The organism is Pseudarthrobacter sp. NPDC058329 (assembly GCF_042879835.1).
Classification (GTDB): Bacteria; Actinomycetota; Actinomycetes; order Actinomycetales; family Micrococcaceae; genus Arthrobacter.
Map to the genome: position 1 here is coordinate 80,283 of NZ_JBHVZR010000011.1, position 57,671 is coordinate 137,953.

39 protein-coding genes and 1 pseudogene (2 of these 40 cut by a window edge) are annotated in these 57,671 nt (G+C 59.9%); 26 read left to right on the plus strand and 14 right to left on the minus strand.

What is annotated here, in order from left to right; translation table 11 throughout:
- The 3 genes from ACFVYC_RS14825 to ACFVYC_RS14835 all read right to left on the minus strand — a co-directional run.
- Positions 1-693, minus strand: partial view of a nucleoside hydrolase gene (locus tag ACFVYC_RS14825; RefSeq protein WP_387551420.1) — the 5' portion only. The gene continues 231 nt to the left of window position 1, outside the view; only the first 693 of its 924 coding nucleotides appear in the window; its start codon is at positions 691-693; its stop codon lies off the left edge, out of view.
- A 522-nt stretch (positions 694-1,215) separates the two neighbouring features.
- Positions 1,216-3,069: a glycoside hydrolase family 3 protein gene (locus tag ACFVYC_RS14830; protein ID WP_387551423.1), complete on the minus strand. Its 1,854-nt coding sequence runs from the start codon at positions 3,067-3,069 to the stop codon at positions 1,216-1,218.
- 220 nt (positions 3,070-3,289) lie between these two features.
- A complete protein-coding gene (locus ACFVYC_RS14835; RefSeq protein ID WP_387551426.1) occupies positions 3,290-4,813 on the minus strand; it encodes a GH1 family beta-glucosidase in 1,524 nt (507 codons plus the stop codon).
- Between the two features lie 756 nt (positions 4,814-5,569).
- On the opposite strand from ACFVYC_RS14835, the gene ACFVYC_RS14840 reads away from it, so the two are divergent.
- Positions 5,570-6,733 carry an endo-1,4-beta-xylanase gene (locus ACFVYC_RS14840; protein WP_387551428.1) on the plus strand — a complete coding sequence of 388 codons (1,164 nt, stop codon included), beginning with the start codon at positions 5,570-5,572 and terminating at the stop codon, positions 6,731-6,733.
- 837 nt (positions 6,734-7,570) lie between these two features.
- Here the strand turns inward: ACFVYC_RS14840 and ACFVYC_RS14845 are convergent.
- A complete protein-coding gene (locus ACFVYC_RS14845; protein WP_387551431.1) occupies positions 7,571-9,202 on the minus strand; it encodes an ABC transporter ATP-binding protein in 1,632 nt (543 codons plus the stop codon).
- Between the two features lie 648 nt (positions 9,203-9,850).
- Here ACFVYC_RS14845 and pyk point away from each other — a divergent pair.
- Positions 9,851-11,347 (plus strand): pyruvate kinase, encoded by a 1,497-nt coding sequence (pyk, locus tag ACFVYC_RS14850; RefSeq protein WP_387551433.1) that lies wholly within the window; start codon positions 9,851-9,853, stop codon positions 11,345-11,347.
- Positions 11,348-11,576: 229 nt separating this feature from the next.
- On the opposite strand, the gene ACFVYC_RS14855 is transcribed toward pyk, so the two are convergent.
- From ACFVYC_RS14855 to ACFVYC_RS14865, 3 genes are all read right to left on the minus strand, one after another.
- Positions 11,577-12,581, minus strand: coding sequence for a LacI family DNA-binding transcriptional regulator (locus tag ACFVYC_RS14855; protein WP_387551435.1), 1,005 nt, complete (start codon positions 12,579-12,581; stop codon positions 11,577-11,579).
- A gap of 740 nt (positions 12,582-13,321) precedes the next feature.
- Positions 13,322-14,494, minus strand: coding sequence for a glycoside hydrolase family 1 protein (locus ACFVYC_RS14860; RefSeq protein ID WP_387551438.1), 1,173 nt, complete (start codon positions 14,492-14,494; stop codon positions 13,322-13,324).
- A 52-nt stretch (positions 14,495-14,546) separates the two neighbouring features.
- Positions 14,547-17,027 (minus strand): glycoside hydrolase family 2 TIM barrel-domain containing protein, encoded by a 2,481-nt coding sequence (locus ACFVYC_RS14865; RefSeq protein WP_387551441.1) that lies wholly within the window; start codon positions 17,025-17,027, stop codon positions 14,547-14,549.
- 301 nt (positions 17,028-17,328) lie between these two features.
- Between ACFVYC_RS14865 and ACFVYC_RS14870 the strand changes: the two genes are divergently transcribed.
- The 3 genes from ACFVYC_RS14870 (at position 17,329) to ACFVYC_RS14880 (ending at position 22,000) form a co-directional block, all read left to right on the plus strand.
- On the plus strand, positions 17,329-17,541 hold the full coding sequence (locus tag ACFVYC_RS14870; RefSeq protein WP_387551444.1) for a hypothetical protein: 213 nt from the start codon (positions 17,329-17,331) through the stop codon (positions 17,539-17,541).
- A 466-nt stretch (positions 17,542-18,007) separates the two neighbouring features.
- Complete coding sequence (locus ACFVYC_RS14875; protein WP_387551446.1) at positions 18,008-19,522, plus strand: family 43 glycosylhydrolase; 1,515 nt, start codon at positions 18,008-18,010, stop codon at positions 19,520-19,522.
- A 27-nt stretch (positions 19,523-19,549) separates the two neighbouring features.
- A complete protein-coding gene (locus ACFVYC_RS14880; protein ID WP_387551449.1) occupies positions 19,550-22,000 on the plus strand; it encodes a glycoside hydrolase family 2 TIM barrel-domain containing protein in 2,451 nt (816 codons plus the stop codon).
- A 345-nt stretch (positions 22,001-22,345) separates the two neighbouring features.
- Here the strand turns inward: ACFVYC_RS14880 and ACFVYC_RS14885 are convergent, their stop codons facing one another.
- Positions 22,346-22,966: a TetR/AcrR family transcriptional regulator gene (locus ACFVYC_RS14885; RefSeq protein ID WP_387551452.1), complete on the minus strand. Its 621-nt coding sequence runs from the start codon at positions 22,964-22,966 to the stop codon at positions 22,346-22,348.
- Between the two features lie 134 nt (positions 22,967-23,100).
- Here ACFVYC_RS14885 and ACFVYC_RS14890 point away from each other — a divergent pair, with 134 nt between their 5' ends.
- The 16 genes and pseudogenes from ACFVYC_RS14890 to ACFVYC_RS14965 all read left to right on the plus strand — a co-directional run bounded on the left by ACFVYC_RS14890 (position 23,101) and on the right by ACFVYC_RS14965 (position 47,448).
- Positions 23,101-24,459, plus strand: a complete 1,359-nt coding sequence (locus ACFVYC_RS14890; RefSeq protein ID WP_387551455.1) for an ABC transporter substrate-binding protein — start codon at positions 23,101-23,103, stop codon at positions 24,457-24,459.
- 8 nt (positions 24,460-24,467) lie between these two features.
- Positions 24,468-25,403: a carbohydrate ABC transporter permease gene (locus ACFVYC_RS14895; protein ID WP_387551458.1), complete on the plus strand. Its 936-nt coding sequence runs from the start codon at positions 24,468-24,470 to the stop codon at positions 25,401-25,403.
- A complete protein-coding gene (locus ACFVYC_RS14900; protein ID WP_387551461.1) occupies positions 25,400-26,293 on the plus strand; it encodes a carbohydrate ABC transporter permease in 894 nt (297 codons plus the stop codon). Before ACFVYC_RS14895 ends, ACFVYC_RS14900 begins: the two co-directional genes overlap by 4 nt.
- A gap of 608 nt (positions 26,294-26,901) precedes the next feature.
- Positions 26,902-28,257 (plus strand): MFS transporter, encoded by a 1,356-nt coding sequence (locus tag ACFVYC_RS14905; protein WP_387551464.1) that lies wholly within the window; start codon positions 26,902-26,904, stop codon positions 28,255-28,257.
- 84 nt (positions 28,258-28,341) lie between these two features.
- Entirely contained in the window at positions 28,342-30,852 is a 2,511-nt protein-coding gene (locus ACFVYC_RS14910) for a glycoside hydrolase family 78 protein (protein ID WP_387551467.1), read from the plus strand.
- A 42-nt stretch (positions 30,853-30,894) separates the two neighbouring features.
- Positions 30,895-33,525, plus strand: a complete 2,631-nt coding sequence (locus tag ACFVYC_RS14915) for a glycoside hydrolase family 3 N-terminal domain-containing protein (RefSeq protein ID WP_387551469.1) — start codon at positions 30,895-30,897, stop codon at positions 33,523-33,525.
- A 260-nt stretch (positions 33,526-33,785) separates the two neighbouring features.
- On the plus strand, positions 33,786-34,832 hold the full coding sequence (locus ACFVYC_RS14920; RefSeq protein WP_387551472.1) for a Gfo/Idh/MocA family protein: 1,047 nt from the start codon (positions 33,786-33,788) through the stop codon (positions 34,830-34,832).
- A 161-nt stretch (positions 34,833-34,993) separates the two neighbouring features.
- Complete coding sequence (locus ACFVYC_RS14925; protein WP_387551474.1) at positions 34,994-37,243, plus strand: glycoside hydrolase family 3 C-terminal domain-containing protein; 2,250 nt, start codon at positions 34,994-34,996, stop codon at positions 37,241-37,243.
- 878 nt (positions 37,244-38,121) lie between these two features.
- Positions 38,122-39,447, plus strand: coding sequence for an MFS transporter (locus ACFVYC_RS14930; protein ID WP_387551477.1), 1,326 nt, complete (start codon positions 38,122-38,124; stop codon positions 39,445-39,447).
- A 554-nt stretch (positions 39,448-40,001) separates the two neighbouring features.
- Positions 40,002-42,221, plus strand: coding sequence for an MMPL family transporter (locus ACFVYC_RS14935; protein ID WP_387551480.1), 2,220 nt, complete (start codon positions 40,002-40,004; stop codon positions 42,219-42,221).
- A 64-nt stretch (positions 42,222-42,285) separates the two neighbouring features.
- Positions 42,286-42,565: pseudogene (locus ACFVYC_RS14940) on the plus strand (HAD hydrolase-like protein); the annotation flags it as partial.
- A gap of 322 nt (positions 42,566-42,887) precedes the next feature.
- Positions 42,888-44,072: a cytochrome P450 gene (locus ACFVYC_RS14945; protein ID WP_387551483.1), complete on the plus strand. Its 1,185-nt coding sequence runs from the start codon at positions 42,888-42,890 to the stop codon at positions 44,070-44,072.
- Entirely contained in the window at positions 44,069-44,269 is a 201-nt protein-coding gene (locus ACFVYC_RS14950; RefSeq protein ID WP_387551485.1) for a ferredoxin, read from the plus strand. Before ACFVYC_RS14945 ends, ACFVYC_RS14950 begins: the two co-directional genes overlap by 4 nt.
- Positions 44,230-45,471 carry an NAD(P)/FAD-dependent oxidoreductase gene (locus tag ACFVYC_RS14955; RefSeq protein WP_387551488.1) on the plus strand — a complete coding sequence of 414 codons (1,242 nt, stop codon included), beginning with the start codon at positions 44,230-44,232 and terminating at the stop codon, positions 45,469-45,471. Before ACFVYC_RS14950 ends, ACFVYC_RS14955 begins: the two co-directional genes overlap by 40 nt.
- Positions 45,472-45,556: 85 nt before the next feature.
- Complete coding sequence (locus tag ACFVYC_RS14960; protein ID WP_387551491.1) at positions 45,557-46,786, plus strand: sensor histidine kinase; 1,230 nt, start codon at positions 45,557-45,559, stop codon at positions 46,784-46,786.
- Positions 46,783-47,448 (plus strand): response regulator, encoded by a 666-nt coding sequence (locus tag ACFVYC_RS14965; protein WP_387551493.1) that lies wholly within the window; start codon positions 46,783-46,785, stop codon positions 47,446-47,448. Before ACFVYC_RS14960 ends, ACFVYC_RS14965 begins: the two co-directional genes overlap by 4 nt.
- A gap of 330 nt (positions 47,449-47,778) precedes the next feature.
- Here ACFVYC_RS14965 and ACFVYC_RS14970 read toward each other — a convergent pair whose 3' ends face one another.
- Positions 47,779-49,395 (minus strand): FAD-binding protein, encoded by a 1,617-nt coding sequence (locus ACFVYC_RS14970; protein ID WP_387551496.1) that lies wholly within the window; start codon positions 49,393-49,395, stop codon positions 47,779-47,781.
- Positions 49,396-50,187, minus strand: a complete 792-nt coding sequence (locus ACFVYC_RS14975) for an SDR family NAD(P)-dependent oxidoreductase (RefSeq protein ID WP_387551499.1) — start codon at positions 50,185-50,187, stop codon at positions 49,396-49,398.
- Positions 50,188-50,317: 130 nt separating this feature from the next.
- Between ACFVYC_RS14975 and ACFVYC_RS14980 the strand changes: the two genes are divergently transcribed.
- Positions 50,318-50,764, plus strand: coding sequence for a MarR family winged helix-turn-helix transcriptional regulator (locus tag ACFVYC_RS14980; RefSeq protein WP_387551583.1), 447 nt, complete (start codon positions 50,318-50,320; stop codon positions 50,762-50,764).
- Between the two features lie 720 nt (positions 50,765-51,484).
- Here the strand turns inward: ACFVYC_RS14980 and ACFVYC_RS14985 are convergent.
- Both ACFVYC_RS14985 and ACFVYC_RS14990 read right to left on the minus strand, forming a co-directional pair.
- Positions 51,485-52,786, minus strand: a complete 1,302-nt coding sequence (locus ACFVYC_RS14985; protein ID WP_387551502.1) for an Nramp family divalent metal transporter — start codon at positions 52,784-52,786, stop codon at positions 51,485-51,487.
- 124 nt (positions 52,787-52,910) lie between these two features.
- Positions 52,911-53,846: a dihydrodipicolinate synthase family protein gene (locus ACFVYC_RS14990; protein ID WP_387551505.1), complete on the minus strand. Its 936-nt coding sequence runs from the start codon at positions 53,844-53,846 to the stop codon at positions 52,911-52,913.
- Between the two features lie 167 nt (positions 53,847-54,013).
- Here ACFVYC_RS14990 and ACFVYC_RS14995 point away from each other — a divergent pair, with 167 nt between their 5' ends.
- A complete protein-coding gene (locus ACFVYC_RS14995) occupies positions 54,014-55,024 on the plus strand; it encodes a LacI family DNA-binding transcriptional regulator (RefSeq protein WP_387551508.1) in 1,011 nt (336 codons plus the stop codon).
- Positions 55,025-55,463: 439 nt separating this feature from the next.
- Here the strand turns inward: ACFVYC_RS14995 and ACFVYC_RS15000 are convergent, their stop codons facing one another.
- Positions 55,464-55,961, minus strand: a complete 498-nt coding sequence (locus ACFVYC_RS15000) for an ImmA/IrrE family metallo-endopeptidase (protein ID WP_387551511.1) — start codon at positions 55,959-55,961, stop codon at positions 55,464-55,466.
- 65 nt (positions 55,962-56,026) lie between these two features.
- The gene (locus tag ACFVYC_RS15005; protein WP_387551514.1) at positions 56,027-56,392 is read right to left on the minus strand and encodes a helix-turn-helix domain-containing protein; all 366 of its coding nucleotides are present in this window, start codon (positions 56,390-56,392) and stop codon (positions 56,027-56,029) included.
- Positions 56,393-56,517: 125 nt separating this feature from the next.
- Between ACFVYC_RS15005 and ACFVYC_RS15010 the strand changes: the two genes are divergently transcribed.
- The 3 genes from ACFVYC_RS15010 to ACFVYC_RS15020 form a co-directional block, all read left to right on the plus strand.
- Positions 56,518-56,808, plus strand: a complete 291-nt coding sequence (locus ACFVYC_RS15010) for a multiubiquitin domain-containing protein (protein WP_387551517.1) — start codon at positions 56,518-56,520, stop codon at positions 56,806-56,808.
- A 9-nt stretch (positions 56,809-56,817) separates the two neighbouring features.
- A complete protein-coding gene (locus ACFVYC_RS15015) occupies positions 56,818-57,204 on the plus strand; it encodes a hypothetical protein (protein WP_387551520.1) in 387 nt (128 codons plus the stop codon).
- 209 nt (positions 57,205-57,413) lie between these two features.
- Positions 57,414-57,671: the beginning of a HesA/MoeB/ThiF family protein gene (locus ACFVYC_RS15020; RefSeq protein ID WP_387551523.1), read on the plus strand. 963 nt of this gene lie beyond the right edge of the window; 258 of the gene's 1,221 nt are visible here — the first part of the coding sequence; the start codon lies at positions 57,414-57,416; its stop codon lies beyond the right edge, outside the window.

Genomic DNA, 57,671 nt, shown 5'->3' on the forward strand with positions numbered 1-57,671 from the left:
TGGCGAGTCGCCGAGTGACCGGTACTCGATCTCCTCCACGTCCGCGAACGAGCTATTGAACTCCTTCAGCTGCCGGACAAGGTACTCACCCAGTTCCCCGTAGGGTGAGACGCGCTCGTCGAGCTCCCCGTATCCCACTGAAACCATGGTGTACACCGACCAGGGGATTTGCCAGACCGTGAGACCCGACTGCAGCACTACGTTTGCGGCAGCGATGTCGTTGCTGAGGTTGAACTCCCCCTGTGGCTCGTCACCGTGGGCCCCGTCGTACGGACCGCCGCCGACCCACACCACGGTGAGTTCCCGGTTCTCGACGATCGTGGGGTCGAGGAGCAGGGCGCTTGCCATGTCGGTCAGGGGGCCGAGGAAGATAATGTAGAGCGCCCCTGGTTTGCGCGCCTCGCGAATGATGAGCTGGGCACCGGGCGAGTTTTTGGGGCTCGACTCATCCCGTATGGATTCAGGCGCCCCGTTAGCGACCTCGATCTGCCCGGACATGCCCAGCAGACGCAAGATAAGGTCCACCTCGTCGCGGCTGTCCTCCATGCTTCGTGTCGTCCGGTGAGTCCCGAAATGCGCCGGAATGATCCCTTCGACGTGAAGTGACGGTGAAAGCAAGGCATGCACAATCGCGAACTGGTCGTCGGCCTCATTTTTCGCATCCGTGTTGATGATCAATCGACGTTTCGCCATGTTGTAGACCCGTTCTGTTCCGGTGTGGACTCTGATGTTGAATCGAGGCTTGCTGCGCCTGCGGGATGGCCGGAAGATGGCACGGCCGGACCCCGCAACTGCCTCGGCGCCGCTAGCCTGTCGACGGAGATGGTTCTTTAGCCACGCACCAGGCCTGAAACACGACTGTTGCCTCCGCGCGGGTGTCGGCGCTCAAAAGGCCGCAGGAGCCGTACGATGACGTCAGTTTTGTCACGGCGATCAGCTGGCTGTCAGCATTGGAAGGTCCTTTCTCCGACGCTTGGGAGATTGGCGTGGACGTGGATTTCGCCATCTTTAGATGGCGCCTCATCGATCCCGCGAGGCGTGTGCGCTCATCCGAGCCCGGGAATAGTGCCAAACCTTGTATCCGCTGCCCTAACCGGGGAGGCAACCTGCCCGAGCAGCGGCGTCAGCATGTATAAGGGGGTCCGCATGGATGTCTCCTGCTGATTTGGCTTTCACGGTGGCCTTTAGGTAAGCGCTGCCTTGGTGCGACGCTTATTACGCTCCACCGGCGGTGGGCTTACGCGGAATTGTGAGGCCGTGGCCGAACTCGTAAAGCGCGTCAGCGTCGCTTGGTACGTCCTCGCGTGAGCGACGCACCGACTCCATAGATGCCGGGAGTTGGAAGGGCAGTCGCCCGCGCGGGGTGACACGGCCGGTGAGTGCATCAAGCAGGGCTTCATCGGATGCTCCATAGTTACCGGTCAGGGCTGCGACTTCGCCGGCGAACGGGGTGAGCACCGCTGGCCGGTCGAGACAAACGTCAAGTACGAGCGGTACTCGGCGGGCGAGTTGCACGAGCTGATAGACGCGTCCGGGTGGAAATTCGAGTGAGCCGTGGTGAAACCACGACTCAAGAAACAGGTCATCACGTGCCTCGCTCGGCGCCTTCACCCGCACGAGCGCAGCGTCGGCCTCGTCTGGGGAATCCACCACAGTGCCGTAGCGTCCTGCCACCTCCCGATCCACCCCCTCAACGTAAAGGCGGATGCCTCGAGCGAGCGGTAGGGTCGCATGGTGGTTCTCGAGCACGGTGATTGACTCGGACTGTGCGCGTAACCCTGCGCCGCGAAAATCGTCTGAACCCACGATATGGCCCGCGGCTTCTTCGCTGACGTACGGATCGTCAAAGAGCCCGAGCTTGAATTTCACTCTGAGCAGTCGTCGGGCGGAGGCGTTGACGCGTTCCTCGGAGACTCGTCCCTCGGCAATGAGCTCGAGCAGCAGCTCGGGGCATTCCTCACCGCCGAACTGGTCGGCGCCTGCCGCGAGAATTTTTTCCATCCGCCCCTTCGCGTCGAGGTGCTCAACACCCCAGGCGCGCGCAGGCAGCACTTGCCCGTCAACCCAGTTGTCGTTAACGAGCTCCCAGTCGGTCACGACGACACCGTCATATCCGAGCTTTTGCCGTAGCAAGCCATCAATGATTTGTCGGTTATAGCCGAACCCAACCTCCTCGACGGGCTCGCCATCGATTTCGAGCCTGACCGGCATGCCGTAGTACGGCATGATTCCGGCCGTTCCGTGGGCTATCGCTGTGCGGAACGGAGCGAGGTGCTCCTCAAAGCGTCCGCCAGGGTACACCTGCTCGCGTCCGTAGGGAAAGTGCGCGTCCTCACCGTCTTTCTGCGGTCCGCCTCCGGGAAAGTGCTTGGTCGTGCAGGCGACAGAGTCCGGCCCGAGGCGGTCACCCTGAAACCCCTCTAAGTAGGCTGAGACGAGGGCGCACGCGGTGGCTGAGTCTTGCCCGAACGTGCCGGCCTGCCGGGCCCAGCGCGGTTCGGTGGCGAGGTCGACGGTGGGGTGCAGGGCGGCCCGAATGCCGACCGCGCGGTATTCGGCGCGGGCAATTTCCGCGAACTCCCGTACCCGCTCGACATCCCCAATGGCGGCCAGACCAATTGGTTCGGGCCACTGCGAGAAGGAGCCGGCCGCGAATGACACACCGCTGTTCTGAATGAACGCGTGCCGCGGGTCAGTCGAGACCGTCACAGGTATCCCGTGCGGCGTCTGCTCCGCGACCCGCTGCAGCTTGTTGTTCCATCGAGCGGCAACGGTCCCATTTTCGAGATGGTGCACGTTAAAGTGGTTCATCCGCTTGCCAACCACCACGTCGCTGGTGGCCGATTTGCTGATACTTCCTGGTCGCTCGAGCAGCGACCCATCAGTTCCCGCCTCAATCACGGTCTGAAACATCAGCCCGGCTTTTTCCTCGAGGGAGAGGCGCGATAACAGGTCCGCGACCCGTTCCTCTGTTGTTAAGGTCGGGTTCTCATACGGGTCCATACGGCCGTTGCCGTTAAGATCTCGGTACGTAATGCCCTCGTCACTTGTCTCTGTCGTCAGTGTCATTAGTCCTTCTCAAGCTAATAAGTAACAGCGTCTACCTTGTGGCTTACGATTCGCCTGAACTGCCGTCGGCCGTTCTACGAGAATGGCGTGCTAGGCGAGCCAAGTTCGGAAACTTTCGTGTGAGTGTCGGCGCTCGAAGGCCATAAAGAAGCATCGTCAGGCCTCCGCTTGGGCCGGCCAGATGTAGGCCAGGCCCACGAGGGATCCCCGCCGTGGAAAATTACGTCGGCTCAGTCCTAACCAGGCTGGCCACGGACGAATTCTCTATGGGAAGCGCCTGCACCGGGTTTCGATCGAACTCACTGTTGAGGGAGAGCTCGCGCAGAACTGGGATGGTTCGTGATGCACAGACTTCAGAGAACCAGTGGGAGCTGAGTTTCGGGGTCCGCTCGAGGGTGTCGTAATCGACGTGAATGATTCCGAATCGTGGGCCGTATCCTGCAGCCCACTCGAAGTTGTCCAAAAGCGACCAGACTAGGTACCCCACAACATTGGCTCCACGCTGGCGAGCACGATCGGTGGCAGTTAAGTGGTTGATGAGGAACTGAGTGCGGTCAACATCCAGGACTACGTGAGTGCCTTGGGACGAGGTGACAGTGTCGGGGAACGCTGCACCGTTCTCCATCACCATGATCGGCAATCCGGGGTATTCGGCGGAGAGGGTGACAAGGTGATCTTCGAGCCCTTGGGGCTCGATCCCCCAATTCATGCCGGTCCGCTCGAGATCCTCTTTTAGAACGAATTCGATTCTCTCCGAGCCTGGGAAAGCTGTGCCGCCGGTTTGCTCGGTTGCGGGCTCGAAGTCAGGGTTCATTCGTACGTGCATGACTTCGTAGTAGTTGATACCGAGAAGATCGATCGGTTGGTGACTGATTTCCAGGTCGCCAGGTTGAACGAAACTCCAGTCCGTAAATTTCTGGGTGTCGGCAAGAAGGTCGGCGGGGTATTCGCCGTGGAGCATGGGTCCTGTGAAGACGCGATTTGCCACGGCGTCGAACAGGCGCGCGGCTTCTTCGTCTTCCGCCGTTGCAGGGGTAATGCGGAAGATGTTGAGTGCTACAGAGATGTGGGCGTCGAGCCGAGTGATGGTCCGCCGAAGCGCTTTTACGGCTAATCCATGGGAAAGGTTGAGGTGATGAGCCGCGATGAGCGCATCCTCGTGGCTCGTTCCACCTGGTGCGAAAGCCCCGCTGCCGTAGCCGGAGAAGGAGTTGTTCCAGGGTTCGTTGTGGGTTGACCAGATAAAGACTCGGTCGCCGAGCGCCCCGCCCATGATCTCCGCGTACTTCTCGAAGGCGAAGGCGGTCTCCCGTCCACGCCATCCGCCGTACTTGTCTTCCAGCGCCTGTGGGAGATCCCAATGGTTGAGTGTCACAATCGGTTGGATCCCGCGCGCCAGCAGGTTATCCACGAGGCGTGAGTAGAAGTCCAGGCCCTCAGCGTTTACCTCGCCTTCGCCGGTTGGCATAACGCGGGACCACGAGATTGAAAAGCGGTAGGCATCAAGGTTGAGGGACTCCATCAGCCGAATGTCTTCGTCGACACGGTGGTAGTGGTCGGCGGCGATGTCTCCCGTTGCGCCTCCTTCGGTCTTTCCTGGGGTGTGGCTAAAGGTGTCCCAAATGGACGGGCCGCGTCCTCCTTCGGTGGCGCCGCCTTCGATCTGGTATGCGGCGGTCGCGGCGCCCAGGATGAAGTTGGGAGGTAAAGCGATGCGTCCAGCATCGAGGAGACCGTTGTACATGGTCAGTCCTTTCTTATCGGTCGTGTGACCGTCATCAGTGCCCCGCACCGGTGCGGTGGAGTCCTTGGCTGAAGCCGCGCCAAGCGGCCGCGATATTGGTGATTATCTGAAAAAGCAATTTCCGATTTCGGGGAGCGAGGTAAGGGTCGCTTTGGTCGACCGGCCCGTGGGTTGTGCTGGACGTATCGATTAGCATGCCTGCGCGCGAGGGCAGCTTCGTGCAGATTCCCAGCTCGTGCTTCGATGGCGGGGCCGCGAGGTACCCATCGGGAGGGGGACAGCGCCTTCACATTCGACACCCTGGTAAGGCGGATTGAGCTGTCCACGGGCTGCCCGAATCCAGAATCATTCCTGCGAAGGGGTTCATGGAAGATCTCCTCGTTGAGTAGTACGCGATGCCGTCGCATGGCTGGAGCGTCAGCGCCTACCTTACGACGAAATTAGAACGACTGCTACATTTTATAGCGCATCTCATCCGGGTGGGCGTGGTACGCGGTCAGGATGAACATAAAAATGTTGCAGACGTAACAATTTCGGCATAGGGTTTTGGCACCGGAGTAGATCTCGGTGCCGTCGCCTTACCGGGCCACGGCGGGAATGGCACCGCTGCCCCCACCCCCGGGCCAGCACCCATCAAGCGCATGAGTAGCTGGCTCGTACTTCGAGTAGTCAACTTGAGCGGCCGAGAGCATTTCTGGCAGTCAAATTACTCGAAGGGATATTTCACCCCCAATGAAGACGCGAAAAACTCTAGCGATGCTCGCCACTGTCAGTCTTGGATTGACGATGTCGGCGTTCGCTACGCAGACCGCAACCGCCAAGACGGCGCCAAGCCCAACCTCAGATACGATTCCTGCAGTGGAGCTCGAGGGTGACATCGGCTCGCTCCGGGAGGAGGCAGCGAAGGCTGGCCTCATTATCGGATCGGGGTCGATCAAGGGCATGACATCAACGGCTGATGGCAGACCCTCCAACTATCTCTCCGACCCTCAGTTCCGAGAGGTGCTCGCCGGGCAGTTCAACAGCCTGTCACCGGAGAACGACATGAAGTGGGCCTTCGTTCAACCGCAGGAGGGCGTCTTCGAATTCGAGGGCCTTGACCGATTGGTCGCCTTCGCCAAAAAGAACGACATGCAGGTCAAGGGCCACGGCCTGATCTCGAACTGCTGCAACCCCGACTACCTGATCGCGAAGATCGGTAACCCGGTTGAGTTCCGCAAGTCTATGGTCAAGCACTTCAACACGATCATGAAGCGCTACAAGGGCAAGATGGACCGGTGGGACGTCGTGAGCGAGCCGCTGATGGTGCAAGGCGGAGGCCTTCAGCACAACGACTTCTATAACGCCCTCGGTCCGGACTACATCGCAGAGGCATACCGGATCGCGCACCGCGCGGACCCGAAGGCGAAGCTGTACCTCAACGAAAACATGGTGGAGACTAACGCGCAGAAGCGGCAGGAACTGTACGACCTCGTCTCGGGGCTCGTTGCTGACGGGGTCCCAGTCCACGGCATCGCCCTACAGATGCACCAGACGATCCAGGGACCTCCGCCCGGAGTCATCACCGATATGACGAACTTCTTCCATGGCTTGGGACTTGAGGTCTCCATCGCGGAGCTGGACGCACACACGCTTGACCCCGTGACCCAGGCGCAGATCTACGGCGACGTGGTCACGGAGGCACTCAACGCCGGAATCACCGAGATCAGTGTCTGGGGCTTCACGGACAAGCACCTCTGGACGTGGCTCCCGGGAGCAAAGCCGTGCATATTCGATGAGAACTACAACCCCAAGCCGGCGTACTTCGCTGTTCGTGACGCTCTGCGGAACTTCGTCAACAAGACGCCACCGCCTGCGCAGCCTGTCGACACAGTATCGAACACCACTGATTCGGTCCTGTCCTCAGCAACGGCACAGTAGAGCCATCAGCGAGTCAATGTAAGGACCCGCGCGTTAACTGTCATGCCTTGCGTCTCTATGGTGGAAGAGCGTCCCGAGGTCTGCATGGCTGCTCACAGAGACACGGACCCCGCTGTTCGCGTTTCCCCAGCATGGAGCCGACTGAACTGGCTGACCTGGTGAAGTCACTGGCAGATAACACGCAACATAATGGCCACACCTTGAGTGCCCGGAAGCGTTCGCGCTCCGGGCGCTCAATTCAGTGCGGGGCTAACATGGGCAGGCAATCCTCTCCGGGCACCGCCCACACCACCGCGGTGTAACTAGGATGCACCTCCTTTATCCCGCCGCCCGATCTAGCCCCTTCGGCACAGCGTTTGAAGTGGCCTCCCGCTCCCCCAGGCCGGCGCCACCTTCCGGCCCTATGCTCGGCATGGGGGTAAACCTGCACTCGGAGCCGACGTTATTGGCGGTGTGCACGTTAGCTGCGCAATCTGCATCAAACGCAACAGCAGCGGCCTGACGTGTCCTCGCATTCCACCGCTTCGCCCAAACTCGCAGTGGCACCGACAACGGGCCACAAAATCTCGACGAGTTGAGCGACTCACACATCCGCAATACCGTGATGGAGTGACCACCGAGTGGGGTGATGCTCGTTGCCGGATGCAGGATGGAGTAACCCAGGAGGAACGATGTGCTTCGCGCTCAGCCTCGAGCCGATAATCTCGGAAAATTGTTGCCGATGCTGACCCAGGAAGGGCGTCACAGCTCATGGCCAACACAGGAAGTGGTTGGTGGCCACAAATTTCCGAACTGCCTTCTGCAAAAAATCACTTTCCTTGGGAAAAAGGAGGACGCCTACCTCGCTTGCAGGAAATGAAGTTTCGCGTATGCGCCGTTGGCGGCTAGGAGATTTTCGTGTGAGCCTGTTTCAACCATACGGCCGTTTTCCAGAACCACGATCCGGTCCGCTGAACGTATTGTTGAGAGTCGATGAGCCACAATCAAAGTAGTCCGCCCCTGGCGTAGTTTCGTCAGCGCGTTTTGAACGAGATGTTCCGATTCGGAGTCGAGCGCGCTGGTTGCTTCATCGAGCAGGAGAATTCGCGGATTTCGAACCAGAGCACGAGCAATGGAAATGCGTTGTTTCTGCCCGCCCGATAAGCGCGCTCCCCGCTCTCCAAGCCGGGTGTCCAGCCCATCTGGAAGCTCCGTGACGAAGTCGAGACCATTTGCATCCTTGAGTGCACCCAACACTGACTGATCATCCACGTGCTCAAGCCCATAAGCAATGTTATCTCGAATGGATCCCGAGAAGAGGACGGACTCCTGGGGCACCACTGAGATATGGCGACGCACGGTGCGTAGGTCGAGTTTCTCCATATCGGTGCCGTCCAGAAGGATACGTCCACCTGTTGGTCGCAGAAAACCGACAGCCAGGTTCAGCACTGTTGACTTACCGGATCCTGACTTACCGACGAATGCAATCGTCTCCCCGGGCTCGACGTCCAGGTCTAATCCCTCGATGGCGAGGGCGTCCCCCTCGGGGTAGCGGAAATCGACATGATCGAAAGAAAGGCGTCCGCCTACATGACGGACCTGGCGCTTGCCGTTGTTCCGCTCGATGTCCGGGTCCTGAAGCACCTCAGCAATAGACCGCAACGATTCACGCCCCTTCGTGAGTACGGGGGTGAGGTTGAGAAGGTTGACGACGGAGTTGATAAGCATTACGAAATACGTGCTGAGAAGTACTACTTGCCCTGGTGTGATCGGCAAAAGGCCGCTGACGGAAAAGAGCGCCGCGCTGATCAGGCAGGCTATGGAAAGCATCTGGAAGGCCACCCATGCCAGCGCACTGAACCGGCCATTCAGCACGTCAAGGCCGAACCCCGAGTTCCGCAGGGCACGTGCTGTATTGAGGACTCTTTGTGTCGCTACATTTTCGAGACCGTGGGCGCGGCTTATCTGGAGCAGCGTCGCCATCTCCCCCACCTGAGAGGAAAATCTTTCTACGTCCCGGCGGAAGAGCTCATTCCTCTGGCCGGAGCGGCTTCGCACTCCCCGAATAAGCACTACGGCTAGCGGCACGACAAGCACGAACAACAGGAGGAAAGCGGGCACCTGAAGGGTGAGAACCGCCATGGCACCGACGATCACGCCAAGCCCCGAGAGTAGCGGATTGACTCCCTGTTGAAGCATCAGCTCGATGTTTTCGACGTCGCGCACCACCTTCGTTTGCATGACCGACGAACTAGTCCTCGTATGGAATCCAATGGACAGGACTTGAAGCCGATGAGCCAGCTGGTTCCGCAGGGAGACACCGAGGTCTCGGACCGATGCGCTGAATAAGCGAACAAAGGCTTGACTTGCCGGATAATTGAACGCAACCAACACCAGTGCCGCAAGGCCGAGCATCACCAGTTCCTCGGCTGGACCCCCCGCGACCACCGTGTCAATCACAGCCGATGTCACGACAGGCAGCACCCACACGGGGCTGTCCTTGACTAAATAGGCGACGGCCGCGAGTACGAGCTTGAGCCGAGACGGTTTGAGCTCTCGCGCAAGTCCCGAAAATGGCCGACTAACCATTATCGACGGTTCCGCACCGTGATGCCTGCCCCCGGTGTTTTGAGCTCCGACACTGTTCTTGGCCCTGATCTTAAGGACGGCAAATGCGCGTCTACGTCTCATGACTGAGGGTCCATTCCTCCGGGTTGGACAGCACAGTTGGTATCGGGCGCGGCTACCTGCGCAACCCTTGTCCAGACAGTCCTATTACCGGCTGGACCAACGGCTCGAGAGCGAGCATCCTCCACCTAAACCCCTTTTTTTCTTTTCCGTGAAGCGTGCCAGGCGAGGCTGATCATGCAGTGATGCGTGGCCCCTCAGTTCCAGCACACTTTGGTGATCCTGTGTATTTTCACATGAAAATGGTACAAGTGCTATATTTTTACTTTCGCGTCGTCCCCAATCCATCCGGATCGGTCGAGCACTTTTGGATTACGACTAGATCAGTAAGCACCCTCGCCCGCGCGAATCTTCCGTATGTTGACCGAGGCGGCGAACAGCCCCAGTCTGGGTATCGCACGAAAAGCGAATCTCCGGGACTCGACTTCTTAGTTTCTTAGGCAGGTACACATGAGACGCGCAAAAATTGTGGCTACGTTCGGCCCGGCAATTGCCAGCTACGAAAACACCCTCGCGGTGCTGGAGGCCGGTGTTGACGTCGCCCGAATGAACATGAGCCACGGCGACTACACCGTGCATGACAACACCTACGAGAACGTCCGCAAGGCAGCGGCCGACCTGAGCAAGCCGGTGGCCATCATGGCTGACCTGCAGGGGCCGAAGATCCGCCTGGGCCGGTTCGTTGACGGCCCGCACGCCCTTGCCGTGGGTGACACGTTTACCATCACCACCGAGGACGTTCCGGGTACGAAGGACATCTGCTCCACCACGCTGAAGAGCCTCACCGAGGACGTCAACGTGGGCGATGCGCTCCTGATCGACGACGGCAAGGTGGCCCTGCGTGCCATCGAGGTTGACGACGTCAAGGTTGTCGCTGAGGTGACCGTGGGCGGCATGGTGTCCAACAACAAGGGCATCAACCTGCCCGGCGTTGCGGTCAACGTTCCGGCGCTGAGCGAAAAGGACGAGGATGACCTCCGCTGGGCCATGCGCCGCGGTGTTGACCTGGTGGCCCTGTCCTTCGTGCGCGACGCGTCGGACATCGTCCGCGTGCACGAGATCATGGACGAGGAAGGCCGCCGTGTGCCGGTCATCGCCAAGATCGAGAAGCCGCAGGCCGTGAAGCAGCTCCCGGAGATCATCGACGCGTTCGATGCCATTATGGTGGCCCGTGGCGACCTTGGCGTGGAGCTTCCGCTGGAGGAAGTGCCGATTGTGCAGAAGCGTGCCATCGAACTGGCCCGCCGCTGGGCGAAGCCGGTCATCGTGGCAACCCAGGTCCTGGAATCCATGATCGACAACCCGCGCCCGACCCGCGCTGAGGCGTCCGACTGTGCCAACGCGGTGCTGGACGGTGCCGACGCTGTCATGCTCTCCGGTGAGACCAGCGTGGGCAAGTACCCGATCGAGACCGTCAAGGTCATGGGCCGGATCATCGAGTCCACCGAGGTCCACGGTCTGGAGCGCGTTCCTCCGCTGGGCACCAAGCCCAAGACCCGCGGCGGCGCGATCACCCGGGCCGCCGTCGAAATCGCCGATCAGCTGGACGCGAAGTACATCTGTGCTTTCACCCAGTCCGGCGACTCCGCACGCCGACTCTCCCGCCTTCGTCCCATCAAGCCGGTCTTCGCCTTCACCCCGGTGGAGCAGGTTTGGAACCAGTTGGCGCTGACCTGGGGTATCCAGCCGGTGCTGGTGCAGATGGTGGACCACACCGATGCCATGACTGCGCAGGTTGACCGCAGCCTTGAGGAGATGGGCCTGGTGGACGACGGCGACCTGGTGGTTATTGCCGCCGGTTCCCCTCCCGGAAAGGCCGGCTCCACCAACTCCCTGAGAGTACACAAGGTGGGCGACATTGCTGACTCCACCCGGGCGGGAGAGGTAGCCAGCAACAAGGAAAAGCTTGGCCCCTGGCCGGAAAAGAAGAAAAAGGCCCAGGCTTAGCAATCCTCGATACGTGCCCTCTGAACTGAGCCTGCAGCACGGTTTTGACAGAGAACCGCGGACTGATACTTTGGCGGCTTGTCGATATGCCGTATGACAGCAGGTGTCCGGTCTCGTCCGTTGGCCGGGTCACTTGGTATTCCGGCTCTTTTAAACTCAGCCGGAAGGCCTTACCGATTAACCGTCAGGTCAAGCCATAGACGGGTTTCCACTCCCAAGTTCTGTGGCTTTACGCTGATGCATCCTTGGTAGCGGTGGACTCCCGTTCTGCAATTACTGCGCGTGCTCCGGAATACGGAGGCGCCGGATTTCCCGCCACGCTGGCTAAGGCGACTTCGGCCAGGTGGCGCCCGAGTTCGGCCGTCTCTATACGGACGCTGGTGATGGAGGGGAAGAAGAGTCTAGCCAAAGGCGTGTCGTCATAACCTATAACTGCCAATTGGTCTGGCACCCCGATAGCTAAATCCCGCGCCTTGTGGATTACAGCTGCAGCTACATCGTCATTGAATGAGATGACCCCCGTAACGCCCGCGGCCAACCACTCCTCAAGGGAACTCCCAGCCAACCCATCGATGCTTACGGCGCCTGACCTGATCAGGTTCAATCCAAGCCGCTCAGCTTCCCGGCGTGCGGTGCGCTCCCGAATCGATGAAAGCGGCGAGTGACGCTCATCCGCGGGCGCAGCGTAAGCGAGGGTGCGGTGTCCGCGTTCAGCAAGGTGCTGCACCTGCAGTTCAGGCCCACTGCGGATAAAGGGGTTCTCTTCAAGGTCCACGGCAGCATCCGGAAAAACGCGTTCGATTCCCGCAGCGCGGAGTGCGGCCAGTTCTTCCGCCGTGAACGGCACTATGCCTATGACAACATCCGGCGCAAGTACCTCCCACAGGGGGCGTGCTTGGGGAGCGGCCCGTTTAGTGTAAGTGATCATCGAGTAGCCCGCCTGATTCAGTCGCCGCTCAGTCTCCTCCAAATGCCGACGGAAGGTGTACTCGATAGGCCAGTCAGGAAGGGCCATCAGAACAACATTGCTGCTGCCACGGGCTAGTGCCTGTGCTGCCGAGTGGGGCCGGTAGCCCAAGCGCTCCGCCGTTTCACGGACTCTGTCCGCTGTCGTTTTTGAGATCGTGATGCCGGCGGTGTTGTTGAGCACAAAGCCAACTGTTGCCCGTGAGACTCCCGCAGCTTGTGCCACGTCGGTGGCTTTTACTCTGCCCTGTCTCGTGCCGGCGGTCATGGCCATCCCTCTCGTCGTTGAAATTTCATCGTACAGTCTACTTTCGCGCGCTACTGCGCTTCCGGAAGGGCGTAGCTGGGCGATCTTGAACCGTACTGTGACTCAGGGGTTATCGCCCCCTTGTTGCGCGAACGCTGGTCTGCAGGACCAGCGACATCGTCCTGATTTTCGTCCTCAAAATCACCTTCGGTCCGCGTCTGCGCGAACTGATCGTTATCAACATGAACGCCGCCCGCCAAAAGCCGGTTTGGTAAACGTCCGCAGATTGCAGAAACTACGAAGCGGTCAATGACTCCGAACTGGACCTTGGCCTGGGGTATCGTCAGTAAGCTCTACGAACGACCTCGTCGGCTGCTTCTTGTGCCGGGCCTCCGCGAACCAAGCCGAACGGAACAGCAGGGTGTGCCCGGATTACGTAGTAGCCGTCCTCACTGATGCGGGTGACCAGGATACCCACCCGATGATGTGCCGCTGATCGACTGACTGCCTTTACAGCATCATTCACGGCGCGTGTCGGGTCTGTTCCCGCCGGCACCCGTACCTCCACCATGCCAGGCGGGGGGCGGCCGTTGTCCTGGCCAGCTAAAGGTTTCATGCCATCCGTTTCTGAAGATGATAAGCCGGAGAAGCGGCGATGAACGTCAAGTCCGCAAGGAAATTGGTGTCGTGCCGTGCTGGTTTGGAACGGCTGATCTCAACCGTTCCAACCAGGAACACTGCGCCCGTGACTGCGTTTGGCCTTAGATTGCGTTTGCGCGCGCGATGCTGCCCAACCATTGGAGGCTGGGCTTGGGGTGACGTTCAAAAGTCTCCCGGTCGACGCTGACAAGGCCGAACGTAGGTTCCCAACGGCCCCACTCGAAGTTATCCAGAAGGCTCCAGTGCAGGTAGCCGCGGACATCAGCACCGTCGTTGATGGTGTCTTTCAGGTGGCGCAGCGCGTCAGCAGTGTAGGCGATGCGCCGTTCATCATCAGACGTGGCGATGCCGTTTTCGGTGATAAGGATGGGCATATCACCCAGCACGTCCCGGGTGTGGCGAACGGCGATTCCGAGGGCGTCCGGTCGGTAGGCCCAGCCCATGAGAGTGTTGTCTGGATGTTCCGGGTGGGCAATAATGCCGTTCTCATCGACAATTTGGCTTGTGTACGACTGAACGCCGATGAAATCGTCTCCACGCGCTGCTTCCAGGTACATGTCTTCCCAGATGTGTTGCACCTCGGCGTGCTTGTCTTCGGCTCCAGGAGCAGCCACCAACGCTTGGTTGGCTACAGTCCAGCCCACCTTCGCGTCGGTCTTGCTTCGGACGATTTTTACCGCCGCCTGATGGGCTGCGATGAGCGCCCTCCCGACTTCTGGGTCCGGTAAGTAGCCACCTTCGGCCCTGAAAGGTTCGCCCGCGGCGATCTGTCGCTGCATGCCGTGGTTCACGGCGACAACGTTTGGTTCATTGATGGTGCAGACCCATTCAACACCATCCAGAATCGTGCAGGCCTGCTCAACATATCGGCAGAATGCGTCAACAGCATCGTCAGCGAGCCAGCGATCCTTATCAAACCAGATTGGATGCGTGAAGTGGTGCAGCGTTACAACCGGTGTCAGGCCCAGTCCTTTCGCTGTATCGATCATTCGCCGGTAATGCGCCAGTTCAGCCCGGGAGAACTTTCCAGGGCTGGGCTCAATGCGTGCCCACTCGATGCTGAAGCGGTAGGAGTTGAAGCCCGCATCGGACAGCAGGCGCATATCCTCCTCGTAGCGGTGGTAGCTGTCCAAGGCGTCACCGCTGAATTGCACACCGAAATCTGCCGCATCGTGCTCCAGGCGCCACCAATCGTTGTTGAGGTTATTGCCTTCAACCTGGTGGGCGGCGGTTGAAGCCCCCCAAAGGAAGGCGTCGGGAAAGGCCTGTGTCATGAAAGTCGTGTCTCCTGGTTTAGTCGGAAAAAAGAGGTGATGGAAGGGCTTGCTAGCCAACAGGCAGCAAACTGTATGCGCCATACGAAGGCGCCACTTGACTGGCTTCGAGGGAAACAGCTACTGGCTCGTAGCCGGAAGCGCTTACCCTGACAGTGATCTCGCCAGCACCGTCAGGGCGAACTACGGCAAGCAACTTGCCATCAAAGGTCGTGTGGGTTTCAGAAGCGAATCCCTCGGTGCTGTCCGGTCGTGCACTCCCGAGAGCCTGCACGCTGCCTGGTCCTTCAACCTTCACGGTGACAGCAGTCTCAATGTTGCTGGCCAGGTTTCCTGACTGGTCCCGAATGCTGATGGAAACAAAGCTCAGATCTGAGTGGTCAGCCCGCAATTGTGTTTTGTCTGGTTCCACTCTGAGGACGACCGGGCCAGCCGCGGAACAAAGCGTGAACCTTGCTTGCTCCTCTCTGCCCACGTAGGACACAGCCGTCAGCTCCCCCGGCTCGTAATCGAGTTCAAATATCGCCCGGTATGAGTGGCTGGGGCCGACGCTTGTTCGTCCAACTGAGCGGTTGTTCAGCAGCAGTTCCACCTCGTCTGCATCGCTGTACACCTCTACCTTGACGGGAGAGCCTGGTGCTACGTCCCAGCTCCAGCTTGAGATGGAGTCGGTCCAGGACCACGGGCCCGCGGCCTCCGTTAACCCGTAGTACTGCGGGCGCTGCACTGCGATATAGGGCTCATGACGCAGGCCGAATACAGTCTCCCGGTAGTAAGAGGCCGGCCGGCGCTGCCCCGTGATGTCGATGTCACCAACCCAGGCGGTGAGCCACGGGTACGCGCCCGAAATTCCGGTAGGCACGTAATTCTCGTCGGGGTAGTCCGTCCGGCCAACCCCTGACTCACCAAGATAATCCCAACCGGTCCATACAAAGTCACCAATCACGTGGGGATTCTCTTGAACAAGTTTCCATCGGGCGTCGATGTTGGTGGGAAACGTTTCAGTACCTAAGTGGATTCGGTTGGGGAAGAGCTCGCGATCCATGACATATCGTGAATCGCCATAGTTCAGGCCGGCAATGTCCACTACTGACAAGGACTCGGCCGTCTTCGCAGTTACCAGCTGGGAAGCGTTGAGTTCCCCGAGGAAGGCGCCCATCTCCTTCATCGCAGAGTTTACGTCCTGGTTTGCCCGCTCGGATTCCTGTTGCTTCATCATTTCCACGAACTCGGGCATGATGGAAACCATCCCGTTGACGGCATTGATGATGAAACGGCCGCTGTCGAGACTCCTGATCTTTTCCGCAATGTCCCGTCCCAGGCCAGACCCAATGCCGTTTCCCGTTTCCGGGATTTCGTTGCCAATCGAGTACATCACAACACTTGGATGGTTGAAGTCCTTTGCGACCATCGCTTCGACGTCCCTTTCCCACCATTCGGGAAACGCCAAGGAGTAGTCAAAGGGGGATTTGGCTTCCGTCCACATATCGAAGGTTTCATCCATGACCAGCATTCCGTAGTGGTCGCAGGCTTCGAGCATCGCTTGGCTGATGGGGTTGTGGGAACTGCGGATCGCGTTGAAGCCGGCCGCTTTAAGCAACTGGACCCGGCGTTCTTCCGCCCTGCCGATAGCAGCGGATCCTAAAATGCCGTTGTCATGATGGATGCAGGCGCCACGAAGCTTGATTGGCTGGCCATTAATTCTCAGCCCTTGTTCAGGGTCGAGCTGCAACGTGCGGATTCCGAAGCGGGTATCTTGCTCCTCAACCTCCCCATCACCGTTGTGAAGGGTCGTGAGCGCGGTATACAGGTAGGGGTTTTCAACTCCCCATAGCTTTGGCTCCCTGACGTACAGGCGGTGACGCGCGATTGCCGTTGCCCCGCAGCGCACCGTTAGCGGCGAGGTCCCCTCAGCTACAACATTCCCTTCCGCGTCAAAGACCCGGTTGGTAACGGTGAACGTCTCCGTGCGCAGACCTTCGTTATGCACTGACGCCGCTACTTCGACCACTGCTCGGCCTGAATCAACGTCCGGGGTGGTGACTCGTACGCCATCTGTGGCCAAGTGGGTCAACCCGCTGACGATGAGCCTGACGTCGCGGTATATTCCGGCTCCCGTGTACCACCGTGAGTCCTCATGAACGCGGGAGTCAACCCGGACAGTGTTCTGTTTGCCGTAATCAAGGAACGGATCCAGAGGCACGTAGAACGTTGAGTAACCATAGGGCCGCTGAGCTGCGAAGCTGCCATTGACGTAGACCATGGCATCCCGGTAAACACCCTGGAACTCCAGTGTGACTCGCTTGTTCCGAAATTCCTCCGGTACCTCGAAGGTCTTCAGATACTCAAACGCACCGCCAGGAAAGTATCCCGAATGGACACCCTGGGGTTCCTCTGCCGACCGTTCCAGCCCGATCAGGGCGTCATGAGGAACGGTAACCGCTTCAGGCGGAGCCGACGGCGCGCCGAGGCCAGCGAACATGGTGACTTTCGGCTGCACAAGCCACCCGTCGTTGAAAGAGGTGCGTGTCATCGTTTTCTCCTTCGTAAAGCGATGAAAGGTACCAGGCGCGCTTGGCTGATTCCTGCCCGCCCGGTCGAACGTATTGGACCTTGACGCGGCAGGCCGCTCAGACCAGGTTAGCGCGTGCTAGTACCCACACGCTAGCGGAGGGGTGCCGACCCCGCAAGTGTGGCAGTTCAGGTCGCGCAAAGGGCTTGCTTGCCCAATCAAAGGAACCTATCCTCTACTGATAGCACGCGCTAGTTCGCAGCGTGTTGCTCTGTAGCATCCGAGAAAACCCCTAATGCTCCAAATCTTCCCAAGGAACTCAATGAATACTCAAAAGACGCATGTCGAAATCCACGTGCAGGAGCCCGGACGCCTCGGCCAACTGCTTGCCGAGGCGGAAGAGGCCCTCATCGTCGAAGCGAATTCTAACTGCGAAGGGGGCATATTGGTCACGCGTCACACGCCCAATCGATACACTCTGACGTTGAGCGCTGCAGTTCCGTACGGAGAAACTCGCGAGCTCTCGATGCTCTGATCTCGATGCCCACGCCTAACGGTCGGCTGGCACCCCCATGGGTAACTGCGCACTTGCCAGCACCCTGTGCAGGCGCTCCCGCATAACCGGCGCTGGCCGCTGCAAGTTCCACGGGATGACATGCAGGTACCGCACAGTTGCATTTCAATGCTGATAAATTGCCTGCCTGAGGCAAGAGCCGGGGGCAGCCCCCGAAAAATGATCCAATCGGAGTCTCGGTCGACACAGACAACATTCGCATGCGGGAAGCCGCGCGAGCTTGGCCAGAGCCAGCAGCCACCATGACGGCGCTGGTGAGCTCCCACGGCGAGAATCGCTCGTGTTCTCGAGCGCCAGGTCGAGCGCTGAGAGGTGCAGTGGCTGGTTCCTAAGTTTCCGGGAATGCAGCCTTGCCCGCCGCTCGGCCGAGGGATAACATCTAAATCTTGACTAGCGCGCGCTATTTGCCGCTCAACGAGGAGTTTGCATGGACCTGCACCAGACGATGCCGCCCGACCCGAACCACACCGGATTTGAGCCCACCCGGAAACCTGTCCTGAATCCGTTCCTACCTTTGTCCGAATACATCCCGGATGGAGAGCCACACGTCTTTGGGGAACGGGTGTACTTGTTCGGATCGCACGACGAAGAAGGGGGCGATACCTACTGCGCGTTGGATTATGTCTTCTACTCCGCTCCAATCGATGACCTGTCGAAGTGGACATCGAAGGGTGTGAACTATCGCGCCAGCCAAGATCCATCGTATGGACCCGGCCGACGCTATATGTTCGCCCCGGATGTTGTCCGTGGCAACGATGGACGCTATTACCTCTATTACGGCATGTCGGGCGACAAAGGCCGTGGTGGATATTCGGGTCCGATCAGCGTTGCCGTTTCTGACGAGCCGGACGGCAACTATGAGTACTTGGGCGTGGTCCGACATCGCACCGGTTTGGCTTTCACCGACTACGTGATGTTTGATCCTGCCCTCATCAATGACAGCGGCGTTATACGGCTCTACTTCGGTGCCTGTCACCCCTTTGATGACCTGCCCGCCATCACACGCCCATTCACTCGTCGGATGCAGGCTGCCATTTTTGACAGGCCTGTGAAGGCGATTAAGGCCCAACCCGGCGGGATCCAGGGGGCGCTCACAGTTCAGCTCGCTGACGACATGATGACCGTCATCAGCAGCCCGTCACGAATTGTGCCTACCAGGACGAAAGGAACAAGTTTCGAGGGGCACGCCTTCTTCGAAGCAAGTTCAATTCGAAAGATCGGGGAAACCTACTACTTCGTATACTCGTCAACGAATTCGCACGAGCTGTGCTACGCGACTAGCTCCCACCCCGACCATGGCTTTGTCTTTCGCGGCACGATGGTGTCCAACGGAGACGTTGGTTACAACGGGCGCCGCCCGAAGGACCGCGTTGCCCAGACCGGCAGCAACCACGGCAGCATTGAACAGATCGGTGGCCGCTGGTATGTCTTCTACCACCGCAACACCCACGGCTCCCTTTGGAGCCGCCAAGCGTGTGCCGAGGAGGTCACCATCCTGCCGGACGGGTCCATCCCCCAAGTGGAGCTGACCAGTAGTGGACTTAATGGAGCCCCACTGCCTGCCCGGGGCGAATACCCGGCCGCTATCTGCTGTCACCTGACCAACGGCAACATGCCGCACGGTGCCGCAAAGAAACGAACACCTCGAATCACCTTTGACGGGACTGACCGCTACGTACAGTGGATCACGAACGGCACCAAGGTCGGTTACAAGCATTTCTCATTCGACCTGCCCGTCCGGCTCACAATCCATACCCGGGGCCCGGGCCAGGGGTATCTCGCCCTTTCCACCGAGGACGGAAGCGCCGGGTCGATTGCGATTCAGCCGTCAGACTCGTGGACGGCGGGCTCAACGACCATCAACCTCACCGGAACCCATGCCCTCTTCTTAAGATTTGTCGGCACCGGCGACATCGATCTGCTGAACATAGCCTTCGACTAACTCCTAACCACCCCAAGGAATTTCAGCATGATGCGCCTCCCCTTCAACACCGGCTGGACAGCATCGCCGTCGGTGGGCTTTTTCGAGTCGATCGCAGCAGGGGCGCCGGTCCCCAGAACCGTTCATCTACCCTACGATTTCCTCCGTCATGAAGAGCGCACCCCCGACGGCACCAGCCATACAGCGTTCTACCCCAGCGCCACCGTCCAGTACGTCAAACGCTTCGACGTCACCGAAGAGCAGCGGGCCCAGCGGCACGTAGTCGAATTTGACGGGGTTTACCGCGACGCTGTGGTCTACGTCAACGGCGAGCACGCGGGACAGTGCGCGAATGGTTACACAAGGTTTCACGTTCCGATCGACGCATACCTGCGCTACGGAAAAACCAACGAAATCAAGGTGGTAGCACGCTCCCACGCGGACTCCCGATGGTACAGCGGCGTAGGAATATACCGCGAGGTACACCTCCTGACTGGGCCGCTCCTGCATATCCATCATGACGGCGTACAGGTAAGTACACCCGACGTTGAAGACTGCAGGGCAATAGTTTCAGTCGCCACGACAATTGAAAATTCCAGCCCTACCACCCGAACTGTTGCCGTCCAGACCAAGGTCCTGGATGCAGCAGGAAGAGCTGTCGCCGCGGATCTGGCACCTGTCACGGTGCTCCCTGGCGAGAGCGAAGTGCTCCGACAGCGGCTCCTGGTTCTAGAGCCTCAGCTGTGGGACGTCGACAATCCTCATCTGTACGAGGCGGAAATTGCGCTGCTGGACGGCGGCATTGAGATCGACCGTAACAAAGCGGCATTCGGAATCCGAAAACTTCAACTTGACCCTCAATCGGGTTTGCGGATCAACGGCAAGCGGCTCAAACTTCGAGGTGCTTGCATCCATCACGACAATGGACTGCTCGGTGCAGCCGCCATTCGCCGCGCCGAGGAACGACGCATTGAGCTTTTGAAGTCCGCCGGTTTCAACGCAATCCGAAGCGCCCATAACCCTCTTAGCACGGCCATGCTGGACGCCTGCGACCGGCTTGGAATGCTGGTTATGGACGAAACCTTTGACATGTGGACGACATCAAAAACGGCAGACGATTATTCTCTCCGCTTCGCGGACTGGTGGGAACGTGACGTGGACGCGCTCGTACGCAAAGACTTCAACCACCCCAGCGTCATCATGTACTCGATCGGTAACGAAGTCACCGAAGCCGGTACGGGCATTGGTGCCCGGTGGGGACGCAAAATCGCCGAACGCATCAGGTCGCTGGATCCCTCCCGATACATCACCAACGCCGTAAATCCGGTACTTGCAGTAGCTGAAGAACTCGCCCGGCAGGAGAGGGAGTCAGCCGCGGAACCTGCCACAGGACCACTCAATGACAATGACCCTAACGCAGCCCTCGGCAACATGGATGACCAGATGAAGCAGCTGCTTGCATCGGAGCAAGTTGCCGGCATGACTGCGGAGTCCTTCGCAGCCTTGGATGTTGCAGGCCTGAACTATGCGGAGGCCCGCTATGCCCTCGACGCTGAGCGGTTCCCGAACCGGGTTATCGTTGGCACTGAAGCGTTCCCTTCTGCAATCGCGGAGAATTGGCCGCTTATCTCCGGTTTAAGCCACGTCATCGGAGAATTCACATGGACAGGGTGGGACTACCTTGGCGAAACCGGGCTGGGCCGAGTCAACTACGAACCGGAAGTCCAGAGCTCTGCCGCTCCCTATCCATGGCTGACAGCCTGGTGCGGGGACCTGGATATAACAGGTCATCGCCGTCCGATCTCGCACTACCGGGAACGCGTATACGGTCTTTCCGAACAGCCCTACATTGCGGTTCACCGCCCGCAACACTGCGGCCAAGCCAAATCCATGAGCGGCTGGACATGGAGTGATTCGATCGCATCGTGGACTTGGGACGTGGAACCAGGAACGCCAACCACGGTCGAGGTCTACAGCGTCGCCGCCGAGGTGGAACTCGTGGTCAATGGCCTGTCGTACGGACGCCGCCCTGCCGGCCCGGCACATGGATTTCTCGCAACTTTCGACGTTGATTGGCAACCCGGTGAAATCACTGCCATAGATTACGACGGGCAAACTGAGGTAGCGAGGGCAACATTGCGAACAGCGGCTGATGAAGTAGCCTTGCGAGCCTCTGCGGACCGTACCACGTTGGTAGCCGACGACGGCGACCTGGCGTACATCGATATCACGTTGGAGGACTGCAGCGGCGTCGTTGCCACCCAGCTAACTTCCGAAATCGTTGTCCACGTATCCGGAGCAGGGGGTTTGGAGGGGCTCGGAAATGCCAACCCCATCACGGATGAGCGGTACGACGGCACCAGGACATCCACGTTTGACGGTCGTGCCCTCGCAATCATTCGCCCGAGTGGACCAGGCGACATCACGGTGTCAATTACCTCCCGGAACTATGGGTCGGTGACCCTGTCGCTCCATGCCGCGGAATGTCAACGCTCATGAAACCTGACAGAGCAATGAGAGCCGGTTGCCCTCCATGCGTGGACAGCCCGGCTAGGAAAAGGACACCAGTTTGGAAGACGTCTACGAGCCTGATGCCACGGCGGATGACACAGCGCCTGATGGTTCGGCCTCGGTAGCCCGGATTAGTTTCCTTGGAAGATCTCCTGGCCGAGTCGCCTATCGGAACGCTGGAACCGCTCGACTTCGGCACTGCCAGCTGGGATGTGCTTTGGGGCGGTAGCCGGACCTTGGCGCACCGTAGTCGCCCCAGCCATGCTTGTTTTTCCCCACCCTCAACTGTTCGACCTACCCTGGGAGACGCTCAAAGGGACGATAACTGGCGGTTCACTCTGTGAGGCGGGCTTCCGGCAACTTCCAGCTGAAGAAGGCGCGCATAGCGCTGATCATGTCATGGGAGGGGTCGATGAGCCACTGGAGTTGGGTTCCGTCCCATGTGCCTATAAGCAAACGGCTCAGCAACTGGGGATCACGATCGTTGTGGATGCGGCCCTGCTGTTGGTCAAAGGCGAACGCTTGGGCCAGCTCTTCTATCTTCCGGCGATATCGGGCGACAAACCAGTCGTGGGCGGGATGGGTAGGAGCTGAGGATTCGGCCGCCAGGATGGCAAAAAGCCTGAGCAGTTCCGGGCGCTCCAGATTTGCCCGCACGCGGGCAAGGGTGGCGTTGGCGACACCGTGGTTGGTGCAGGCGGCTGCAAAATCGAAGATCTCGGTGCCGCTTGTCGTTTGGTCCGCACGTTCCAGCACCGCTTCGAGCAGTTCGTACTTGGTGCCAAAGTGGTGAACGATGCTGGTCAAGCTCAAATCGAGCTGTCGTGCGATGTCGCGCAGCGAGCCTCCCGTGTAGCCGTGCGTGGCAAAAACGGTTGTCGCCGCATCAAGTATGTCGATGGAGCGTTGGGCGGACTTCGCGTACGGACCGCGAACAGCGGCATTTTTGGTCATACCCGTGACCATAGCGGACCCCCTTCTCGGTGTCCCTTTAAGGCGGGTGAAATTCACCTAAAGAAAATGTAGCAGGCGTACAAATTTCAGTGTATTGTCCCAGTATGACACGGTGACTCGCAGTCGAGCCCGTCATGTTCAACAAGGAGGTCGGCATGAATAAAACAACACCACTCAGCAGACGAGGGCTCCTCGCCACGGCGGCAGTTGCCGCAATGATGCCCCTATTCGTCGGATGTTCCGCCGGCGGCGGCGGCGGCGCTGCAGCAGGGGAAAAGACGACGATTACCGTGATGACGGGAGCTCAGGATCTCACTGCGGAACTGATCGCGGATTTTGAGTCGAAGAACCCGGATATCAAGATCAACCACATTGCGAATGACCCGGCCCGCCTCAACACTATGCTCGCGGCCGGCAATCCGCCCGACATTGCTGTCGGCGGCGCCGTGGGCAGCGCGAACGTCAACGCCCGCGGGCTGGCTACGGACTTGACTCCGTTCCTGGAAAAGAGCTCTGTGTTGAAGGAAGATGATCTCCAGCCGGTGAATGACAGTTTCCGGTGGGACGGCAAGCAGAGCGGTAAGGGCCCGCTGTACGGCATCGTCAAGGACTGGAGCCAGGACAACACGCTCTGGTACAACACGGCACTTTTCGACAAGGCTGGTGTGCCGCACCTCAGTGAGACAGAGGCGGTGTCGTACGACGAACTCCTGAAGACCGCCAAGAAGCTGACGGTCAAGGAAGGGGGCACGAACGCGGTCCACGGGCTCGGCCTTGAATGGGGATGGAGCCTGTACGGTCCCATGACGGCCATGATCAAGCAACAGGGCGGAGAGTTGTACAACGACGATCTGACCAAGATCGACTTCACCTCACCGGAAGCTCAGAGGGCCTTCAAGTGGTATGTCGACTTCGCCCAGGCCGGGGTGGGTCCGACGTCCCTGAATCCGTTGCCTGATGCGGCGGACTTCTCGACGTTTGCAGCCGAACGGATGGCCATCACCCAGGACGGCTACTGGTTCGGCGGCAACTTCTCTGGTGCTGATGCGCTGAAGACGGTCAAGATGGCGCCTGCTCCTGTTATGGGTAATACGCGGGTTGCACCAACCTACTCCGGGCAGGGCTGGTGGATGCCTGAAAAGGCAAAGAACAAGGATGCAGCGTGGAAGCTGATGGAGTACTTCCTGGGCGGCGAACCGGCCGAAACGCGAGCCAAGAGCGGATGGGGTCTTCCTGCATTGAAGTCCCTCATGGAGAAGCTGCCGCAGGAGCTCCCATACCAGAAGAACGCCTATACGGTCGTGCAGAGCGAACTCAAGCACTCCTCTCCCCTTCCGGATTCCCCCTACATCCAGACCGATCTGGTGAACACCACGATCGATAAGTACCTGCAGCAGGCAATTAAGAACGAGCTCAGTGTCGAAAAGGCGTGCGCAGCGCTCACCGATGAACTCAACAACGCACTTGCCCAGGGCAAAGAGCAGATCGGCTAGGAAGAACCATGGCACGCAAGTGGACCCTTTATCCGAAGCGAACCTTTTATGCGTTCGTCGGGCCATGGGCAATAGGTTTCGTGCTTCTAACGGCGGCACCCATGGTTTACGGGTTCCTTGTGAGCCTGACGAACTTCGACGGCAGCTCGCCGCGCTGGAAGTGGGTCGGCCTCCGCAACTACGTAGAGCTGTTCAGTGATGGCGACGCGTGGGCGGCACTGTTGAGAACTCTGGCGTTCACCGCCATCGTGGTACCGCTCAGTGTTGCCGGCTCGCTCGGCCTGGCCGTTCTGATAAACGGGCGGCTGAGGGCAGTGGGATTGTGGCGAACCATCTTCTTCCTGCCCTCAGTCGTGCCCGTTGTCGCGATGGCGATCATGTGGAAGCTCGTATTCAATCGGGACTCCGGAGTCCTCAACGCCATCACGGGCCTCGTAGGGATCCCGGCGATCTCTTGGCTGAACGATCCGGTGGCGATATACGCCCTGGTCATCTTGATGCTCTGGGGCGTCGGCGGCGGCATGGTGATCATGCTTGCCGCACTGCAGGGCGTACCGGCGGAGCTTGAAGAGGCTGCCATCGTGGACGGCGCCGGTAAATGGACCGTTTTTCGACATGTAACGGTGCCAATGGTATCGCCGGTTTTGTTGTTCCAGGTGGTGACGGGGGTCATTGGTGCGTTGCAGATCCTCGTGCAACCGTTGCTCTTGACCCCCGCCAGCGGGATCGCCGGCGTGGGTGCCGTGCCGGAGAGCAATCGACTCTACATGGTGCAGGTCTATCAGGAGTTCTTCCTCAGCAATCGGTTCGGCTATGGTTCGGCGATGCTGTGGGTCTTCTTCCTCATCATCCTTGCACTCACCATGGTCCTGATGCGATCGAGCCGTTCATGGGTCCATTCTGAAGTCGACGCCGAGGCAGAAAACGAAGGAGCAACCCGATGACCGTCACCAAATCCGCCCACGTAGCCCAACCGCCTGTCACCGAACCACGCAGGCATACCACTGCGAAGAAAAGACGACAGCAGGGCATGACTTACGTTCTGCTTCTGGCACTCGCGGTCTTCTTCGTCGGCCCGTTCATCTGGCTGGTGCTTGCCGCGCTCAAGACACCGGCGGAATGGGGCTCCCTGCCGATTCAGATCCTGCCTGAGCAGGCGCAATGGAACAATTTCGTTCGCGCTGTCTCTGACATGAACTTCATGGCTTACGCCCTGAATTCGTTGTTCCTGGCGACGGTTTACTCCGTCCTCATTACGTTGTCCAGCGCCGCGGTGGGATTTGGATTTGCCCGGCTAAGAGCTCCCGGAAAGCGTGCACTTTTCTTTATTCTGCTGTCGACGATGATGATCCCCCAGATCCTGACGCTTCTGCCGACATACGTAATGTTCTCCCAAATTGGGCTGATCAATACTTACTGGCCATGGGTTCTCTGGGGACTCGCCGCGTCGCCATTTCTTGTGTTCCTGTTCCGGCAGTTCTTTGCGACCTTGCCTCGCTCGCTCGAGGAGGCGGCGATTCTTGACGGGGCCGGTTGGGCAAGAATCTTCGTCACGATATTCCTTCCCCTCTCCCGCCCTGTGCTGATCACATCGTTCCTCCTGTCCTTCACGGCCACATGGGGTGATTACATTGCACCGGCGCTCCTCCTTGACCTCGACCGCACCACCCTCGCTGTGGCCATCACCGCCTGGTACCAGGACCCGGCCGGAAACGTCATCCCGACGATCCAGGCAGCTGCGGCTGTCCTCTATATTCTGCCCGTACTGGTGATCTTCTTCTTTGCCCAGCGCTACTTCATCCAGTCTGCTGTCAGCTCGGGGGTCAAAGGCTGAACAGGGCCGCCAAAGTGTGGAGCTGATGGCGAACAGACATCTCTTCCCCTCGAGGGTTCGGAGGCAACGTTACCGCCCATCTTGCCGGAGGGTAGGCTGAGCCGGGTCCCACCCCTCAGGTAGCGGTTGCGGCCGCGCGACCGTAGACGTCACGTTAATCGGTCGTCCTTGTTCAGCGGCATCTGCGTGGCAAGAAGGGTACCCAAGACGTGGACGGCGAGTCACCACTGGCGGTCTCCTGTTGCCCGCCGCGCAGTGCGCGAGCGCGGTCCAGAACACCCGAGCCGCGGCCGTGGTGAGAGCCGACCGCGGGCAACGTTAGAGCTACGTCCAGACAAGGGCCTTCCAACCACGGAAGATTACTCTGCCTTAGCCCCACTTGGGGTTGGGACTATTGAAGGCCATAGGGGGCCCGGCGGGCACGTCAGGCTGGCCATCGGCAAATGCGAGGGGTGCTCCGGGTGCACGTCACCAGTTCGTACTTCTGAGAGTCGAGAATTTGCGCCGTCTCTTGCACGGAGCCCAAGCACCTGCATATGATGTGCACCACGCTGATAGCGCGCGCTAGTTCGCGTTGTGTCACCTTTTCAACGACAACGGAGTCCCATGTGGCGTCTAAAAAGATCCTTCCAAACCCGGCTTTTGAGCCAGCCGACCTCGTAACGGAGGAGTACATCTCTGAAGTGCTCGCCCCGGCACCGGATAGCTCCGCTGCAGCCGGCGGGGAACCGACCACCCGCGTAAGTGCGTGGTTCATGGTTGTCTACGCATTTACAAACTTCAGCATGTGCCTGGGCATCTTCATGCCCTCGCTGTTCAGCCTGGCCTACAAGGCGCAGCTGCTGTGGCCCGATACCAAAGCTGAGGTTCTCAGCGTGGTCGTGGGTGTCTCGGCGATCTTTGGTCTGGTCCTGGGGCCGATTGTCGGCGTCATGAGTGACCGGACTCGTCTTAGGTGGGGCCGCCGTCGGCCATACCTGGTAGCTGGTGTGCTGTTGTCAGGGGTTGGGTCCCTCATAATCTTCGTCGCCGACTCCGTGCCCGTCATGGTTGTTGGCGCATGCCTGGGCACCGTCGCAATCTGCTTGGTTGGAACCGCCGTCGGCGTGGTCATTGCCGAAAATGTTCCAGAAGTGCAGCGAGGAAAGATCGGAGCACTCGCGGGGGTATCGGGGCAGTTAGCCGGCGTCGGCGCCTTCCTGGGAGGCAGCATGCTGACCGGCAACCTCCTCCTCCTGTTCCTAGCGCCGACAATTGTCATTGCCATGGCCAGCGTCCTGTTCCTTTTCACCGTTCCCGACCGGCCCGCCGACCTCGAAAAATCAACTGCCCATCCCGGCATTATCGGCGTTTTACGGGATCTGGTCTTCGATCCACGCAAGCACCGGGACTTCTCACTGGTGTGGTTGGGCAAGTTCCTGCTTACAATCGGCATCCAGTTCTACGCCACGTACCAGTTCTTCTTCCTCCTCGACAGGCTGGGACTTACCCCCGAAGACGCGGGCGCAAAGATGGCGCTGCTGGGCGGGCTGAGCCTCTTGGTCACGATGGGCGGAGCAATCGGTTCCGGATTCCTCTCTGATCGGCTTCATCGGCGTAAGCCGTTCATTTACGCAGCTGTAATCCTCGTCGCAGGAGGATTGCTCCTGATGGCCTTCTCGACATCGTTTGAAGTGTTTGCCGCTGCCGGGCTGGTCCTGACCCTGGGCATAGGAATTTTCAGCACCGTCGACGTTGCCCTGGCCGGAGACTTGCTGCCAGACAAGGAGAACGGGGCAAGCCGGTGGATGAGTATCTACTGGATCTCAGCGAATCTTCCGACTGCCATCGCACCCGTCGTAGCGCCGGCGATCCTGCTCATCGGCAGCACGAAGGCCGACAACTACACAGTGCTTTACATCTTTGCGGCGCTTGCTGCTCTGGGTGCACTTATCTCCACGAAGGCAGTCCGCTCAGTGCGGTGACAAGCGGCTTCCAGGCATCGATAAAGGACCGAGCCAAATACCATCTACCAGCGGCGCTTCCCGCCAGTACGCGAAAGACCTTCCATGACTTCATCCACTCACTGGACCGCCAGGTTCATCGCGCCAGCCAACAACACCGGCGCTTCGACAGGCCACCACCTGGCACCTCTATTCCGGCGCAACTTCGTTGCTGGACCGGTGCGGCGTGCCGTGCTGCATGTGACGGCGTTGGGTTTCGTAGAGGCGTACCTTAACGGCCACCTCGTCGGTGATGAGGTTTTGGCACCGGGTTGGACCAGTTACGCGCACCGGCTCAACTACAGCACCTACGACGTCACCCATCTCATCGGCAACGGCACCAACACCCTGGGCGCGATCGTCGGCGAGGGCTGGGCGAGGGGTCGACTGGGCTGGGAAGGGCAAAGGGAGAACGTCTATGCTGCCCGCCCGGGCCTTTTCATGCAGCTCGAACTAGACTACGGCGACCGCACCGCAACCGTCGCCACAGACGCGGAGTTCGTTACCTCGCCCGGGCCTGTCGTTTCGGACAGCATCTATGACGGCGAGCACTATGACGCGCGCCTGGAGAAGCCCGGTTGGTCTACTCCCGGTTTTGACGCCTCAGGCTGGGCGCCCACAGAGGTTATGGAGTGGGACCTGAGTACCCTTGAAGCTCCAACAAAAGAGCCCGTGCGGCGCATGGAGGAGATTCCCGTCCAGCGGTTGATCACCACGCCATCAGGAAAAACCGTCGCTGACTTCGGCCAAAACCTGGTCGGCTGGGTCCGCATCAGCGTCGAGGGTGCGGCAGGCACTACCGTTACAATCCGCCATGCGGAGGCCCTTGAGGACGGGGAACTGGCTACCCGTCCGCTCCGCACCGCCAAGGCCACAGACTCCTATACCCTTCGGGGCGGCAGCCAGGAAATATGGGAACCCCGGTTTACGTTCCACGGGTTCCGGTACGTGGAAATCGAAGGTTACCCGGGTGCCCTGACACCGTCGGACCTGACTGCAGTGGTTATTCATACCGACATGACCCGGACCGGCTGGTTCGAAACCTCCAATCCGCTCCTCAACCAGTTGCACAGCAACATCGTGTGGTCCATGAAAAGCAACTTCGTCAGTCTTCCCACCGACTGTCCGCAGCGCGATGAACGCATGGGATGGACAGGGGACATCAATGTCTTCGGCCCGACCGCCGCGTACCTATACGACGTCCGGGGCGTCCTGGCGTCCTGGCTGCGGGACCTCGCCCTCGAACAACGGCACAAGGGCTACGTGCCTATGTTCATCCCCAACTTCCCCACACACGGGGATCCTAAAACCACCGCTGTCTGGTCCGACACCGCAGTTTTGCTGCCATGGACCCTGTACCAGGCCTACGGCGAGGAGCACATCCTCGCAGACGCCTATCCTTCGATGCATGACTACACAACCCAGGTCGAAGGGCTGATCAGCCCCAACGGCCTCTGGGATTCCGGGTTCCAGTTCGGCGACTGGCTGGATCCCGACGCCCCGCCGGAGTATCCCGGAGACGGCAAGACCGAACCGCATTTGGTGGCCACCGCCTATTTTTGCCGCGTCACCGAAGTGATGTCCCAGACAGCCGCCATCCTAGGACGCCAGGAGGACGAGAAAAAGTTCGCAGAACTTTCGGCCAAGGTGAAACAGGCCTTCCGCGACGAATACGTCGCTCCGTCCGGCCGGCTCGCCAACGGCTCCCCCACCGCCTACGCCCTGGCCATTACCTTCGACATCCTCGACGATGCACAGAGGGAACGGGCTGGGGAGATGCTCGCCGCGCTGGTCAGCAAGGCGAAATACACCATCTCCACCGGATTCGTCGGCACCCCGTTGCTGTGCGACGCCCTCACGCAGACCGGGCACCTGGACCATGCGTACAGGCTCCTGCTTCAGACTGCATGCCCGTCATTTCTGTACCCAGTCACTATGGGCGCGACTACCGTCTGGGAACGGTGGGACTCCATGCTTCCCAACGGCAAGGTCAATCCAGGCGGAATGACTTCCTTTAACCACTATGCGCTCGGCGCCGTCGCAGACTGGATGCACCGTACCGTCGCCGGCCTTGCACCGGCTGCACCAGGTTACAAACGCCTGCGCCTCGCTCCCCGGCCCGGCGGCGACCTTACCAGCGCTTCTACCCGGCACCTCACCCCCTATGGTGAGGCGCGGACCTCCTGGCAGATCAATGAGGATGGAACCTTCACCTTAGACGCGACAGTCCCCGAAGGCACGACCGCGCAAGTGGTCCTTCCGCTCCATCCGGGCAAGCTCGTCTTGGACGTTGGCCCCGGAACCCACCGCTGGCACTACCCACTGCTGGAGAAACCCAGGTACGGCCTGGATACGTCCTTCGGTGTCCTCGAAGAGGATCCGGTCCTTTGGGAAAGTTTCGCTGGGGTCTTCGCCACATACTTCCCCGGTGTCCCGCTGGACGCTGACAGCCCCGAAGCCCGAAGCACCACCATCAAGGACATGCTGAACATCATCCCGATCAGCCCGACAGGTTTCGTGGAGGCCATCGAGCAGGTACTGGAGGAAGCAAACGCCTCCTCCGCGTCCACTTTTTAATCCACAGCCCTATAGCGCCAAGCAACAAAGGAAACATTCAAAATGGAAAACTATGCCGCGTACCGCGATCCGTCACTTCCGGTCGAGGAACGTGTCAGCGACCTCTTGGGCCGGATGACGCTTGAGGAAAAGGCGGCCCAAACGGCTGCGCCTTTTGGGCCAGTAGTAGACGTGCATACCCCCCCTGAGGCGGGATGGGGTTGCGCCACGGCCGCGCTGTCTTTCCTAGGCGTGCCGCCGCGTGAAGCGGCGCTGGCAGCTAACGAGCTGCAGCGCAAGCATGTTGAGGACACGCGGCTTGGGATCCCCGTTCTGCTCGCGGAGGAAGCGCTGCTCGGCTTCAAAGTCCGGGATGCGGCGACCTTTCCTGACGCGATCGCCCAAGCAGCCACCTGGAATCCCGAGGTTGTGCGTGAGATGACTAACGTCATCGGAAAGCAGATGGCAGCCCTCGGTGTCCGTCAGGCCTTGTCACCGCTTGCTGATGTCGCGCGTGATCCCCGGTGGGGCCGGGTCGACGAAACATATGGAGAGGACCCCTACTTGGTAGGTTCCATGGCGACGGCGTTCGTTCAGGGACTTCAGGAGGCAGACCCGCAGGTCCCGCTGATTGCGACCCTGAAGCACTTCATTGGTTATAGCGCCAGCGACGGCGGCCGCAACGCCGAGCCGGCACAGCTTGGCGAGAGTGAGCTTCGTGAAGTTCATGGCGTCCCGTTTGAGATGGCGATCCGCGACGGCGGCGCGCGGGGCGTGATGCCCTCGTACAACGCAATCGATGGGGTGCCGGTCTCGGGTTCGAAGGCCTACCTGACGCACTTGCTGCGGGACCAGTTCGGTTTCGATGGCCTGGTGATTTCGGACCTCGGCGCGGTCTCCCAACTGCACCACAAACACTGCACTGCTGAAAACCCCGCTGAGGCACTCGCACAGGCCTTGCGAGCCGGCGTTGATCTGGAACTTGATAACAAGGTGTCGTCGGACCAGATTGTTGAAGCCGTCCAGACCGGCGTACTCGCCGAAGCTGACCTGGACCGCGCTGTTGCAAGTGTGCTCCGCGCCAAATTCCGAATCGGCCTGTTCGAGAAACCCTATGTCGACGTCGACGCCGTCCCGGAGACCCTCGATTCCGAAGACGAGCGGGCACTCACGCGCCGGATTGCTGAGCAGTCCATTGTCCTCCTGCAAAACAAGCCGGTCGAGGGAACACCACTGCTTCCACTTAGCTCCGCTGTGAAGAGCATAGCCGTCATCGGCCCTAATGCGGACCGGCCGATGGGTCAGCTGGGGCACTACAGTTACCACGTCCTGGACAGCGTGACTCGGCGCTTCAATCTCGCTGCTGATCCGACGGCGAACCCCGAGGACGTTGCCGAACTGGTCGGCAAGATGGGCCCGGATGATGCCAAGATGCTGGTGGAATCAGTGCCGATCGTTACCTTCCTGGAAGGCATCCGACGGCGCGCCGGAAAGAGCGTGAGCGTCCTTCACGAACCCGGTTGTCCTGTCGCCGCCGAGGACCGGTCAGGAATCGAAGCAGCAGTACAGGCCGCTGCCGGTGCCGACGTTGCTGTTCTCGTGGTCGGTGACCAGTCCGGCATCAACGGGTTCGGGACGGTAGGCGAAGGCCTCGACAGCACCGATTGCGCGCTCCCCGGGGTGCAGCGCGAACTCGTGGAAGCCGTCGTCGCCACGGGGACGCCGACTGTCGTGATCCTGAGCCACGGCCGCCCCTACGTGCTCAATTGGATGGCAGAAAAGGTACCCGCCATCGTTACGGCGTTTTTCGGTGGCGAGGAGGCCGGTAACGCCGCCGCATCGGTCCTCTTCGGAGACACTAATCCGGCCGGTCGGTTGCCCATCGCTTTCCTGCGTTCGGCCGGGGCAGCCCCGGTGCCGTACTGGCGCTCGTCCCAGGCTGGCCGTGCCTACGTTGACGGATCGGTAGCCGCGCTATTCCCATTCGGACATGGAATGAGCTACACCACCTTTGAATACCGCGATCTAAAAATAGAGACGACGGAGGTTCCCACCGACGGTGCGGTGCAGGTTTCCTTCACCGTGGCCAACGTAGGTAAACGTCCAGGAGATGAGGTTGTGCAGCTCTACGGGCAAGACGTTGTTGGGCGGACTGCCAGGCGTGGACCCACCCTCATCGGGTTCCGGCGCCTGCACCTGAAGCCGGGAGCAGGAGCACGGGTAACCATCGATGTCCCGACGAGCATGTTTGCACTATGGGACAAGACAGAGGGCTGGGTCGTGGAACCAGGACTCATCAAACTTTTCGTGGGGTCGTCCTCCGCAGCCATCCATCTACAAGGCGACGTCACGCTGACCGGAAAGGACCACCGGCCCGGGGACAACCGCGCGATGACCAGCACCGTGAGCGTCAGCGACAGCGACAAGCTTTTCACGTCAACCCGCGAATCCTCAGCCCAGAAGCTGTCGTCCACGAACACCGTCCGTGAATGGCTTGACCACCCGGTCGGCGGCACCCTCTTCCGCAAAGTTATCGGAGGGGGTACGGAGGTCGCGGAGGACACCCTCGAACGCGTCTTCAACGTCGAGTTGGGGCAACTCGTCGCCGTGAGCATGGGGCAATTTCCGCAGTCCATGCTCGATGAGCTCCTCGCATCGGTAGGAGGGACACCGCCCTCCGAGGAGAACCGGTAAGCTCCCAGCGGATCACCCGGCAACTTTTTCTGCAATACTCCGCGGCTCGCCCCACCTTCCCTGCACGGCCTCAGGCCGGCATTCCGGACCATCGGTGGGGCGGGCCTGCACTCCACGGCCTACCGCCGCTATGCCGGTAGACCGGGCAAAGGCGGGAATACCCTCACAGGGGATGCAACGAAGGGGACATCACCGCAAATGGCTGCATCAAATCATCGTGAAACCGCCGTGGGCGAATGATCTACCCAAAAGGACCAGACTTGAAGAACGAACTTCGCATCGGCGTACTGGGGGCAGCGAAAACTACCAAGAACAGTCTTATTCGGCCAGCTCATGAGGTCGACGGAGTCAGAGTTGCCGCGGTGGCAGCACGCAACCCGGAACGTGCGCGCAGGTACGCGGCTCGGCACGGCATTCCCCGGGTGCACGTTTCCTACGAAAATTTACTTGCCGATAAGACCCTCGATGCCGTTTACATTCCGCTGCCTGCCGCGATGCATGGACAGTGGACTATCGCCTCTTTGAATGCGGGCAAACACGTCCTCGTTGAGAAGCCTTTTGCCGCTAACGCTGAAGAGGCCCGATTCCTAACCGAAGCTGCCCACGGGCAAAGCCGGATAGTCATGGAGGCCCATCACTCGTGCCACCACCCGCTTATGAGCCGCGTCAAGGAAATTCTCAGCTCCGGAGACCTGGGTGCCATCAACACCGCAGACGCGAGCTTTTGCGTCACGATACCCCCCGGGCAGGACATTAGATGGAACCCCGCACTTGGCGGAGGCAGCCTGATGGACGTGGGATGTTACCCGCTCCGCTTGCTTCTGGACCTCTTTGGTCCTGAGCTGCCTACCGTCGAGTACGCAGCGGCAAAGACGCGGGGCGAGATCGACAGGTCCATGCGGGCTACCCTCAATTTCGGTGGCATCAAGGCCACCATCAACTGCGCCATCTGGTCCCCTCGCCTCTTTGCAGCCGACCTCACAGTGCATTGCGATCGAGGCCGGCTAAGGGTGAAAATGCCCTTCCACCCGCATGACGGAGCACGGATTGCCGTGGACGGGCCGGGCCTGTCCCTGCGCGAAGGAACAAGCGGACGCTCCAGCTACAGCTACCAACTCCAGGCATTCCGCGATGCTGTCCTTTACGGCGCGCCAACCCTGACCAGTCCGGCCGCAGCCAACGCAACAATGACCATCATCGACTCCATATACCTGGCGGCAGGTCTTCAGCCCCGCCAGCCCTACAGCGGCTCGGACACGTCCACAGTTTCTGGTTGCAGTGAACCCGTTACTAGCGCGCGCAAGTAGTTTCCGTTATCCTCTATGTAAGCCTGTGACGGCTGTCGGAGGGGCCCTGCGCCCTCTGCGAATGCCGAAGATTCAACGTTGAATAGGAGCACCCGCGTGCCTACCAAAATCCCAAAACCCTGCACTGCCCAAGTGGCGCCTCTGCTGTCAAGGGAGCGGCCATGACACCCACGGAGGTCGGCACACTAACGCTGCAGGAAAAAGCGTCACTTCTTTCCGGGGCGGGGATGTGGACAACCAAGTCACTTCCGGCGCACGGCATTCCAGAAGTCGTGCTCAATGACGGCCCCCACGGCCTAAGACACCAGACTGACCAAACCGATCACCTGGGTATTTATGACAGCACCCCCGCGACCTGTTTTCCACCGGCTGTAAGCGTCGGCTCTTCCTGGGACCCCGACATCGCAGCCCACATTGGTGCGGCAATCGGGCGCGAAGCACGCGCCCTGGGTGTTGCGGTCGTCCTGGGGCCAGGGGTGAACATAAAGCGGTCCCCCCTTTGCGGCCGCAACTTCGAGTACTTCTCCGAGGACCCACTGCTGTCCGGGGTATTGGCTACCTCCTACGTCCAGGCCCTGCAGAGGCAAGGGGTCGGGACCTCACTCAAGCACTTTGCCGCCAACAATCAGGAGACATGGCGCCTGTACGTCTCGGCTGAGGTCGACGAACGGACATTGCGGGAAATCTATCTGCCGGCCTTCGAGCGTGTAGTCACCGAGGCAAAACCTGCCACCGTGATGTGTGCCTACAACAAGATCAACGGCGTGTTCGCCTCCGAAAATCACTGGCTGCTCACCGAAGTGCTGCGCGAAGAGTGGGGTTTTGAGGGAGCCGTCGTATCTGACTGGGGGGCCGTGCACAACCGCGTCGCCGGAGTCCGAGCGGGCCTGGACCTGGAAATGCCCGGTGTTGACGGACAAACGGACGCAGAAGTAGTCGCCGCAGTACAGGCCGGTGAGTTGGATGAAGCACTCGTCGACGCTTCCGTCCGGCGTCTTCTGTCACTGACTGAGCTGCATCGTGAACCTTCCGGCGAAATTGACGTTGACGGGCACCATGCCCTCGTCCGCAAGCTCGCAGCCGACGGCATCGTTCTGCTGAAAAACGACGACGAGGTGCTCCCGCTGCGCGGAGGCCAAAAGGTGGCCGTGATTGGCTCGTTCGCCGAGGAACTGCGCTTCCAGGGCGGGGGAAGCTCCCATATCAACGCCGCACGCATCGATTCACCCGCTGACGAGCTGCGGACCCTCGCCACAACGGTCGGGGCAACCGTCGATGTCGCTCCAGGGTTTTCAATGCAGGCGTCGGATTCCCTCGCGGCAGTGCTGCGCGAAGAGGCTGTGAGCCTGGCAGCCACTGCCGACGTGGCCGTGGTTTTTGCGGGGTTGAATGAAGCCGACGAATCGGAATCCTTTGACCGCAAATCCATAGCTTTGCCCAGGGAGCAGGTAGACGTTATCCGTGCCGTCGCCGCCGCCAATCCCCGCACAGTGGTCGTGCTTTCAAATGGCGGCGTTGTGAGTCTGGAGGGATGGCACGACGAGGTTTCCGCTGTCCTTGAAGGGTGGCTCCTCGGACAGGCAGGCGGTGGAGCTCTTGCGGACGTTCTGTTCGGGGTAACCAATCCGTCCGGGCACCTGGCTGAAACGATTCCGCTGCGGCTCGAAGACAACCCTTCCTTCCTCAACTATCCCGGCGAGCAGGGTACCGTCCGATACGGCGAAGGGGTCATGGTTGGTTACCGCTACTACACAACGGTTGGCGCCCCGGTACGTTACCCGTTCGGGCATGGGCTTAGTTACACCACGTTCACGACGACCGACCTGGAGGTCGAGGTGACTGGCAATGAAGCTGCCCGGGTCGCACTAACAGTCACAAACACCGGGGACCGGTTCGGAAAGCATGTTGTACAGGTCTACGTGGCGACGGAGGCCGGCCCTGTCCGGCGTCCCATACGCGAGCTAAGGGCTTTCAAGAAGGTCGCGCTTGAGCCCGGTGCCTCTGTGAGGGTGGAATTGGAACTGGATTCTCTAGCTTTCGCCTTCTGGGATATAACGGCTAAACGCCGAGTTGTTGAGCCCGGGACCTACACCGTTCAAATCGGGCAAAATGCCGCAAAAATACTCGCTGAGACGTCAATCAAGCTGAACGGCGAGAAGGTTTCCCGGCCTCTCACCCTGAATTCCACCATGGGCGAATGGTTGGATCACCCTGCGGCCGGACCAATCGTGGCACAGCGCATTTCTGAGATGGTGGCTGATTCAGGGCAAAGCGGCGCTGCTGGTTCCGATCCTGATGCGTTCGAAAGACTGAGGGTCGTTACGTTGCGCGAGTTCGCAACGTACGCAAACCTACCGCAAGAGGCTCGGGAGGAACTGATGGGACTGGGTGGCGAGCCGTCGCGCATCTAAGCCTCCAGGCTCGCCAACCGAACTCGGCCACGTCTCACACCGGCGCACGGCCCTGTACCCGTGAGGGAGGGCAACTGGGCTTGCCATCCCTGCCCGCAGTCGGGCCCTCTAGGGTAGGCCCTGGCTTCCTAACACGCATCCGGTAGCCGGACGCTCTCAGCGTTCCCTATCTCGCGACTTTTTGCACAAAGGAGCACCATGCAACTGAAAAATAGAGTTCTCGTCGCCAGCGGTGCTGGCAACGGTGTCGGACGGCAGGTGGTCCTGGGGCTGCTTTCCCGGGGAGCTCGGGTCGCGCTCGTTGACTCATCAAGTCAGTGACAAAGATGCCGTAGCGGCCCTTCCCGACGTGGCAATGAAAGCGAAGGACGTCATCGCGCGACAGATGAAGTCGGGCTCTAATCCCGGTCGACGTAAGCAAGTCGCCTCCTGCAACATCTCCTAAGGAGATGAAGCGGCGTCCATTACACACTGCTCACGGCGTAACTCCCGAAAGCCAGCTTGCCGTTGGTTCTGCAGCTCCAAAATCTCCGGAACCTGGGGCCATTTCTTCAGCAAGAACAGTGAGGGCATTTCACTGCCCATCGGGCACCCTAAGGAGCAGGGCACCCCACCTAAAACCTCGCGGAGCTAGCTTTTCAGATGGCAGGTACCGGCGTTTGAACCACGCCGGGAAAGCACCGCAAGTTGCGACAATACCTCCGGCCCACCTCCGGTCTACTTGCAGAACACGGCGAAAGGCACCTATGATCTACATCACGAGATAGCGCGCGCTAGTTGCTTTCCCCGTTTACTCTCTTCAAACCAACGCCGGACACTCCAGTCCGTCTTAGCCCTCCTCCTCGGATGACAACGGAGCCACCGTGAAACAAGTCCCTTTGCCTGAGCTAACCCCCGCAGATGCTGCAACTGATGCCGCGATTGCCGTAACAGATGTCGCTCTCGAGCACACCCCGGGTCATGGGCCCGAGGCTGGTGGGAAGGCCATCCCCCGTGTAGGGGTCTCGTTCATCCTCATTTACATGTTCACCTACTTTGGGTTCAACCTCGTGATGTTGATGCCCATGCTCTTCAGCATTGCTTACAAAGTCCAGCTCATAGACCCGGCAGGCAAGGATGCCAGCCTCGGTCTTGTCCTTGGAGCCGGAGGCGTTTTCGGTCTAGTGGCCGGTCCCATTGCCGGAGTGCTAAGCGACGCGACTCGCCTTCGCTGGGGCCGTCGGCGTCCTTGGCTCCTTGGCGGAGTTGTTCTCGCCGCCGTCGGAGCTGTGATTATCGCACTGGCGCCTAACATTGCCGTGATGATCATCGGCTTTGCGATCTCGCAACTGGCCGTCGCCACAGTGAGCGCAGGGTTCAATCCCGTCCTTGCGGAGCGTGTCCCGGAGACTCAGCGCGGGAAAATTGGTGCGCTGGGAGGGGTTTCCGCCGCTTTCGCTGGCGTAGGAGCCAGTCTCGTGGGTAGCTTCTTGACCGGAAACCTCCTTCTCCTCTTCCTCCTGCCCGTCATTGTCCTGGCCGCCGGCTCCATCCTTTTTGTCATTGCGGTAAAGGACGAACCCGCTCCCGCCGAAACCTCGGTCCCGTCCTTGATGGATGTCTTCAAGGGCTTCGTTTTCAACCCTCGCAAGCACCCCGATTTCGCTTTGGTATGGCTTGGAAAGTCCTTCCTCCAGTTCGGCTTCACATTTTTCAGCACCTATCAGTTCTACTTCCTTCTCCAGCGACTCGGTTTCACGCCTGAGCAGGCGGGACAGCAGCTTGCCCTCGTGGGCGGCCTGAGCCTGCTCGCCCTGATGTTCTTCGCCGTTGTTGGCGGCTTTCTCTCCGATCGCCTACGGCGACGTAAACCGTTCATCTACGTCTCTGCCTGCCTCATCGCAGCGGGTCTCGTATCTGCCTCCCTCGCCACGGATTTTCTCATGTTTGCCATCGGAGGAATCCTGCTCAGTGCTGGAACAGGTGCCTTCACGTCCGTCGACCTCGCCATGGCCACTGACCTTCTCCCAGAGAAGGACAAAGCAGGTAAGTACATGAGCATTTACTACCTCTCCTCGTCGCTGCCGGCTACCATTGCCCCGTTCATAGCGCCTCCAATCCTTCTCATTGGAGGGGCAGGAAACTACCCCGCGCTGTTCGTGGCCGGCGCAGTCCTGGCCTTGGGTGCGCTGATCTCGACCTGGAGGATCCGCGGAGTCAAGTAGCGAAGCAGACCTAGCAAGCCACGGCCTTACGGGGGTGCCGTGGCTTGCTGCACGTGGAAGTCAAATGGGTTCTGTCTCCTCGCCCCTGATTATTCGGAAACGCCCCCCCGGGAAGCGGCACGAGGGCTAACGAGCTGCAACGCAAGCACATCGAGGAACGGCCCACCACCGGGGACAATTCTCTTAGGTCTACCAGCAGGCTCGGGTGGTTAAAAACCACCGGGCGGCCTCACCGGAGAGATGCCTCAGCGCTTCCAGCTTGCGATTGTCTGGGCGGTCGGCGCGCCCTGCTCCATGATGAATTGTTCCCCGACGCCAAGCATAGATTCCAGCAAGGAATCGGGCTGCTGTAATCAAAGTTGAAACGTGAGGACCACGACCCATAGGCCAGGCTGGACACCCGGTGTGTTCCCGCTTAACTCCCGCCGGGGCGATGCACTGCAGGCGCAGTACATAAATGCACATCAGCGGCAGGATTCGCAGGAACACAGGAAGACGAAGGATGGAATCAACATCATCCAGGCCCTACGGCACCGACTTTCAGGAGTTCACCCATGGCACGCTTCCTTTACAAACTGGGCATTTATAGTGCCCGCCACAGACTGCTAGTCGTCCTGAGTTGGGCGACGATTCTCGTCACAGCTGGGTTAGTTGCCCTGACAGGGATGCGCTTTAGCGATGGCGCGTTTGAAATCCCCGGCACTGAATCCAGCAAAGCTCTCACCGAGCTCGAGCGGGAATTCCCGGTCGTGAACAGTGACGGGGACGGTATCCTGCAGCTTGTCCTGCGAACGGAGGACGGGCAGCCGATCACGAACGAACCGTTTGCCTCCAACATCGCGACCCTCACAGAGTCAGCTACGTCACTTAGCCACGTTTCCTCTGTTCGTTCACCTTTTGATCCGGCTCAGCCGTACGTCTCCCCTGACCGGACGACGGCGGTTCTGACCTTGAACTTTTCCGGTATTTCCAAGGAGAATGCCGAGGAGGTGTACGCGGAAGCCGAGACGTTTGTCGAAACCGTGAGAAATAGCGGACTGGAAGCCGAACTCGGAGGTACGCTGGGCAATCCCGTCCCTGAGATCCTGGGCCCGACAGAGATAATCGGCGCTCTTATGGCGTTTGCCGTTCTGTTCATTACCTTCGGTTCCCTCGTTGCCGCCGGCGCGAACATGCTCACAGCACTGCTCGGTGTAGGAGTCGGGATCCTGGGCGTCTTCGCCTCCTCTGCGTTCCTGCAACCCGTCGGATCAGTCACGCCGATCTTGGCGGTAATGCTCGGACTCGCCGTGGGTATTGACTACTCGCTGTTCATCCTGGCGCGCTTCCGTGCCGAACTGCGGCAAGGTAAGGACCTTGAGACGGCAGTCGGGCGCGCGATCGGAACGGCAGGCTCCTCGGTGGTCTTCGCGGGAACTACTGTCATCATCGCTTTGGCTGCACTTGCAATCGTCAGGATCCCGTTCATCACCGAGATGGGTCTCGCTGCTGCCTTCTCTGTCTTCGTGGCGGTGGCGATGGCGCTGACTCTCCTGCCGGTTCTTATGAGGACCATGGGGACGAAGGTCCTTCCACGCCGGGAGCAACAGCACATCGGCGAAGCCAGCACAGACACTGCCCGACACAGCGATATCACCAAAATAACTTTTCTCGAGAAGACGGCTTCCTTCGTTGTCGATGCACCAGTCCGCTCACTCATCGCCGCAATCGGGGCACTCGTCTTCCTCGCTATTCCTGTCCTGTCACTCCAAACCACACTCAATACACCGGGTGGAGTCGATCCTGACACGTCCCAGAGGCGTGCCTACAACATCATCAGCGAAGAATTCGGTGCTGGGACGCAGAGCCCCCTTATCGTCCTTGTGCAAGATGACACCAACCTGGTTGCCGACGCAGCAGAAGTTAGCAAGCTACTTACGTCGATGAATGGGGTTGACATGGTGACGCCCGCACATGCCAGTGCATCTGGCACGTCGGCCCTCATCAGCGTCATCCCCGAAGGAGGTCCGACCGATGACAGTACCCACGCTCTTGTCCAGGACATCCGGGACCGCAGCGGTCATATCGACGCTGAAGTATCAGTGACCGGTGAGACCGCGGTGTCCATTGACGTTGACGCTCAGCTCAACGAAGCCCTCGTCCTCTACATTGCAGTGATCGTCGGTCTCTCGTTGGTGCTCTTGGTCGTCCTGTTTCGTTCCGTCCTTATTCCCCTCATCGCAACTCTGGGGTTCCTGCTCTCGCTCGGAGCGGGCATAGGCGTCACCGTCGCCGTGTTCCAGTGGAGCTGGGCGGACCTTCTCTTCTCCGCACCGACAGGATCACCCCTGTTAAGCCTCCTTCCCATCCTCATCGTCGGGATCCTGTTTGGGCTGGCAATGGACTATCAGGTGTTCCTGGTATCAGGCATGCGGGAGGCTTACACAAAGGGCTATTCCCCGCGTGAAGCGATTCTTGACGGATTCTCTAAATCAGCGTTCATCGTTGTCGCAGCGGCCACTATCATGGCCGCGGTATTCGGAGGTTTCGCGCTCAGTCCCTCACCGCTTGTCGCCTCCATAGCCCTCGCCCTCACCGTTGGAGTGATCGCAGATGCCTTTATCGTCCGGATGATAATTACCCCTGCCGCCATGTCCCTCCTTGGACGAGCGGCCTGGTGGATACCCGGGTGGCTGGAGAAGGTACTACCAACCATTGATACTGAAGGCCATGGTCTTGATCGCCTCAAAGACCAGCCCCGGGCTGCAGAGCGTTCGTCAGAACTCGTCAGCTAAGTATCTGCACACTTCCCATGGCTTGGCAGAACCATGGGAAGCCGGGGGTTAGGCATAACCCCCAGGGCCCCTACCGCAGCGAACGGCAGTAGCCCACCACCGGGGCCATACCCTAATCACGAAGGCCAGCGGGCGTATACGAATCCGATGATGTTCCGGTCCGCCATGAACATGATCGACGCTCACCCCGAGACCACCGCAACTATCGGAGACCGCATGGACACGGACGTCATCGCGGGGGATGGAGGCCGGCCTGCACACCGTCCTGGTGCTGACCGGCATCACCCAGCGCCAAGACCTCCTCCTACCCGTTCCGACTCAACCAGGTCCTTAGGTCCGTCGCCGGCTCATCGAACAGATCTGATCCGGTCACGATTTTCCCTTCACCGCGAAAGGTATTTCGAGGCTGTCCCCCAGCAGGTCAAAGCGATCGCTGCGAGCCAGGGTCGGTCGGGCTCGATGACTTCCTGCACGCTCCGAGCTGGTGGTGCTGGCTCACCACATACACCAGACGCGGTATGTAGCAGTACTGCGCCCGCACGATGCCCTTGCCGAAACACTCATGCACACTCAATAAAGTGATCGCCCCGGGTTACCCCGACCTATCTAAGGAAAAATCCTATGCAAGCTGCTGACTCCCCAGCGCCGGCTTCCCCTGTAGGGGTTTTGCCGCAGAACAGGTGCCCGTTTGACCCTGACCCGATCTATGCGGAGCTGCGCGGAACCGATCCTGTCATGCGTGTAAGCGCACCTGCAGGGTTCGATGTTTGGCTTGTAAGTGGATACGAGGATGCCCGACGGGTTCTTGGCGACAACACTAACTTCAGCAGTGTTGATGCAAGCTCGTCTCATCTCATGGGCGATCCGGATGCTCTTGGCGGTACACCTCCTCCGGGGGTTCTTTTGCGGTATGACGGTGATGAACACACGCGGCTCCGGCTTCGCCTGGCCCGTGAATTCATGGTGAAACGCGTTGCCCGGCTTGAGCCCTTCATCCGGCAGCTTGTCGCCGAACACATCGATCGCTTGGCGACAAAGCAGGGTCCCATAGATCTTTACAGGGAATTCGGGCTGCCCATTCCGGCTTTAGTAATCAGCGAGGTTCTTGGGGTTGCGGAGGAAGACCGCGAGGAATTCGAAAAGGCCACGGCGGCGCAGGTTGACCTCACCCTCCCTCTGGAGGTGCGGCAGCAAGCGGCGGCCAACAGTGCCGGATTCTTCGCCAAGCTTGTCGCCTCGAAGTATGAACAGCCAGACGATGACCTGCTCAGCCGCCTTATTCAGGAACCGACAGAGCAACCGCTGACTTTTGAGGAGCTGATGGGACTTTCCCTGCTCCTGCTCGCAGCGGGCCACGACACCACAGCGAACATGATCACGCTCGGTACGTACGCTTTGCTCCAAAATCCCGAACAGGCCGCCATGATTGTGGCCGACCCTTCCATCATGGACACCGGCGTGGACGAACTGATCCGGTATCTGAGCATTGTTCACAATGGCGTTCTTCGGAAGGCAACCACAGACGTGCAGGTAGGTAATCAACTCGTCCGAGCCGGGGAACATGTAGCCGTTGTGCTGGAATCAGCGAACCGGGACCCCCGCTTCCTTGATGCCGCCGACAGCCTGGACCTTGCCCGCTCCTCCGCCCATGTGGGTTTCGGCTACGGCCCTCACCAGTGTCTGGGACAGCACCTGGCGCGTCTGGAGCTGAAAATTGCCTTGCCCGAGCTTCTGCGCAGGGTTAAGGGCCTGCGGGTTGTCACCGACGTTGAAAGTATGCCGTTCAAGAACGACATGCTTGTCTACGGAATCCACCAGCTAATGATTGATTGGGACGAGGTTGTGGCATGAAAATCGAGATCGACATCGACAAGTGCGTAGGTGCCGGGGTTTGCGTTCTGGCGGCGCCCACAGTTTTCGACCAAAACGACGATGATGGCGTGATCATTGTTTTAAACGAAACCCTTCCTCCATCGCAGGAGGCCGCGGTTCGTGACGCAGCCGCCCGATGCCCTGCATCGGTCATCCGGCTGACCGAAAAGCAGTGAAAGCAAAAACCCCCGAGCATGTTGTGGTCGTCGGGGCTTCAGCAGCCGGTCTAAGCGCTGCAGAAGCTCTGCGGCGGGGCGGCTATGAAAACAAGCTGACATTAATCGGCGCCGAACCACATCTCCCGTATGACCGGCCTCCACTCTCCAAACAATTCCTTTCCGGGGAGTGGGACCAGGACAAAGTTATGCTCCGTCCGCCGGCCCACCTCGCGGACCTTGATGTCATGACCAGACTCGGCACACCGGCGGTAGGCCTGAACACGGCCGACAGAAAAGTAGCCCTGGCAACAGGGGATGAAGTTGCCTACGATCATCTCGTCGTGGCGACTGGAGTTACCCCGAGGATGCTGCCTGGAACACCGAAGGTACGGGGAGTCCACACGCTTCGGACTCTTGAGGACGCACAAACCCTTCAAACGGAGCTCGAATCAGGTACCCGCGTGATCGTCATTGGTGCGGGGTTCCTGGGAACAGAGATTGCGGCTGTCGCGGCCAATGCCGGCGTGCAGGTCACCCTCCTGAGCAACGCCTCCGCTCCACTTGCCGGGGCTCTTGGGCCCGAGCTCGGAGCAGAAGTTGCAGCGTTGCACGAGAGCCACGGGGTGACCATCAGGACGCGTCAGGCAGCCGGATGCGTCATAACTTCGGATGGCTCCAAGGTAACCGGCGTGGCACTTAAAAACGGCGAGAAGCTGCAGGCTGCTGTCGTCGTCGTCGCGATAGGATCAGCGCCGGCGGTCCGTTGGTTGGATAACAGCGGCCTGGAGATCGGTGACGGCATAGAGTGCGCTCCTGACTCCTTGGCCGCTCCTGGGATACATGCCGCCGGGGACGTAGCCCGCTGGCGCAACCGCCTATTCAACCTTCGTATGCGGGTGGAGCATCGCACGAACGCTGTAGACCAAGGAATTCATGTCGCCGAACAAATCCTCGCCGGAACCAGAGCAGACTACGCACCCGTCCCCTACTTTTGGTCGGACCAATACGATCTCAAGCTGCAAAGCTACGGTTGGCTCCGCAACCACGACGAAGTGCTCTTGACGGAAGGATCGATCGCCGAGGGAAAATTTGTGGCATTATTCCGTCGGGACAACCGTGTGACCGGTGTCGTGGCAGCTCGATCCGTGAAGGCTCTGAGGAGATGGCGTGAACTTATCATCAACAAAGCCAGCTGGTCGGATGCCCTTGATGCGCTCTGAAGTATTCAAGCCACTCGGACCTGCGTATCGTTTGGGGTTAGCCACCCCACCACTGGCACTGCCAGCGTTGTAAGGACTACTGGAGGTGCTGGATATATTTCGCTGGGCCGATTTCCCCAAAACGGCCAAGGAGAAGACTGCCCGATCACCTGATTTGTGGCAGCGTTTTTTGGACATTGTTGTGGTGGCAGTGGTGGCGGCGCACGGCGCGGAATACATTCGATCGGGTTTCTCCGATGTACCCGCTCTGGCTTTGCTGCTCGCCACGTTGGTGCCGGCTGCCCTGAGAAGGCACTTACCCGAGGTAGCGCTGATGCTGGCCGCTGTCTTAGCGGTGGTACTTTCCCTAAACGAGGGACTGGCCCTGCCGGCCTTGTGCGTGCTGCAGGTTTGTCTTATGTCCTTTGCCATCCTCAGACCACGGGCCCAGGCGGTAGTGGCCACCGTATGTGTTGGTTTGGTACTGGTCACAGAATCACTGGCGCTATCGCACCTTTCCCTGCTTGATCCGATGACACTCGCTTTGGTGGCCTGGACAACGGCAGCCGGAGGGATGGGGTCAGCGGTCCACGCCCAGCGCCAATACGTACAGGCCCTCGAAGAGCAATCAAAGGGCCTTCTCAAAACGCGCGAGGCTATCGTTGCCCGGCGAGTAGCGGAAGAACGGATGAGGATTGCACGTGAACTCCACGACGTTATGGCACACCATATTGCTGCGATCAACGTCCACGCCGGATCCGCAGAGGCAAACATTTCCCACGATGAGGGAAGCGCCATAGAGTCCCTGGGCCACATCAGAACAGCTAGCACTGAAGTGCTGCGCGAGCTGCAGGCTATTCTGCACGTGCTGCGCTCAGGGGATTCTGAACCCAAATTGCAATCGGACGAGAACATTCCCATCCCGGGCGCCGCTGACATTCCTCGGCTCCTAGACACCTTCCGCTCCCTGGGCCTGCGTGTCGAGCATCAAGAAGGACTACTGTCCCGTCTGCCGTCCAGCCTCCCAGTGGCGGTGAATTTGGCGCTCTACAGAATTATCCAAGAGGCTCTAACCAATGCCCACAAACATGGGACGGGCACCGCCAGGTTAGATCTCGAAACTACGGACACGGACATCATCCTGAAAATCCATAACGACCGTCGCGAAGAGTCAGCGGAAGCTTCCGGGGACAAGTGGGGCGACGAAGCCCGCACTGGGTTCGGCCTAGTGGGCATGCATGAACGGGCGGCATCGGCGAACGGCCGACTCCGCGTGACGCCGGCATCAACAACCTTCACCGTTGAGACAACATTGCCTCTCAAGGCAAACTCGTGATCCGCGTCGTCATCGTCGATGACCAAGAAATGATCAGGCTTGGTCTTCGCGGCATCTTGAAGACGAGGAACTACTTTGCTGTTGTGGGCGAAGCCGCCGATGGCTTGCAGGCCGTAGCCGTCATAAGCAGTACCCGCCCAGATGTAGTACTTATGGACATCCGGATGCCCGGTGTCGACGGAGTCGAAGCGGTCCGCAGAATTCGAGCCAATCATCAGTTGGACGCTGTGAAAATCCTGGTCCTCACTACTTTCGAGGACGACCAGAATGTCATTCGCGCAATAAAGGCAGGGGCGCAGGGGTTTCTGGGAAAGAACTTGGGACCAACAGATTTGATCAAGGCTGTTGAAGCCATAGCAGCAGGTCATGCATCGCTCTCCGCGGCCGCCGCGAGCACTTTGGTCTCCCACGTTTCGAGTCCTCCAGAACAGCAATATGACAGCGTTGCGGTCGAGGCCGTTTCAAGGTTGACCTCCCGGGAACGGGCAGTAGCGGTAGAGGCTGCTGCCGGTCTAACCAACGACCAAATCGCCACAAAGCTGTTCATCTCTCCGCACACAGTGAAGACCCACCTTAACCGGGCAATGACCAAGACAGGTGCCCGCGACCGCGCACAGCTTGTGATCCTCATCTTTCGGGCAGGACTTGCCGAGCAGGAATAACCGCTCCAACAGAAATTTCGGCGGCCGTATTACACTCCGGGTGAGCCCCCTGGCTTCCTGGTCTAGCGTGCATCTCCGGGATGTCCAGACCAAACCGTTGCAGCGTTCACCACGTCACCACTTTTCGCACGAAGGAGCACGCACCATAGAGCGACAAGACAAAGTTTGTGATGACCGGCTCCTCCATGCCCTTGCTTCAGGATTCGGACCAAGTGCTTGGACGATGCGCTTTTCTACAAACCGATCTCGCACGGTTAACGTTCCGCGTTTTCCGCCATCCGGGCCTCCACCACCATGGGCGGGCCATCGGCTAAGCAATCAGCTGAGGCGTCAACCGGCTGCGATCCTGGCAGCAGTCCGCCCGGCACGCCGACCCGAGAAGATGCAGTCAGCGATCGATAGTCCGCTGATATAGCCAACAGCACAGATTCCTACGGCGCTCCGGCCCGCGGCGTACAACCCCTCGATCCGCGCTCCTTCCGTGTCGAGCACGTTTCCAGTCTGCTCGTCCACCCTGAGACCGCCCAGTGTGAGGCCTGGTGCCGGATAGAACGGTGAGTTGTTCACCGACACGTCGATGGCAAAGTACGGCCCTGACAGGATCGTTGTGGATAGCTCAGGCGCCTTGTGGGCAGGGTCTCCGCTGCCTGAGAGGATCCCGGCGTTGTAGGCGGTGATCGTTAATTCCAAGGCTGAAGCCGGCACGCCGATCTTCGTTGCCAGCTCCGCCAGGTCGCGTCCTTTGCGATGCCCGATCGTGTACAGGTAGGCCAGTTGCAGAAGCTGGAAGGTGTTAGCCTGAGTCCGAATCTGGCGTCGGGCTTTTCGCCACTGCCGAGCATCCATTACCAAATGGCCGACGGCGCCATGGTCACGCACCATGTGATCTGCGAACGTCGCCCCGTAGAGGTCTTCATTAGTTATGCGCTGACCGTCGCCGTCGACGATGATCCCCTCAGTCATGGCGCTGGTGGGCGTGATGAACCTCCAGGCAGTCATCCGGTCCATGTAGGCAGTCGCACCGCCCGCCGAGATTCCCAAGGAGATGGCGCCGCCGTCATCACCGGCGGTGCCGAGAGGGGAGATGTCGGAGTAAGGGCCCGCCCAGCGCGCCATCCACGTGCTATTCCGTACAAAGCCACCGCCGGCGAGTATGACGCTGCCAGCACGCGCCTCCCGGACCTGCGCCACAGCGGCCCACTCGCTGTCGAGTTTCGCCGCCAGCCGCGCCCCGATGGCCGGCGCCCAGTTGCCGAGCTTTGACGCGAGGGCGCTTCGACGCGGGTAGTGCGCACCTAGGTCAGCCACGTCGGCGGTGCGGTAGCGAACGCCCGTTACTGTCCCGCCCTCGGTGATGAGTTCATCGACTTTGCTGTGCGGCAGAAACTCCACGCCCAGACTCAGCGCTTGTTTGCGCAGCCGACTGAACAGTACTTTGCCTGAATCGAGCCCCTTGGCCACCTGTCGGTGGCCCCGAGGAGCCGGGCGGGCGTACTCGTTATAGGGGTATGCCTTCTCATTGCCGGAGTAGTAGAGGTAGTGGCGGTCGGTCGGGTACGAGGTCTTGTATGGAGCGAGACTGCCTTCGAACGAAGCCCCTTGCCGCTCAAGCCAGTCGATCATCACCGAGCTCGATTCACAGAAAGTGCGCAGCGTCTCGTCGCTCACGGCTCCGCGTACCTCTTGTCGGAGGTACTGAAACATGTTCTCCGGGTCGTCATCAACGGCTGCAGCCGCCTGAACTCTCGTGCCACCCCCGGCATAGACAATGCCACCCGATAACGCGGTCGCGCCACCACCGAAACCGCGGTCCAGCACGAGCACATGAGCACCCGCTTCGGCCGCCTCGATTGCGGCCGAAACTCCAGCAGCACCGAAACCTACAATGATGACGTCGTAGCCGGCCGCACTGGCCGCGGGCGTCGAGCCCTTCGCCGTAGTCGACATCTAGAGCACAGATTTCATCTGCTTGGCCACCATGCCCGTAGCCCAGCGGGGGGCCAACCGCACGAGGCGATCGAGGAGTAAGGCGTCGCGCCCGACCAGGATGCGGAACTTGCCCTTCACTATGCCCTCGACAATCGCCCGCCCGGCATCCTCCGGAGTAGTCGATCGAACCTTCTTACCTTTGGCATCGATCATCGCGACGCCGGAGTTACCCGTGAGGTTCGTGGAGATGTTTCCCGGAAAAATTGTCGAGACGGCAAGAGTTGAACCAAGCGCCTCTGCGTACAGACCCTCACTGAACTGCTTCACCGCACCCTTGCTCGCGCCGTAGAAAGCCTGACCCGCGAACGGAATGAGTGCCGATAGGCTCGACATGTTCACGAGAGCAGACGCAGGCCGGGATTTCAGCACTGGAAGGAACTCGCGGCACACGTTGACCGTGCCCCAGAAGTTGACATTGATAACCCGTTCCATCACTTCTGCAGGAAGTTCCTCGAACTCAGCGAAAGCGTGAATGATGCCTGCAATATTCACGACACCGTCGACATGGGTGTGCTGGCTCAGGACCTCATCTCTGAGTTCTGCAACGGCAGCCCGGTCGGTGACGTTCACGACGTGCACCGTCAAAAGTCCCTTGGCGCCCTGCGCCAGTTGCTGGGTTTCGGCCAAGCCGACTTTGTTCAGGTCAACCGCTGCAACGTGAGCGCCCCGTCTCATCAGTTCAAGGGCGACCTGCCGGCCCATGCCATTGCCGCCGCCTGTGACGACGAATACCTTGTCTCGGATCTGCATGTTTCATTCCTCACAGCTGGGGTTTGTTCGGCCACTATACTTGACGGTGGAAAGTATTTCGCAAGGAAAAGGTAATGTTGTGGCGCGACGGATAGACGAAAACGACCCGGATTCTCCCGTCGTGGACCGCATGAAGGAGATCGAATCGTCCGCCGTGGCTGCTCTCGTCCGCCTCGTGGGGTACTGGACTTCGGACGACTTCCAGGGCGTTCTGGCGAGACGTGCCGGAGTGGACACGGAATCGCGGGACGTTCCGGCGCTTTTCATGCTCGCCCGCCTAGGGCCAGTCCGGCCCAGTGTGTGCGCGCGTGCCCTCAACGTGTCCGCTGGCAACGTCAGCAGGATGGTGGACCGCCTCGCTGCTCGTGGGTATGCCCGACGCATAGCGGACCCGTACGATGCCCGAGCGTCTCTCGTCTCGCTGACGGAACTCGGAACAAATGCCGCCGAGCGCTTGAATAGGGAGGGTGAGCGGCTATTTACAGACCTCCTGAGTGCCTGGCCACCCGGTGAAAGCATGATGTTCTCGGCGATGCTCGTCCGATTCGCTGACGAGGTTGCAAAGCAGGAGCATTGACTACCTCCGTACCCATGGACGGTGAATCACACATCATCGGGCGAGCAGTGACGCGGCACCCATCGTCCGTTGCACTACCCAAGAACTGGCCTTATTTGCCCGTGTCTACGGAATTAGCCGGGAAACCGTCTGTCAGGATCTGCGTCACGCCAGAATGGAGTAGACCGCTCCCGTGATGCGCTGCCGGTGTGCAGCAGCGGAAGCGGCCATTATTGGTTAAGCGTGCATATTCGATTACGAACTATTCGAAACCACCTGAAGACGCTATTCGTCAGGTTGGGGCGCACCCCAACCTGACGGATGCCGCTAGTCAGTCCAAACTCGGCCGCTACTGGAGTCGAGGCCCCCAGCGCACCCTTACGTCCCCGGGCCGCTTCTACGGGGAGGCAGCAACGAACTTGCCATCCTGGAACTGCAGGGGAGCTCCACGATGGACGTGTAATTCGTGGCCGGGACACAACTGGGGCCGGAGGATGGGTAGGGGCCGTTCTCCTGAAGTACTCGCACGGCTCCAGCTCCTCTATCGCAGGCCAATTAGAAGCCGGGCCACGGGGCGACAGGTCGTTCAGAGAGAAACCTGCCGCAGTCTGAGGGAACCCCGGCGGCCGACCGAAACCCCTTAAGGATATTGATTAAACGGGTCGTTTTTGATCCTCCAATGAGTGGTGCCCCCACCATCGAGGGTGGGGGCATTACTTGGGTGGCTTGTGCCGCGTTCAGCTAGCCGATCAGGGTGCTGATGAGCCGGAAGGACAGGGCGAAGATGGCGATGAGGCCGATGGCTCCGAAGAGGTTCTGCCACCACTTGTTGCGGAGGTCACCCATGACGGCGGTTTTGTTGGCCATGGTGACGATCAGGACTCCGAGCAGGGGTGCAATGAGGACTGTGAGGGACTGGGCGATGACGATCAGGCCGACGGGTGAGGACTGGAATGAGAGGGTGATGATCATGCCGAAGGCCAGGATCGCTGCGGTGAAGATGCGCGCTGCGGGGGACCCTGCCTTGGCGCCGCGTCCGATGGCGTCGGAGAGCATTGTGCCGCCTGCGGTGGCGTTGGCGATCATGGAGGAAAACGCGGCTCCGGAAAGTCCAAGGGCGAAGAGCATGGCTCCGGTGGGGCCGGCCAGCGGGGTGAAGACGGAGGCGAGGGCGTTGATGGTCCCTGCTTCGGCCCCCGTCTTGCCGAGTACGGCGGCGGCGACCATGATGACGAGAGCGGTCATGATGCCGGGTGCGACGATGCCGGGGATGGTGTCGACGAGGGTGATGTCCTTGTAGTCGGCGCGGGTGCGGCGGTGTTCTTTGATGCCGTAGGAGGTGTAGAAGGCGGCGTTGATGGAGAAGTTGGTGCCGACGAGGGCCACGATGAGGATCTCACTTCCGGCGGGCAGGCTCGGAACCATGCCTGCCATGGACCGGTACCAGTCGGGCTGGGCAACAACGGTGCTGGCGATGAAGGCCAAACCCATGAGGACGACGATGACCAGGAGTGCTTTTTCGACGATGCCGTAGACGTTTTTGAAGGCCAGGACGATGCCGACGGCGATGGTGCAGACCACGGTCCAGAGGACCGGGGAGCCGCCGAAGATCAGGGACAGGCCGAGCCCGGAGCCCACTGCGTTCCCGACGGAGAACATGAGGGTGATGCCGAAGACGCCGAATCCTGCGAGAAGGCCGACCCATTTGCCGAGGTGCTCCTTAATCGAGGTGATCAGGGAGACGGGGGTGGCGATGCCCAGGCGGACGCTCATGTCGGTAAAGAAGATCATGAGGATCGTTGATACTGCAATGACCCAGACGAGGGTGTAGTCGAACCGGCTTCCTGCCTGCACGGCGGTGGTGAGGTTTCCGGGGCCGAACTGCCATGCTCCGACGACGAAGGCAGGGCCCATGAGGGCAAGGTAGCCCAGGAAGGTGCGGTGCTTCTTCGTGGTGCCTTCGGTCTGGTGTTCTTGCTGGGTTGCCATCTGGTCTTCCCTGGTTCCGGGGTGGGTGATGGTCTTATTCTGCTGCTCGCGCATTGGCGAGTCCTCCTTATACAGCGGCACTGCTGGGGGCGTCATTGGCCCGGGACGGAGAGTAAAAAGTTAGGGCACGGGTGGCGGGCTGTGGCCTGCCACCCGTGAGGATCCAGGGAAGAAGGGATCAGGCGCTGACGGTGACCTTGCCGATGTTTGCGGCGGCGAAGGCTTCCGCAATTTCGGTATCGGCGCCCTCGGGCAGGGGCAGGAGCGGGGTGCGGACTGTGGCGTGGTCCAGGATGCCGCGGTTCACGAGGCCCCACTTCAAGGCGACGGTGCCTTCCATGTGGGAGCCGCGGTGGTAGACGTTCTTGGTCACTGGGAGCAGCCGCTCGTGGATGGCGTGGGCACGCTTGTAGTCCTGTGCCTTGCCGGCTTCGATCAGTTCGACGAGGAGTTCGGGGGCGATGTTGCCGTAACCGACGAGCAGACCGTCGACATCGAACATCGTCGGCAGCAGGTACTCGTCATGGCAGGACAGTACCTGCAGCTCGGGGTACGCGGCGCGCAGCGCGGGGATCTCGGTGTACCACCGGCGCATGTTCCGGACACCGTTCTTTGTGGCAAACACGCCCTCCTGGCCAGCGATCTCCAGCTGAGTGTCGAGGTCGTAGGTCGCCTTGGTGTTGTCGGGGTACTGGAACAGGATCAGCGGCAGACCGGACTCTTCATAGATTTCCTGGTAGCGCGACTGCGGCGCGCCGTCCTGGTATCCGAAGCGCAGCCACCCGTGCGAGGGGTAGACGAGACCAGCTGACGCACCGGCCTCGACGGCCTTCTTGGCCTCGAGGGCAGCGGTCTTGTTGCCCTCCTTGGTGATGCCCGCCACGACCGGCACACGCCCCTCGGTCGAGGCCACGAAAGCGCGGATAACGTCCAGCTGCTCCTCTTCGGTAAGGAACGTGCCTTCGCCGGCGTGCCCCAGGACGACGAGGCTCTTCACGCCCTCAATCGATCCGAGCCACGAACCCAGACGCTGGATCGCAGCGAAGTCGACAGCGCCATCTTCGGTGAACGGGGTGACAGGTGCGGGGCTGAGTCCGCGGAGATCGAGTGTCATTTACAGCTACCTCTTGTCTTCATTGATGGTCGGCAGTCCCGCTAAGATGGGAACGTTTGCGGGAACGTTTTCAATTTTGCACGTGTCGCAGCTCACTGTCAAGAGAACGTTTGCAAGTCAGGAGGATTAGAGTGTCTCTCACACCCTTGCTGAAGAGGAGAACCGCAATGGACCCGGCCGCCGCAGGCAATGTCGTCACGCTGAAGGATGTTGCAGCGGCCAGTGGCGTGAGCATTTCGACCGCCAGCCGCGCCCTGGATGAGCGCACGACTTCCCGGTCAGCGGCCGCAGCGAACGTGCGAAAGATTGCTGAACAGCTCGGGTACCGGAGGAACTCTTTCGCCTCCAGCCTGCGCCGCGGTGAGACCCGTACCCTGGGCGTCCTTGTCCCCCGCTTGAGTGACACCGTCATGGCCCTGATGTTCGAAGAACTCGAAAAGGCTGCCTCCTCCCGCGGCTACTTCGCCATGGTCGCTACCAGCGGAGATGACCCTGACGAGGAACGCAGCGCAGCCGAAACCCTGCTCGACCGCAACGTAGACGGATTGATCCTGGCAACGGCCCGGCTCGATGACAAACTCCCCCGGCTCCTGCGTGAACGCCGGGTAGCGCACGCATTGGTACTGCGCACCGACGGCATCAGCCCATCCGCGCTCGGAGATGACGAAGTGGGCGGCTACCTCGCCGTGCGCCACCTCATCGACCTCGGCCACCGCGACATCGCCGTCGTCACCGGCCCCGACTTCACATCCTCCGGGAAAGCCCGTCTCGCCGGCGCCCGCAGAGCCATGAAAGAAGCCGGCATCCACCCGCCCGACAAATGGCTCATCGCCGCAGGCTACGGCATCGAAAACGGCTACACCGCCGGCGAGACACTCCTCGGCACCGGCCACCGCCCCACAGCGATCTTCGCAGCCAACGACAACATCGCAATGGGCGTGATGGCTGCAGCTCATCGCAACGGCATCACCATCCCCGATGACCTCGCTCTGGTCGGGTACAACGACACACCCCTTTCGGCGCGGCTGCCCACACCCCTAAGCTCGGTCCACGTTCCCTTGGACCAAATCGCCGCCACCGCCATCGACCTCATCGTCAACCCCGGTACCGAACCCCTCATCAGGCGGTCCATGCCTACCCTCATCCCCCGCCAATCCAGTGGAAAACCCAAGCACTAGTCCACTGGAACCCATGAGCAATGGGCTTTGACGTCAAGCTAGCGCACACCCCAACCTGACGTCAGGGAGTAGGGAACAGAGTGTCAGAATAGGGTCCGGAAGGCAGTTGTTGCACATGCACGGCGAACAATCTCAGATTCAAACCTGACAGCCGGCACCCCTGATGACATGCGTGGGCAGGTGCTTTGGCAGTTGTTGTGCAACAGGATGTTGCACAACTATCCGGGACCGTCTGGACGATAGTTCCGCTGCCCACAGCCGGGGACAATCCTGATGGGTTATCCACCGCTACTGCTGCTGAGGGAGCTCCCCCAATGGCTCCCGATTCCAGCCGTGGATAAACCCGAATTGACCCCAGCCATGGACAGCTTGGAGTCGCTGGTTCAGGTCAGTGCGGCCACGAAGCATGGGGCTTTTGAGGCGTTCCGCGGAATAACAACTACGAGTAACCTCGTCGTGCTCTTGCCCGCTTGACGATCAGGCGCGCCCCGGAGGCATTCATGCGCCAGGCTGCCGCCCTGACACTGATCTGATAGCTGGCCGCGGCCTCCTCGTCGCTGGCGTTGTTCCACGCCAGGTCCAGGGCGCCGCTGGAGGGAAGGACCAGTTCACCAGCCAAGTGAGTTGCTTCAGCTTCATCGTCACTGTTGGCACTCCGGCACCCGTCTTCGTCGACGAGGGAGTTTGAAAACTGGTGCTCAAGGAGGAGGTGCGATAGTTCGTGGCTAAGCGTCATTCGCGACCGAGCCGAAGAATGTGCATCATTTTCCAGAATCACTGCACCTGTGCCAACAGGGATTAGTGCACCCGAGAACACCGCTTGATGCTGATCTAAGAAATGGCTTTTTGCAGCCAGATCAAGCTCACTCATACGTACGATGGTTACCCCGTATAGCTCGGCGAGCCGGTAAGGGTCGAAGGCCCCCTTCTGAGTCATTCCCAGCTCACCGCGGACTTCTAACGCAAGTTCCGTTGCTTCTTTTTTGAAACCTCGCCTCACGCTCAGCGGGCCGCCCGTGCGCGCCGAACGGTAGCGGATATGACTTCCTCAAGATATTGAACATCCGCTTCCGTTAGATCGCTTCGGGCTCGTAGCAAGGGAGCCAGTTGCACTAGCAGTTCGGGTTCAGGACGCTTCTCCTCTGGTGCGTCAGATGGTGAGATGAAAAAGTCGTCAGCGTCCAATCCGAGCCAAGTAACCAGAGTGGCGAATCCGTCCGCGTCGGGCTTGAAGCCATTGCTCATGCGCGACAACAGCGATGGGCTGACGCCAACTTCCTTTGCGAGCGATCGCCAAGACAATCCCCGCTCTTGCCGGGCAGCATCTAGTGCCGCATACAGAGTCGTCACGTTTATGTGCGTTTTCACGTCTTACTCCTTTGCATGCTTCAACTGTCTCATAGTTGGCCCCTTGCATCGAAAGTGAAACGATGTGGTAGAATAGATGCAGTGCTTCGGATTCGACGCAAATATTTTGACTAAAAGGAGTGGCCATGACTATCACCAACAATGAAGAACGCAGTGGCGAACAGGACATCGCTGGCAAGGGCAAGCCCAAGACTGTCATCACCGTCAACCGACAGGAAGTACACATACTCGGTCCACGTGTAACAGGGGCACAGATTAAGGCCACCGCAATTGAACAGGGTGTATCCATAGACCCCGGATTTCAGCTCTCCCTACAGGAAGCCACGGGTAAGTGGTCCATCGTTGGGGACGCGGACACGGTAACCGTGACAAAGAACTCTGTGTTCCGGGCTGTCGCCGACGATGACAACTCCTAGGACTTGTAAATGAATGCGGAAGTATCAGAAGCGATCGATGAACTTCGTCGAACCTTTCCAGCTGCGGAAGTGTCCGCAGTCCACGACGGGCAGCAAGGGGCCTTTGTCATAGTCGATCCCGTCCCACTCGTGGGCTATGACCAGGATGAGACATGGGTGGGATTCCACATCACTTTTCAATATCCACTGGCGGACGTATATCCCCATTTTGTCCGACCAGACCTTACCCGGCGCAACGGAGAAGCCCTTGGCGAAGGTTTTGCCCAGACCTCGTGGAACTGCCCAGAAAACCGCCCTGTCGTCCAACTGTCCCGCAGATCGAACCGTCTGAACCCTGCCGTGGACACGGCAACCCTCAAGCTGCTGAAGGTACTGCAATGGCTGAACAAGGACTAGGACAGGCAGCCTCTGGCTGGACTCTTCGCATGACCGGAAGCCAATGGGCAATGCTGCACGGGCACCTCTTTCCTGGTGACGCCGATGAGCATGGGGCGGTCCTCCGCTGCGGGATCGTAACCACCGACCGTGGTACTCGCCTCCTCGTGAGGGATGTCGTATTAGCCCGGGACGGGATTGACTATGTCCCGGGCAAGCGCGGATACCGCATGATCACGGCAGACTTCGTACTAGAACAGATTGATCATTGTGCTGCCGAGGGCCTTGCCTACGTGGCAGTTCATTGCCATGGCGGCACGGAGTCTGTCGAATTCTCGGATTCAGACATGCGTTCACACGAGCGCGGCTATCCGGCCCTCCTGGACATTACGGGAGGACCGGCGGTGGGGGCCCTTGTTCTGACCAGAAAGGCTGCAGCCGGAGACATCTGGCTGCCAGGCGGAACAAGAATCGAACTGGACCACCTC

Coding starts and splice junctions, on each gene's coding strand:
- ACFVYC_RS14840 (WP_387551428.1), top strand. CDS start 5,570: ATGCTCGCCACTGTCAGTCTTGGATTGACGATGTCGGCGTTCGCTACG.
- ACFVYC_RS14880 (WP_387551449.1), top strand. CDS start 19,550: ATGATGCGCCTCCCCTTCAACACCGGCTGGACAGCATCGCCGTCGGTG.
- ACFVYC_RS15015 (WP_387551520.1), top strand. CDS start 56,818: ATGAATGCGGAAGTATCAGAAGCGATCGATGAACTTCGTCGAACCTTT.
- ACFVYC_RS14900 (WP_387551461.1), top strand. CDS start 25,400: ATGACCGTCACCAAATCCGCCCACGTAGCCCAACCGCCTGTCACCGAA.
- ACFVYC_RS14950 (WP_387551485.1), top strand. CDS start 44,069: ATGAAAATCGAGATCGACATCGACAAGTGCGTAGGTGCCGGGGTTTGC.
- ACFVYC_RS14990 (WP_387551505.1), bottom strand. CDS start 53,846: ATGACACTCGATCTCCGCGGACTCAGCCCCGCACCTGTCACCCCGTTC.
- ACFVYC_RS14970 (WP_387551496.1), bottom strand. CDS start 49,395: ATGTCGACTACGGCGAAGGGCTCGACGCCCGCGGCCAGTGCGGCCGGC.
- pyk (WP_387551433.1), top strand. CDS start 9,851: ATGAGACGCGCAAAAATTGTGGCTACGTTCGGCCCGGCAATTGCCAGC.
- ACFVYC_RS14935 (WP_387551480.1), top strand. CDS start 40,002: ATGGCACGCTTCCTTTACAAACTGGGCATTTATAGTGCCCGCCACAGA.
- ACFVYC_RS14870 (WP_387551444.1), top strand. CDS start 17,329: ATGAATACTCAAAAGACGCATGTCGAAATCCACGTGCAGGAGCCCGGA.
- ACFVYC_RS14855 (WP_387551435.1), bottom strand. CDS start 12,581: ATGACCGCCGGCACGAGACAGGGCAGAGTAAAAGCCACCGACGTGGCA.
- ACFVYC_RS15000 (WP_387551511.1), bottom strand. CDS start 55,961: ATGACTCAGAAGGGGGCCTTCGACCCTTACCGGCTCGCCGAGCTATAC.
- ACFVYC_RS14830 (WP_387551423.1), bottom strand. CDS start 3,069: ATGACACTGACGACAGAGACAAGTGACGAGGGCATTACGTACCGAGAT.
- ACFVYC_RS14875 (WP_387551446.1), top strand. CDS start 18,008: ATGGACCTGCACCAGACGATGCCGCCCGACCCGAACCACACCGGATTT.
- ACFVYC_RS14985 (WP_387551502.1), bottom strand. CDS start 52,786: ATGCGCGAGCAGCAGAATAAGACCATCACCCACCCCGGAACCAGGGAA.
- ACFVYC_RS14865 (WP_387551441.1), bottom strand. CDS start 17,027: ATGACACGCACCTCTTTCAACGACGGGTGGCTTGTGCAGCCGAAAGTC.
- ACFVYC_RS14860 (WP_387551438.1), bottom strand. CDS start 14,494: ATGACACAGGCCTTTCCCGACGCCTTCCTTTGGGGGGCTTCAACCGCC.
- ACFVYC_RS14890 (WP_387551455.1), top strand. CDS start 23,101: ATGTTCAACAAGGAGGTCGGCATGAATAAAACAACACCACTCAGCAGA.
- ACFVYC_RS14915 (WP_387551469.1), top strand. CDS start 30,895: ATGGAAAACTATGCCGCGTACCGCGATCCGTCACTTCCGGTCGAGGAA.
- ACFVYC_RS14910 (WP_387551467.1), top strand. CDS start 28,342: ATGACTTCATCCACTCACTGGACCGCCAGGTTCATCGCGCCAGCCAAC.
- ACFVYC_RS14955 (WP_387551488.1), top strand. CDS start 44,230: ATGCCCTGCATCGGTCATCCGGCTGACCGAAAAGCAGTGAAAGCAAAA.
- ACFVYC_RS14835 (WP_387551426.1), bottom strand. CDS start 4,813: ATGTACAACGGTCTCCTCGATGCTGGACGCATCGCTTTACCTCCCAAC.
- ACFVYC_RS15010 (WP_387551517.1), top strand. CDS start 56,518: ATGACTATCACCAACAATGAAGAACGCAGTGGCGAACAGGACATCGCT.
- ACFVYC_RS14885 (WP_387551452.1), bottom strand. CDS start 22,966: ATGACCAAAAATGCCGCTGTTCGCGGTCCGTACGCGAAGTCCGCCCAA.
- ACFVYC_RS14975 (WP_387551499.1), bottom strand. CDS start 50,187: ATGCAGATCCGAGACAAGGTATTCGTCGTCACAGGCGGCGGCAATGGC.
- ACFVYC_RS14995 (WP_387551508.1), top strand. CDS start 54,014: ATGGACCCGGCCGCCGCAGGCAATGTCGTCACGCTGAAGGATGTTGCA.
- ACFVYC_RS14980 (WP_387551583.1), top strand. CDS start 50,318: ATGAAGGAGATCGAATCGTCCGCCGTGGCTGCTCTCGTCCGCCTCGTG.
- ACFVYC_RS14925 (WP_387551474.1), top strand. CDS start 34,994: ATGACACCCACGGAGGTCGGCACACTAACGCTGCAGGAAAAAGCGTCA.
- ACFVYC_RS14895 (WP_387551458.1), top strand. CDS start 24,468: ATGGCACGCAAGTGGACCCTTTATCCGAAGCGAACCTTTTATGCGTTC.